Here is a 55,786-nt window from a genome sequence, read left to right as displayed (position 1 = left end):
CCCGCCGACGGCGCCGCCGAAGCGATCGGGTTTCGGGCGTATGCTGATCGAGCGCACGATGGCGATCGATCTCGGCGGCGAGGCGGAGCTGCGCTTTCCGGCGACGGGAGTAGAATGCCGCATCCGCATTCCCGTGTCGCAGATCGCTTTCGCCAAAGGCCCGCAGGAGAGCGAGAGGCGGCCGCGTTCCGCCGCCGCGGTCGAGCCGGCGGCGCTCGCGCATCGCCGTGTGCTGCTGGTCGAGGATGCTGCGCTCGTCGCGCTGTCGGTCCGCGAGCTGCTCGAGGAATGGGGAATGGAGATCGCGCAGAGCTGCGCGACTGTCTGGGATGGGCTGCGCGCGGCGCTGCGGCATGATTGCGACGTCGCTCTGCTCGACATAGACCTCGACGGCGAGCCCGTATGGCCGGTCGCCGACGCGCTCGCGGAGGCGCATGTCCCCTTCGTCTTCACCACGGGATTTGCGAACCGCGCCGTGACCCCTTCGCGATTTGCGGGCCGTCCCGTCGTGACCAAGCCTTATGCGGCGGAGGAGCTCGTCGGCGCGCTGTCGCGCGTCATGTCGCAACCACCGGTGCCACGGCCATGACGCGCATCGACGCGTTGCGAGCGGACGAGCGCCTCTCGCCGACGCGCACGGCGCTACGCCGCGCGACCTGCGCCGCGCATCTGCGGCTGCATGGTCATCCTTCCTTGGCGGCGCTGGCCGCCGGCGCGATCACGCAGGAGCAATATCGGCGCTTGCTGGCGCGTCTCTACGGATTTCACCTGCCCTTGGAGCAAGCGTTGATCGCGGCCGCGCGCCGGCATGGCGTTGATCGGCTCATTCGCGCGCGCACGCATCTGCTGGCGCGCGATCTCGTCGATCTCGGCGCAGATGAGGAGACGATCGCCGCTCTGCCCATGGCGAGGCGGCTCGAGCCGCGCGGCCATGGCGAATGGCTCGGCGCGCTCTATGTGCGCGAGGGCTCGACGCTGGGTGCCGCGCGACTCGCCGCGGCGCTCGATCCGCTGCTCGGCGCCGGCGTTCTGCGCGGGCGGCGCTTTCTCTCGAGCGGCGACGAGACGGTTTGGCGCGAATGCTGCGCGGCTCTGGAGGACGGCGCCGCGCGCGGCCTGCTGCCGGAGATGACCGAAGGCGCGCGCGCGACATTCGAGGCGATCGAGCTTTGGCTCGCCGATCAGAATTCGACGCTGAGCTTGCCGATCACCGTGCGCGGCGCGGCGGGGAAACAGATTCCCGAGATCGACAACTGCTAGACATAGTCGTTGTTGATCTGGCCGATGCAGCGTTGGTCGAAGAGATTGGCGACGGTGAGGCTCGCGTCCCCTTATCAATCCGTGGAAGAGTTCAGATTTATATTTCACTGCTATGTCGAGCAGCCCCGTGGCGCCGTCGCCGCGGCCGCCACGATATGGATGATGGGCGTCAGAGTGATACCGCCGATGCGCCAATCGAGGCCGGCGGCGGCGATCCAATACGGCGCCTCGGGCATTTGCCGGCCGGTCACGCGCAGCTGACATCAGCGTCACGGCGCTCGCGCTCGGCGGCGCCGGCAGATCGCTGACGAAGACACGAGTTTCATAGCCGATGGGGGGCGAAGACGCCGACCGTCTCGGCCGGCGCATAATGGGCGAGGAGAGCTGCGCGTCATGGCTCTCGCTCTCGTCGTATTCTGACCATAGGACGCGCCTATGATCGGATCATTGCGAGACGCGCATATCCGCGGAAAGCAATTCTGTGATAATGGGAGCTGGCGTGAGTGCGGGCCGTAGCCATATCCCATGAGGGCATAGCGCGGCGCGGGTGGAGCCGTGGGCACGGGAGGCGCGGCATCCTCGGTCCCATGCGACTTCGATTCGGCTACGGAATTTCCTGGGTCATTTAGCCGACGTCATCGAATTGACGTGACGATCTATCGTGCCGGCAAAGTCCGGAACCCACAGGGCTACGTGCGGCAGCGCGGCCAATGGCGCGTCCACGGGGAAATTTGCGCCAGGGGTCACGCGTCCGAGACGAATTTCTGCGTAACAGACCAGCAACCGATGGGACGGTTCGTTCGGGTCGAGATTATATGCTGTCCAAGCGAACTCGGCCCCTTGGATCTCTTCGCCGACACTAAAGCAGAGCTCAGCCATCTGTCGATTGGCCCCGGCATGCCCAGGAGATTCGCGAACCGCTATGAATTGCTCGCGATAGGCCTCTTCGAAGCGTCCCGCATGTTTGAGAAGATCCGCTAACCGAAATCGCTCGTGAACCGACGCTATTCCACCGTCCACCATCGACTGTAGCGCCTCGATTGTTCCGTCGCGATCGCCGGTTCGTCCTCCGAATAATACGAGCAGCCGCAGGAATTCCGGGTGACGATCGTAGCCGACAGTTTCAGCTAATCGACGCAACCCAGGAATTGTCGCATCGCTCGCCCGTTCCAAATACGCCCCGTAGAAAACGATATGGCTGGCCGCTTCGCTGATTGTTCTCGCGATTGTCTCGATGACCTCGAGCCCCTCTTTCTCTTGCAGTCTCGCGAGGGCTCTCCCGAGGAGCCTCTCACTCTGCACGGGGCGTGGGCCAGTCAAGAAATAGTCGGCCAGTCGCTGCGGGTCCTCGATGACGGTCCAATCGGCGATACGCGCGCATGCGTGAGCAAAAGCGCTCACGGTGGCCCCTTGGATATTGATATCCGACGAATGACGCAGCCATATCGACAGGAGCGCGCAGAGGCCACTCGCTACATGCTCGTCGAGTTTTTCGTAGGTCTTCGCCAGAACGAAAAAATAAGCGTCGAGATGGTCGAGATCGCTGTCTGCGATCTCACCCTCGATGATGAGGCTGCGTCGCGCGCTTTCCGCGTCATCGCCAGCAATGGCCAAATTGGCGGCGAGGGTTCTCGCTGTGATCTCATGCTGGACCGACCAGTCGTCGGTCCCCCGCATTTTTTCGAGCAACGCGGCCAATTCCGTCGCTGTCACCATCTGATCATTGGCATATAGCCCGAGATGTGGATAGCGCTCGATATCGATATCGGCGTCGCTGAGGTGTTTGGCGAGATTTACGTGAATATGCGTCCACTCGCTCTGGGATGAAATAGCAGCTCCAAATAGTGACGAGTATCGATCTATCGCACGCGATGTTCCTGCGGCAAAGCTATCGCCGATGAATGTCTTTTGTTCATTAAATGAGCAAATAAATATTTTATTGTCAGAGCATGTCGACGTTATCAGATCTGTGTCGATTTTAAATACGAATAGATCTGGCCGAGTTCTTATAACACAATCGAACTTTCCGTCCTGGCGCTCGATTTTTCGCTTTATCTCGTTCGCGCGCCAAATCTTATATAACATGCGGACCGAGTTCTTATCGTCACGTTCCGTGTCGAAATCCAGGGAAAGCAAATCGGGCGCTTCGAGATCGATAATTGCGTCTGGAAATATTTTGTGAATGCGAGTCGCGATGCGATCGGGGTTTTCCGACGCCATTTGCTCCGTCAAAAAGTCGCGCACTGTCGGCAAACGACGCCAAAATTTATCCGCGCCAAACCAGCCGATCGGGAGTGTTTCGATAGCGGGAGCCTCGAAAAGCCTCACCAGCTGATGGATGTTGAGCGGACCGTCCACTTTCGCGCCGATCCGATCCCATACCGAGAAGATGAATGTCGCGTCGAGCCCGGCCGTTGCGTTCCTCAAGCTCACCAGCGCCTCATCGCTTGTGCGCAACTGCCCCGAAACGCAAATGCAAACACGCATTTATGACCCTTTAATCTGCGGAGTCCGAAATTGATCACCCGCCTTATAGGACGCGTACGGGGAGACCGCAACATTGCCGCCCGCCAACGCCTTTATACAACGGGACCAATCATCTAGCGCGCCACGACGGCGACGATGCGCGCCGGGCCGCCGGTGCCGCCGGCGATCTTCATCGGCAGAGCGAAGACCACCGCGCCGGTCGCCGGCAATTTGTCGAGATTGTCGAGATTCTCGAGCCCGGCGGCGTCGGCGCCGGCGACGATGCGATGCACCAGAAAATCCTGCGACGGGCCATTGTCGACGCTCGCCGTGTCTATGCCGATGAGCTTGGCGCGGCGATCGACGACGAGCAGCGCCGCCGCCTGCGCGCCATAGCCGGGGAAATGCAGATGCGTTGCGTCGCCGGGCGTATCATCGCCGAGATAGGATTTGCGGTCGCTCCAGCGCGCGCTCCAGCCGGTGCGCAGCAGCACGATCGCGCTTGGCGGAATGCGCCCATGCGCCGCCTCCCATTCGGCTATGTCTTCCGGCGTCAGCGTGTAATCGGGATCGGCGGCGGCCTTGGCGCTCACATCGATGACGAAGGCCGGCCCGACGAAGCGATCGACGGGAATTTCGGCGCTGGTCCAATGGCCTCGAGCGAAATGCAATGGCGCGTCGAGATGCGTGCCGCCATGCTCGGGCGAGCAAAAGCTGTTCGCGGCATAGAAATAGCCGCGCTCGGTGAGGCCATTGTGCAGCGATTTGAGCTCGAAGCCCGAGGGCGAGGTCGGCCAATAAATGGTTTTGGAGTCGAAGGGATGGGTGAGATCGACGATGGTCGATTTGGAGAGATCGAGGCTCTGGCCGAAGGCCGGCGCCGCGATCATGGATGAGAGAAAAGCGGCCAGGACCAAGCCGCGGATCGGGTGATGCGCCATCGATCGATCTCCTCGCAAAGAGAAGCGATCCTGCCACGCCCGAAAGCTCCGTCTCAATCGTGTGGAGGCCGGAGCGATCCCGTCAGGGCTCCAGGCTGCGCCAGCGGAACAGCAGGCCGGCGGTCAGTCCGCCGAGCAGCGGCGCCGCGAAGAACAGCCACAGCTGCTCCAGCGCCTTGCCGCCGACGAACACCGCCGGGCCGAGCGAGCGCGCCGGATTGACGGAGGTGCCGGTCACGCGAATGAGCGCGATATGGATGACGACGAGGGCGAGGCCGATGGCCACGCCCGCCGAGGCGGAGCCGCCATTGGTCGAGGTCGCGCCGAGGATGACGACCAGAAACAGGAATGTGCCGACGAATTCCGCCAAAAAGGCCGAGGTCGTCGAAATATTGCTCCAGCCATTCTGACCGAGGCCGGCGACGGCGACGTCATATCCGCCTTCGCGGCCTTTCAATATCGCATAGAGGATCGCCGCGCCGACGATGGCGCCGAGACATTGCGCGATGATGTAGCCGATCAGATTGAGCGTCGAGAGCCGCCCCGCGGACCAGACGCCGATCGAGACCGCCGGATTGATGTGGCAGCCCGAGACCGGCCCTATGCCATAAGCGAAGGCCGTCACGGTGAGGCCGAAGGCGAAGGCGATGGGCAGCACGGCGAGCGGGCCGATCCCTTGCGTCGAGCTCAGCACGCCGCCGAGCTCGCCGAGCGTCACCGAGCCGCATCCGAGCAGCACCAGCGCGCCTGCGCCGATCGCCTCGGCGACATATTTCTTGATTGTCATTTCCGCACCTGTCGTTTCGTGAAAATCGAATCCGCATCTTGCAAAAGTCGGATCACCGTCGAAAATCCGCATCGCCGATGAACCCGCAATGAATGATCGCACGGCGCTCGATGGGAGGAAACAGAATGTCGGGCTCTTCGTCCGCTCTGACGCATTCGCTCGATGTTTCGGCGTCGGCGCAGGGGCCGCTTTCGGGCGCGCGCTTCGTCGTCAAGGAGAACATAGACGTCGAGGGCCTCGTCTCCGCCAATGGCCAGCCGACATGGGCGGCGACTCATGCGCCCGCCGCCATCAATGCGCCCGTCGTCGATCGGCTGCTCGCTTGCGGCGCGCGGCTGGTCGGCAAGGCGCATATGGACGAGATGGCCTATAGCCTGCTGGGCGCCAACGCCCATTATGGAACGCCAAAAAATCCCGCTGCGCCGGATCGCCATCCGGGCGGCTCCTCCTCCGGCTCGGCGGCGGCTGTCGCGGCGGGCCTCGCCGATTTCGCGCTGGGCACGGATACGGCCGGCTCCTGCCGCGCGCCGGCGGCCTTTTGCGGAATTTACGGATTTCGCTCCTCGCATGGCGCGATTTGCGTGAATGGCGTCGTTCCGCTCGCCGCCTCGCTCGACGTCATCGGCTGGTTCGCGCGCGATATCGATCTCATGGCGCGGGTCGGCGACGCGCTGCTGCCGCGCGATCTCACGCAAGGCGCATTCGACGAGGCCGTCTTCCTCGGCGAGACTTTCGCGCAATGCGACGCCGAGACCGCCGCGGCCATGGCGCCGGCGCGCGCCATCGTCGCGCAAGGATTTTCCGAGCGAGACGCGGCGCTGGGCGAGGAATTCTGGACCGAGTCGCTGCGTCATTTCCGCAATCTCCAGGCCTATGAGGCCTGGGGCGCGCATGGCGCCTGGATCGCGGCGGAACATCCGCAATTCGGTCCCGGCATCGCCGAGCGCTTCGACATGGCGTCGAGAGTGACGCCCGCCGCCAAAGCCGAGGCCGACGCTTTTCGGCGCGATGCGCGCGCGCGTGTCGCGGCCATGTTCGGCGAGAACAGCCTCATCATCGTTCCGACGACGCCTTTCGTCTCGCCGCGGCTGGGCGAGAGCGAGGAAGCGCTCGACGCCAAGCGCTATCAGATGTTCCGCACGTTTCTTTTCGCCAGCTTCTTCGGCCTGCCGCAGATCAGCGTTCCGCTTTCGCGGCCCGCGGGCGCGCCGCCGCTTGCGATTTCATTGATCGGCCCACGCTGGTCGGACCGTCGGCTGATCGCCGTGGCGCGGGGGCTTTCGGGGCTGTAGCCTTTTCCGCCAGCACATTGTCGACGCCCCAGCGGAACAAGAGCGCCAGCACCGGCTCCAGCGAGCGGCCGCGCTCGGTGAGGCTGTATTCCACGCGCGGCGGCACTTCCGCATAGACGTGGCGCGAGATCATGCGATCGCGCTCGAGATCGCGCAATTGCTGGGTGAGCGTGCGCTGCGTGATCGTTTTCAGCAGCCGCTGCAATTCGGAAAAGCGCTTGGTTCCATCGGCGAGACGAAAGAGGATCGACGGCTTCCATTTGCCGCCGATGATATCCATCGCGCCCTCGATCGGGCATTCGTCATATTCTACGTGCCGCTGCTTGCGCATGGGATGGTGCTCCTAACCCTTGCCGAGTGAGGCGTTTCCACCTCCCCCTCGAGGGGGGAGGTCGAGCGCGAATGCGCTCGGGAGGGGGTGACGCCCCGAGTCTTCGCCGTTGGACCCCACCCCGTCCGGCTATCGCCGGCCGACCCTCCCCCTGAAGGGGAGGGTGGATGCGCCCTCCATTCGAGGTTGGTATCATTTATTGCCGTATCGACAAAGTTCGTCGGTATCGGCGATATTTCTGCGTACTTCACCAATGCGCGGCGCTTCGCTAGCTTGCTTTCGTCTTCGACGAATGAGGAGAGCGACACGCTATGACCAACGCTATTTCTCCCGAGCTCTATTGGACCGTGCTGACCGCCGGCCTCGCCTCGGTCTTGTGGATTCCCTATATTCTGCAGCGCATATTGGAGCTGGGGCCGATCACGACATTCAGCGATCCGCTGCGCGATGTCGCCACCAAGGCGCCATGGGCGCAGCGCGCCAAAAACGCTCACACGAATATGATCGAAAATCTCGTCGTCTTCGCCGTGCTCGCATTGACGATTCAGATCGTCGGCGGCGGCACCTCGGCGACGGCGCTCGCTGCGCTCTTGTTCTTCGCCTCGCGCGCGGCGCATTATGTCGTCTACACGCTGGGCCTGCCATGGGTGCGCACGCCGATGTTCCTCATCGGCTTCTTCTGTCAGCTCACGCTGCTCTTCGCTATTCTGGCGCATGGGTGATCTCGTGTCCTTCATGTCTTCGTGGCGCATCACGCCACGAAGACGAGGCTTCAATCCGATCCATGCTCCACCGACAGCAGCTTCAAGATGCGCTTCGACAGCGAGTCCCGCACGGCGCGATAAGACTCCATGATCGTCTCGCGCGAGCCGCTGGTCGCGGTGGCGTCGAGCGTCGGCCAATAGACGACGTCGACCGCCATTGTGCGCGTGAACTCCAGCGCCTTGTGATGCGATTCCGGCGACAGAGTCACTATGAGATCGAAGTTGGAATCTTCCAAATCCTCGAAAGTGTGCGGCTTGTGGCGGGATATATCGACGCCGAGCTCGTCCATCGCGGCGATGGCGAAAGGGTCGCTCTCGCCGCGCTTCAGGCCGGCGGAGGCGAAATAGATCTCGCGGCCGAAATAATGACGCCCCAGCGCTTCCGCCATGGGCGAGCGCACGGCGTTCTGCGTGCAGGCGAACAGCACGGCGCTCGGCCGTGATACGGGTCCGCCTCCGTCCGGCATGGGCTCAGCCCTTCCAATGCAGGGCCGTGACCAGCGTGAAGAGGCGGCGCGCAGTGTCCGAGTCGCAGTCGATCTTGCCCTTCAGCCGTTCGGCGAGCAGGGCCGCGCCTTCATTGTGCAGCCCGCGCCGGCCCATGTCGATCGCCTCGATCCGGCTCGGCGTCGCGGTGCGGATCGCGGCGTAATAGGTCTCGCAAACGAGAAAATAGTCTTTCAGCAGGCGCTTGAAGGGCGTCAGCGATAAAATATGCGTGACGATCGTGGCGCCGGCCTCGTCGCGGACGTCGAAGACGAGCTTGGCGTCATGCAGGGCGATGACGAGGGCGTAAGGCCCGCCGTCATGCCCTTCCAGCGCGAAGCTGTTGTCCTCGATGAGATCATAGATGGCGATGGCGCGCTCATGCTCCTGATCCGCCGTGCCACGCCCGATGGATGCCTCATCGAGCGTGACGGAGATCAGCCGCTTGGTCGCGCTTGTCGACACCTCACGCCCCGCGCTGATCGAGGCGCACGGCCACAGAGCGCGCATGCGCCTGCAGCCGCTCGGCGTCGCCCAGAGCGACGGCGGCGGGGCCGATCTCCTTCAGCGAGGCGGCGTCGCATTTCAAGATCGACGTGCGCTTCACGAAATCCAGCACGCTGAGGCCGGAGGAGAAGCGCGCCGAGCGGGCCGTCGGCAGAACGTGATTGGAGCCGCCGACATAATCGCCGATCGCCTCCGGCGTATAGGCGCCGATGAAGATCGCGCCGGCGTTGCGCACCTTGGCGGCCAGCTCCTCGGCGTCTTCCGAGACGATCTCTAAATGCTCGGCGGCGATGCGGTCGGCGAGCGGAATGGAGTCGGAGAGGTTCTTGGTCACGATGATCGCGCCATAGTCGCGCCAGCTCTTGGAGGCGATCTCGAAGCGCGAGAGCGTCGCCAGCTGGCGCTCGACGGCGGCGGCGGCCGCGTCGGCGAAGGAAGGATCGTCGGTGATGAGGATCGACTGCGCCGATTCGTCGTGCTCCGCCTGGGCGAGCAGATCGATCGCCACCCAATCGGGATTGGCGGTCTTATCGGCGAGCACGAGAATTTCCGAGGGGCCGGCGATCATGTCTATGCCGACGAGGCCGAAGACGCGGCGCTTGGCGGCGGCCACCCAGGCGTTGCCGGGGCCGACGATCTTGGCCACGGGGCGAATGGACTTGGTGCCATAGGCCAGCGCCGCGACGGCCTGCGCGCCGCCGACGCGATAGACCTCGTCGACGCCGGCGCGCTTGGCGGCGGCCAGCACCAGCGGGTCGATCACCCCATGCGGGGCGGGGACCACCATCACCAGACGATCGACGCCGGCCACCTTGGCCGGCACGGCGTTCATCAGCACGGAGGAGGGGTAGGAGGCGGTGCCGCCCGGCACATAGAGGCCGACCGATTCGAGCGCGCTCCAGCGCCAGCCGAGCTCGACGCCGGCCTCGTCCTTATAGCGCAGGTCCTGCGGCCGCTGGCGCTCGTGGAAGGCTTTGATGCGGGCGTGGGCGAGATCGAGGGCGGCCAGCGTCTCCTTCGGAACCTTGGCCTCGGCCGCGTCGATCTCGGCTTTCGTCAGCGCGATGCCGGTTTCGGCGAGGTCGATATGGTCGAAGCGCTTAGAATAATCGATCAGCGCCGCGTCGCCGCGGGCGGCCACATCCTCGATAATGCCGCGGACGGTGTCGTCGACGTCCTGGGCGGCCTCGCGCTTCGTCGCCAGCAGCGCGGTGAAGCGCTCCTCGAAATCCGCCGCCGACGCATCCAATCGCCAAGTCATGTTCTTCTCCAACCGGTATTTCCGGTTGTCATGACCTTCCCTCGCCGTCTTCGTCAAGCTCATGTGACGGACAGGCTTTCGCGGCCCAGCGCGGACCGAGGTCCTGGAGGCGGGCCTCGACGCACTCCACGTCCAAGGAAATCGCCGCTCCGCCGGCGAAAATCAGCGTCACCACGCCCCCGGGGGGCTCGACGGCGGGCTCGAAAGTGACGGCCAGCAGCTCCAAAATCGCCTCGGGCCGGTCGCGGGCGATTTTGAGCTGACGGACCCGCCGCACCCCGTCGAAATGCACGCCGGAATGGCAGCGCTCGCGTTTGCCCTGCTCGGCGGCGGCCCAATCATAGCGGCAGCCGAGAAAGGCGAAGCGACGCTGCTCGGGCAGAAAGGCGATATCGCCGACGCGGACCAGCGCGTCCTGAAGCAGGGCGGAGAGGCAGGAGAGGTCCTCGGCGTCCATTGCCTGGAGCCTCAGACCATCGTGCTGTGGCGATGACGAGCGCTTGAACATGGAGCGGGCCTCCTGTTCGAGCATATGGCGAGCGCCGTTTCGCTGTGCAACCGCGCCGCTGAGGCGACGGCGCACGCCGAGTGGAAGTTTGCCACGTGGTTTCAAAAGAGTGAGCCCTGGTCGCCGCCGCCCTTGTCTTTTCCGCGCTTCGGCCGTGCGGTAGGGGCCGGAGCGGGCGACGCGCCGCCGGATTCCGCCTGCGCGGCGATATGGCCGTCAGAAAATTGCACATCCAGCCTCTGGCCCGGCGCGACATCGGCCGCCTGCCGCAGCAAGGCGCCCGTCTCGTCGCGCACAAGGGCGAAGCCGCGCGCGAGCACCTGCTCATAGCCGAGCGTCTTGCGTAGCTGATCGAGCCGCACGAGCCGCGCCTGCCGCTCGTCCAATATGCGGACGAAGGCCGAGCGCAGCCGCTGCTCGGCATGGTCGAGGCGCCTTTGTGCGCCCTCGGCCTCCCGGCGGGAGAGGGCGAGCCGGGCGGCGAGGCCCTGCCGCAGGCGGGCATGCAGGCCCTTCAGCCGCTCGGAGGCGCGCGCCAGCTCCGCCTGCGGCGAGTGGCGGGTCAGCACATGGGAGACGCGCGAGAGCGCGAGCCGCCTGCCGTCCAGCGCGCGTCGCAAATTGCCGCGCAGCCGCTCGCCGGCGCGATCGGCGCGCTGGGCGGGCGCGAGCAGCAATTGCGTCCCAGCCGGCAGCACGCGCTGCAGCGAGGCGAGCTGCCGCCGATTGGCGTCGAGAAGCCGCCGCTCCGCCCCGGCGAGGCGGCGGGCGAGCGTCGCCGTATGCTCCACCAGCTCGGCGCGCACCGGCACGCATTTTTCTGCGGCGCCTGTGGGAGTGGGCGCGCGCAGATCGGCGACGAAATCGATGAGCGTGGTGTCGGTCTCATGGCCGATGGCAGAGACCAGCGGAATGGCGCTCGCCGCCGCCGCGCGCACCACGATCTCCTCATTGAAGCTGAACAAATCCTCGAGCGAGCCGCCGCCGCGCGCGACGATCAGCACATCCGGCCGCGGAATCGGGCCGCTGGGGGGCAGAGCGTTGAAGCCGTCGATCGCCGCGGCCACTTCCGCGGCGCAGGTCTCCCCCTGCACGCGAACCGGCCACACCAGCACGCGGCGCGGGAAACGATCCAGCAGCCGATGCAGAATATCGCGAATCACCGCGCCGGTCGGCGAGGTGACGACGCCCACGACGAGGGGCAGGAAGGGCAGGAGCTTTTTGCGCTCGGCGTCGAACAGTCCCTCGGCGGCGAGGCGCTTGCGCCGCTCGTCGAGCAGCGCCATCAGCGCGCCGGCGCCGGCCGGCTCCAGAGTTTCGATGACGATCTGATAGGAGGATTTGCCCGGAAACGTGCTGATCTTGCCGGTGGCGACGACTTCCAGCCCCTCCTGCGGCTTCACGCGCAGGCGCAGGAAGGTCATTTTCCAGATCACGGCGTCGAGACGGGCGTTCTGGTCCTTGAGGCTGAAATAGACATGGCCCGAGGAATGCGGCCCCCGATAATTGGTGATCTCACCGCGCACGCGCACATGGCCGAAGCGATCCTCCACCGTGCGTTTGAGCGCATTGGCGAGCTCGGAGACGGACAGCTCCGGCACATTCGGCCCGGCGGCGATCGGCAGGGCGGGATCGTCGCCCTCGGGGGCTGGGGATTTGGCGGGACGCTTGGCCATGGACGAGATATGGCCGATTTTGCGCCGTCTCGCGAGGGGGACCGGGCGCTCGTCCAGAGGATTGCGACGGCGCACGCGCAAAACAAAAGGCGCGAGGCTCTCGCGAGCCGCGCGCCCTGAGGTTTCGGAAGAAGAGGCCGAAAGTCAGTATTTGCGGACCAGCGGGCCGGGAGGCGCCATCAGCATCGGCGCCGGCGCCATCAGCGCGTAGCGGAAGCCGAGGCGAATGTCGTGCGAGGCGAGCTGGAAGGTCTGGCGCTCGCCCGCGCAGCCGGCGGCGAGGCAGCCGATCACATTCGTCTGGAACTTGCCCATGTCGAGATAGCGATAGCCGAGCTCGACCTTGAAATTGGGCGTGATATTATAGGCGAGGCCCGCCATCACGGCCCAGGCGAAATTGGTCTTGGTGGCGTCCTGGGCGATGCCGAAGCCGCCGGCCGGCTGCGCCGAGAGATCATAGAGATTGTTCAGCCAATTGACCGCGACGCCGACGCCGCCGCCGACGAAGGGCGTGATCCCGTACCAGGTGCCGAGATCGACATAGCCATTGGCCAGGAAGACTGCGGCGCTGTGCTGCGCGCTGTAGATGTCGTAGCAGCGCGCGCCGCAGGCGAGGCCGAAGATGTTGGCGTAGCTCTGCGTGGCGCGATAGTTGGAGGCGGTGCGATATTCGCCCGTCACGTCGACGCGGAACCAATTGTTGATCTGATAGCCGACGCCGCCGCCCGCGAAAGCGCTGTCGCCGATCGAATATTGATCGAACTGCGGCGCCGGCACCAGGACGGTGGGGCTGAAGGTCGAGCGAAGCTCGGAAATCTGATTGACGCCGACGCCCACATCGCCGCGCAGATACCAGCCGCCGAAATCGGCGGGCGGCGGCGGCTCGAGCGGCGGAGGCGGCGGCAGAAGAAGATCGGCGGCGAATGCGCTGAAACTCATGGTCATGGCGGAAGCGAATGCGGCCGCTATGAAGAGGGCTCTCGTCTTGCCCATAAATGTCTTCCCTTCACGATAGAGGACCGCGGCGCGGACCCTTGGCTGGCGCCAATGTGAAGGAAGATTGAGGGAGAACGCTTAAAGTGGAGTTAACCTTACTGGCGATGTACGTAGTCGAGCGGCAGTAGCGAGTAGCAAATCGGCTGCTCGCTACTCCCAAAACCCTATTCGCTATTCGCTCTTCACGCCGCCTCGGCCCGGGTCAGCGCGTCGCAAATATCGTCCACGACGCTGACGACGATCTCGGGGTCGTCGCCTTCGCCCATCACGCGAATGACAGGCTCCGTGCCGGAGGGGCGGATGACGAGGCGCCCGGAGCCTTCCAGGCGCCGCCGTCCCGCCTCGATGGCGGCGATGACGCGCTCCTGCTCCAGCGCCTTCGCGCCGCGCGCGCGCACATTCTTCAGCACTTGCGGCAGCGGCTCGAAGCAGCGGCATACCTCGCTCACGCGGCGGCCGAGTTTCTTCACCGCGGCTAGCGCCTGCATGGCGGTCACGAGCCCGTCGCCGGTCGTGCTGTAATCGGAGAGGATCACATGGCCCGATTGCTCGCCGCCGAGATTGTAGCCGAGCTCGCGCATCCGCTCGATGACATAGCGGTCGCCGACGGCGGTGCGCTCGAGCGTCAATCCGAGCCCTTGCAAATGGCGCTCGAAGCCGAGATTGGACATGATGGTCGCGACGACGCCGGGCTTGGCGAGCAGGCCGTCGTCGCGCCAGCTGCGGGCGACGACGGCCATCAGCTGATCGCCGTCGATGACATGGCCGAGCTCGTCCACCATGATGACGCGGTCGGCGTCGCCGTCGAGCGCTATGCCCACATCGGCGCGCATCTCGCGCACCTTGTCGCGCAGCGCCTGTGGGGCGGTCGAGCCGACGTCGCGATTGATGTTGAAGCCGTCCGGCTGGTCGCCGATGGTGATGACCTCGGCGCCGAGCTCCCAGAGAGCTTCCGGCGCGACCTTATAGGCGGCGCCATTGGCGCAATCGAGCACGACGCGCAATCCCTCGAAGCTCATGTTCCGCGGCAGCGTGCGCTTGGCGTATTCGATATAGCGGGCGCGCACATCCTCGACGCGCTTGGCGCGGCCGAATTGCTGCGGGCCGGCGAGCCGGCTGGTCAGATCGCGGTCGATGAGCTTCTCGATCTCGGCTTCCGTCTCGTCGGTGAGCTTGAAGGCGTCCGGGCCGAACAGCTTGATGCCATTGTCCTCGAAGAGATTGTGCGAGGCGGAGATCATCACGCCGAGATCGGCGCGCATGGAGCGCGTCAGCATTGCCACGGCCGGCGTCGGCATCGGGCCGAGCAGCAGAACGTCCATGCCGACCGAGGTGAAGCCGGCGACCAGCGCATATTCGATCATATAGCCGGAGAGCCGCGTGTCCTTGCCGATGACGACGCGATGGCGTCTCTCGCTCTCGCGGTTGAACACGAGGCCGGCGGCCTGGCCGACCTTGAGCGCGAGCTCGGGCGTGATCTTCTGATTGGCGCGTCCGCGGATGCCGTCCGTGCCGAAATAGCTGCGCGTCATTGCTTGTCGTTCTCCGAGAAACGGCGGGGGCGGCGACGCCGGAAAGGCGCGAGCGCCGCCGCCGCGGCGCCAATCGACCTCGAGATTATGGGCGTTTTCGGACGAAATCCGTCCCTACGCGCATCATCGGAAAAGGATATGAAGAAATATCGCTTCTCATATTGGCCGCTTCCATCGCCTTTCTCGCCCTGTGGTCTGTGCGTATGGCCCGGTTTCGCCCTTTCGGCGGCGGGGCTATGCTCGCGCCACGCTAACATGATCCGGGGGGCTCGATGAAGGTCGTCATCTATCACAATCCCGCCTGCGGCACGTCTCGCAAGGTGCTCGCGCGGCTGAAGGAGGCCGGGCTCGAGCCCGAGATCGTGCAATATCTGAAGACGCCGCCGGACCGAAAGACGCTGAAGGCGCTGCTGAAGCAGATGGGGAAAAGCGTGCGCGACATTCTCCGCGAGCGCGGTACGCCTTACGCGGAGCTCGGCCTCGGCGATGCTTCGGTGACGGACGAGGCGATCTTCGACGCGATCGAGAAGCATCCGGTCTTGATCGAGCGGCCGATCGTCGTCATCGGCGACAAGGCCGCTCTGTGCCGCCCGCCGGAGGCCGTCGAGGCGCTGCTCGCGTGAGCGGGGTCGGCGCGGCGACGCTGCTCGCCTATATCGGCGCCGCCTTCGCGGAAATCGGCGGCTGCTTCGCCTTCTGGGCTTTCGCGCGGCTCGGCAAATCGGCGTTCTGGCTCGCGCCCGTCGCGCTCTCGCTTTTCGCTTTCGCCGCTTTGCTCACCCGCGTGGAGACGGAGGCCGCCGGCCGCGCCTTTGCAGCCTATGGCGGCGTCTATATCGCCGCCTCGCTCGTCTGGCTCTGGGCCGTGGAAGGCGTGCGGCCGGATCGCTGGGATGCGATAGGCGCGACGATCTGCCTCATCGGCGCCGTGCTCATTCTTCTCGGCCCGCTCCGGCTGAGCGCAAAAAAAAGCCCGGCGGTTCGCGCCGGGCTTTTGTTTGAAATCGGGTCCGTCCGATCAGACCGGATGCGGCTCCAGCCCGCCGGCGTCCGGCTCGGGCGAGGGGCGCGTGCGGCCGGCCGTCGGCACGGGCGAGGGGCGCGCCGGCGGGGCCGCGGGCGGCACATCTTCGCGCACTGGGCGCCTGCCCTGCAGCAGGCCGATCATCTCGTCGCCGGTCAGCGTCTCGAACTCCAGAAGGCCATTGGCCAGCACGTCGAGATCGCCGCGCTTCTCGGTCAGAATGCGCCGCGCGTCCTCATAGCCTTCCTGCACCAGGCGCCGCACTTCCGCGTCGATCGTCTGCTGCGTCGCCTCCGAGAGGGTCTGCGTGCGGCCGATCGAATAGCCGAGGAACTGCTCCTGCTGCGGATCGGCATAGGCCACCGTGCCGAGCTTGTCCGAGAAACCGAGCTGCGTCACCATCGCGCGGGCGATGCGCGTGCATTGCTGAATGTCGCTCGCCGCGCCCGAGGTCACCTTGTCGCGGCCGAACACCAGCTCTTCCGCCACGCGTCCGCCCATCGCCAGCGCCAGCATGGCCTTCAATTGCTCGAAGCTCTGCGAGATCTGGTCGCGCTCCGGCAGGCCCTGCACCATGCCCAGCGCGCGGCCGCGCGGGATGATCGTCGCCTTGTGGATCGGGATGGAGCCCGGCATGTTGAGCTGCACCAGCGCATGTCCGCCCTCGTGGAAAGCGGTGAGGCGCTTCTCCTCCTCCGTCATCACCAGAGTGCGGCGCTCGGCGCCCATCATGATCTTGTCGCGCGAGTCCTCGAACTCTTGGCGCGTGACGATGCGCTTGCTGCGACGGGCCGCCAGCAGCGCCGCTTCATTGACGAGGTTCATCAGATCGGCGCCCGAGAAGCCGGGCGTGCCGCGCGCGACGACCTTCAGATCCACATCCGGCGCCAGCGGCACTTTGCGGGCGTGAACCTTGAGGATCTTCTCGCGGCCGATGAAGTCGGGGTTCGGCACATTGATCTGGCGATCGAAGCGGCCGGGACGCATCAGCGCGGGATCGAGCACGTCGGGACGGTTGGTGGCGGCGATGAGGATGATGCCCTCATTGGCTTCGAAACCGTCCATCTCGACGAGCAACTGGTTCAGCGTCTGCTCGCGCTCGTCATTGCCGCCGCCGAGCCCGGCGCCGCGGTGACGACCCACAGCGTCGATCTCGTCGACGAAGATGATGCAGGGCGCGTTTTTCTTGGCCTGCTCGAACATGTCGCGCACGCGGCTCGCGCCGACGCCGACGAACATTTCGACGAAGTCGGAGCCCGAGATGGTGAAGAAGGGGACGTTGGCCTCGCCGGCGATGGCGCGGGCGAGAAGCGTCTTGCCGGTGCCGGGCGGGCCGACGAGCAGCACGCCGCGCGGAATGCGGCCGCCGAGACGCTGGAACTTCTGCGGATCGCGCAGGAATTCGACGATCTCCTGGAGGTCTTCCTTGGCCTCGTCGACGCCGGCGACATCCTCGAAAGTGACGCGGCCTTGCGTTTCCGTCAGCAGCTTGGCCTTGGACTTGCCGAAGCCGAGCGCGCGGCCGCCGGCGCCCTGCATCTGGCGCGACAGGAAAATCCACACGCCGAGGAAGGCGATGAGCGGCAGGCCGTTGATGAGCAGAGTCATCAGCCAGCTGTTGCCGTCGGCCGGCGGACGCGCGCTGATGGCGACATTCTTCGCGGTCAGGCGCTGCACCAGCGAGGGATCATTGGGCGCATAGGTCGAGAACGGCCGATTGTCGGAGAAATGTCCGCTGATCTCATTGCCGGCGATGGTCACGTCATGGACGCGCCCCTGGTCGATCTGCGTGAGCAATTCGCTGAAGCTGATATCGCGGATCGGAGTCCGCTGACCCGGCTGCTGGAACAGCATGACGAGCGCCACGACGAGCAGCCCGATGATCGCCCAAAGAGCGATGTTCCTGAAGTTTGCGTTCATGTCGAACCTTGCGAATGACGATTCCGCCCGAGCCATCCCGGAAAACGAAAGTCGTTTCCTGTAATCTAGGCGCGTCGGAAGCGATTGCCAAGAGAGCGCCTCGAGCGCTTCCGAGCGAACGGCGCGCGTGTCGACGAGATCCTTCGATCGAAACGTCATACGATCGAAACGGAGTGGCTTTTTTGCGGCCGTCAGGTGATTTCGGCGCGCCGTCGCGGCGGCTCGGGCGCGATGGCGACGGCGTCGCCCTCCAATGTCACAATGGCGCCGCCCAGCGTTGTTTTGAAGCGCCTTTCGGCCGCGAGCGCCGCGGCGAGCCCTTCCCCTGCGCGCTCCAGACGCTCGAGCCGCGGCTCGCCGCCGCCGATGCGCGCGATCTCCGCTGCGAGCAGGCGCAGCAGCAGCTCGCGCGGCAGAGCGCGCAAGGCCGCGGCCGCGACGTGGAATCGTTTCGTCTCGCGTTCGGCCGGCAGCTCCAGCGCGGCGCGCTCGGCGCTCCAGGCGAGCGCTTCTTCGGCGCGCGCGGCGCGGGCGGAAAGGCGCAGCAGAGCTTTAGAGTCCAGTCCTTCCGCCGCCAGAGTGGCGGCGAGACGACGCAACCGCACGCGGGCATAGGCGGGATTCTCATTGGAGGGATCGCTGACGAAATCCTGTCCGGCGACGGCGCAGACATTTTCCAGCTCCGCTTTGCGAAAGCGCAGCAGCGGCCGCAGCAGCGGCAGCCCTTCTATGCGCGACTCCGTCGCCATTGCGGCGAGGCCGGCCGTTCCGCTGCCGCGGGTCAGACGGAACAGCACGGTCTCGGCCTGATCGTCGGCGTGATGAGCGGTGACGATGGCGCTCGCGCCGATCTCTCTCGCGCAGGCGCAGAGCAGGCGATAGCGCGCCTCCCGCGCGCGCTCTTGAATGCGCGTCGTCGGCTTTTTCCCCTGCCATCGAAGAATATGATGAACAAATCCGCGCGCGCGCGCCCAGTCGCCGACTTGCGCCGCCTCCCGCGCCGCTTCGGCGCGCAGCCCATGGTCGACAGTGGCGATCTCGATGCGCTTCTGCGCCGCGAGCGGCCAGCGCGCGGCGAGCAGCATCAGAGCGATGGAATCCGGCCCGCCGGAAACGGCGAGCAGCAACGTTTCATGAGCGGCGAGCGGCGCCAGCGCGTCGGCGGGATCGGGAAGGGGCGGTTCGGCGGGCATGAAGCGATTCAGACGAGAGGGCCCGTCAGCATCGCACCTTCTTGCTTTCTTGCTGAGCGATTTCTTTCACCCGCGCCGGGGCGCCCGGATATTTCACCGCGATTTCGCCGAATGAGGCGCAGGCCTGCTCATTGGCGCCGATCTCGTGCAGCGATTGGCCGAGCCTCAGCATGGCCTCCGGCCCCTGCGGCGAGCTCGCATGTTTGGCCGTGATCTCGAGAAATTTCTCCGCCGCCTCGCGATAGCGCTTCCGCAAAAAATAGCTCTCGCCCAGGTTGAAGATCGCCTGCGGCGCGAGACGGCTCTTCGGGTTGCGCGTGAGAAAGCCGGCGAAACCCGTTTCGGCGGCTTCATATTCGCCTTGACGCAGTTTGGAGACGGCGAGGTCGAACTCGTCTCTCGGCGTTTGCGGCGGGGTGGCGGCCGGCGAGAGCGCAGCCGAGGTCGCGGCGGGCGGCGCTGGCGCTGGCGCGGCCGGCGGCGCTTCGCCGAGACGCCCGTGCGTCAGGTCGAGCGGGGCGCCGGGCGAACGCAGATCCGAGGCGCCGACTCCGCCCGTCGGAAGCGGCGCGCTCGGCGGAGTCGCGCCGATGGGGCGGGGCGCGCCGGGAGCATTCGGATTGAGGCTGGGGTCGAAAGCGTCGCCGCGCCGCTGCCCGACAGGGGAGACTGCGCCCGGGCCGGGCGGCGGCGCCTCCGGCGCGGCGACGGCGCGCGGCGGCTGCGCCGATCCGGCGGCGGGCGGCAGGCCGGCGGCGTTCTCCTGCGAGCGGCGCAGCTGATCTTCCAGCCGCCGCACGCTGTGCTGCAATTCCTCGACGAGACCGTTGAGCGAGCGGATCTGATTTTCGAGCCGGTCGATGCGGACGCTCGCCGCGCTGGCCTCGCGTCCGGCGGCGTCCTCCTCCGGGTCGCGATGGCCGAACAATTGCGTCACATCGAGACGGCGGCCGATATTCTGGCCGATGTTCTGAAGGCCCTGGCCGATCTTGTCGAGGCGCGGTCCGTTATTTTCGGGCTCGGCCGCGAAGGCCGCGCCGGCGGCCGTCACGACGCCGAGGACGGCGCCGACGAAAATGGAACGTGACGAAAGCTTCATGGCGGAATCATTCGCGGGGAGCCGTATGGGACGAGGCGTAGCATAAGCCCGGTTTCGGCCAAAGTTTGACGAAGCCGCGGCGAAGGTCGCGCGAGTTGTGGCGAAGCGTTTTCTTCGCGGCTACTCTCGCGATCGTTTCGCCGTCTTTCTCCATAGCCGGTCCGCATGACGTGTCGTCCTCGCCCAGCCGTTTTTTTCGTGATCGGCGCCGCTTTTGCGGCGTCCCTGGCCCATGCGCAGGAGGCGGCCGGCGTCTGCGCGCCGGAGGCCGGCGCTCCGGTCGAGATCGCGTCCGTGGGCGCGGAGCTCGACCTGGCGACCATGGACGGGCGCCGTCTGACGCTCGCCGGCGTCGAATTTCCGTCGCGGGAGGCGGCGCGGGAGGATTTGCGGCGCTTTCTCTCCGAGCGTCTTTCGGCCGGCCGGCTGGTCTTCCTCTCCACCGCGACGGCGGCGCCGAATCGCTGGGGCGAGGTCGCCGCCGGGCTCTTCGTCGAAGGGGAGGGGGACGAGGCGCCGCTGATCTCGCTCGCGCAAGCGACGATCGCCGCGGGGCTCGCGCGCTTTCGCCCCGATCCGGCCGCATTCGCCTGCAGCAATGGGCTGCTCGCCGCGGAGGCGCAGGCGCGTGGACGAAAGCTTGGACTTTGGGCCTCGGGCGAGTATCACATCGTCGACGCCGCTCGACCCGAAACGCTCGTCGAACAAAAGGGCATGGTTCTGGTGGAGGGCGTCGTCGGCAAGATCGGCGAGACCGGAGGCTCTCTCTATCTGAATTTCGGGCCGCGCCGGGGAGATTTCGCTGTCGTGATCTGGAAACGCAATCTCGAGACATTCACGCGGGCCGGAACGTCGCCCAGAATGCTCACGGGGCGGCGGGTGCGCGTGCGAGGATTGATTGACACAGCTTTTGGACCGCGCATGGAGCTTCTCTCTCCGGCGCAGATCGAGCTCCTCGGCGACGAACGCCCCGGCGCGCTCGGCCGGCCCTGAGGCGGGGCGGAGCGGCGCGCGTGTCGCCGCGCTCGCGGCTTCGCTGGCTTTCGGTCTATCCGGCTGCGCCCAGCTCGAGCGGCAGGGCGAAATGCTCAATGGCGGAGCCGCGTCGCAAGCGCGATTGCCGCCGGCCGTGCCGCGCACCGTCGGCGGCGAGCAGCCCTCGACCGCCGAGCATAAGGATCTCGTCGCGCAATTCGGCGGCGAATATCGCTTTTTGTCGGCCGAGCGCTATCTCGACGAGATTTTGGTCAAGCTCGCGCAGGCGAGCGACACGCCGGGCCAGGCCGCCTATAAGGTGACGATCCTCAACACGCCGGTGGTGAACGCTTTTGCTCTGCCGAGCGGAAATCTCTATGTGACGCGCGGCCTTCTCGCCCTCGCCAACGACGCCTCGGAGGCGGCCGCCGTGATGGCGCATGAGATCGCCCATGTGAGCGCGCGCCACAGCGCGCTTCGCGCCGAGCGCGAGCGTGAGGCGGAGGTCATCAGCCAGGCCGCGGCCGTCATTCAGAGCAAGCAGAAGAGCGACGACGTGCGCGCCTCGCAGCGTCTGTCCTTCGCGAGCTTTTCGCGCCTGCAGGAGCTGGAGGCGGACGCGATCGGCGTGCGCGTGGTGGCGCGCGCCGGCTTCGATCCGTACGGCGCCTCGCGCTTTCTCGCCGCGCTCGGCAAATCCGCGGAGCTGCGCGCCGTTCTGTACGGCAAGAAGAAAGCGCCCGACCTCGACATATTGGCGACGCATCCCTCGACGCCCGATCGCATCGCCAAGGCGGTGGCGGCGGCGCGGCAGATCAGCGCCCCCGGCGTCGGAACGCGTGATCGTGAGGGCTATCTCGCCGCGATCAACGGCCTCGCTTATGGCGACGATCCCAATGACGGCTTCGTGCGCGGCCGCAAATTCGCGCATCCGCGGCTGCGCTTCACCTTCGTCGCGCCGGAGGGCTTTCTGCTCGAGAATTCGAGCGAGGCCGTCTTCGGCGTGAAGGAGGGCGACGACGAGGCGCTGCGGCTCGATCGCGTGCGCGCGCCGGTCGGCAAGACGATCGAAGCCTATGTCGAATCCGGCTGGGTCGACGGGCTGTTGCGCTCGTCGATGAAGCGCATCGACGTCAACGGATTGCCGGCGGTGGTGGCCAGCGCGCGCGCCGGTGAATGGAATTTCAAGCTCGCGGTCATTCAGATCGACGATGAATTCTATCGGCTGATTTTCGCCGTGCGCGCGCTCGACGCGGAGGCGGAGCGACGTTTCGCCGCTTCCGTCGCCACATTCCGACGCTCGAGCTGGGAAGAGTCGCTCGATGTGCGCCCGCTGCGTCTCTCCATCGTGAGCGCGGGCGCAGAGGACACTGCGGAATCCATGGCGCAGCGCATGGTCGTTCCCAATCGTCCGCTCGAATATTTCCAATTGCTGAACGGCCTCGAGCATGGCGCCCGTCTCACGCCGGGCGAGAGATACAAGCTCGTCGTCGAGTGAGAAACGCGCGTCCGCGATGGAACCGTCGCGCTTCGAAAATGTTGTAAGCCTTAGAATTCCCGGGGGGGCGGACAGGCAGGGCGCCGATCGCGCAGCCGCCGGTCGCGTGACCATCTGGGAGTTCTCCTCAATCGAGGCATCGTCGCAGCGCTTTTCATTCGATCGATCTTTCGATCGAAGCCTCGATCGCGCGCGACAGCCACCCCGGAGAGCGAGAATGGCTTATTTGCCCGGAGTCGGACGCGAACTCGTGAAGGCGGCGATGGATGCGCCCTTTCTCGAACGCGAAGAAGAAAAACGTCTGGCCATCGCGTGGAAGGACAATAAGGATACGGATGCTCTGGATAAGCTCGCCTCCGCTCATATGCGGCTGGTGATCGCGCTCGCTGTGCGCTTCCGTCATTACGGGCTGCCCGTCGCCGATCTCGTGCAAGAAGGGCATGTCGGCCTGCTCGAGGCCGCCGCGCGTTTCGCGCCGGAGCGCGACGTGCGCTTCTCCACTTATGCGACCTGGTGGATTCGCGCGTCCATTCAGGATTATGTGCTGCGCAACTGGTCGATCGTGCGCGGCGGCACCAGCTCCTCGCAAAAGGCGCTGTTCTTCAATCTTCGCCGGCTTCGCGCCAAGCTCGCACATGCGCCGCAGTCGGAAGCGGGCGACGCTTTCCAGGCCATCGCCGGCGCCATCGGCGTCTCGCGCGCCGATGTGGAACTGATGAACTCGCGTCTCGCCGGCTCAGATGTCTCGCTCAACAGCCAATTGGTCGAGGACGATTCCTCGACATCGGCCGAGCGCATGGATTTTCTCGTCGACGATCGGCCGCTGCCCGACGAGGTGGTCGAGGATCGCGTCGATTCCGGGCGTCGCGCGCGCTGGCTCGCCGATGCGTTGACGCTTCTGTCCGAGCGCGAGCTGCGCATCGTGCAGGAACGGCGGCTCAGCGAGACTCTCGTTACGTTGGAGTCGCTCGGCGATCGCCTCGGAATATCGAAGGAGCGCGTCCGCCAGATCGAGAATCGCGCATTGTGCAAGCTGCGCAAGGCGCTGACCAAAGCCCAGGAGACGGCGACGCCGGCCGAATGACGCGGCTCCGCCGGCTCGAAAGAAAAAACGCGGCCCCGTTCGGGGCCGCGTTTTTTCTTTTGCGTTCGAGATTGCGCGCGATGTCAGGCGGCGCGCTCTTCGACGTCGTCCTCTTCGCCCTCTTCGCCGGCGTCGTCACTGGCGTCGGCGTCATCGCCGCCCTTGGGACCGCCGCGGCGCGGGCCCTTCTGCAGGAAGGATTCGATCAGCTTGAGCGATTCCGAATCGATGAGCTTGCGCACGGCCGCGACCTCGCGCGCCATGCGGTCGAGCGCCGCCTCATAGAGCTGGCGCTCCGAATAGGACTGCTCCGGCTGCGTGTCGGACCGATAGAGGTCTCGCACCACCTCGGCGATGGTGACGAGATCGCCCGAATTGATCTTGGCCTCATATTCCTGGGCGCGACGCGACCACATTGTGCGCTTGACGCGCGCGCGGCCGCTCAGCGTGGAGAGCGCCTTGTCGACGACCTCGTTCTCGGCCAGCTTGCGCATTCCCACGGCGGCGACCTTGCTGGTCGGCACCTTCAACGTCATCTTGTCCTTGATGAAGCTGACGACGAACAGCTCGAGGCTGAAGCCGGCCACTTCCTGCGTCTCGATCGCGATGATCTGTCCGACGCCATGCGCCGGATAGACGATGAATTCGTTCGTCTTGAACCCGAGCTTCTGCGCCGATGTCTTCGCCTTCGCGGCGGGCGTCGGCGGTTTGATGGGGGCCGCGGCCGCGGCGCGCGCGGCGACGATGGCCTTGGGCGAAAGGGCCGAGCTCGCCGCTGCGCTCGTGGGAGCGGCGGGGGCTCTGGGCGCCGGCGAAGATTTGGCGTTGACCGCCTTTCCTTGTGTCTGTTTTGGCACTGGAATGGTTTCGCTCGAAGCTGGAGTTGAAACGGCCGCCGTCGCATTCGCCCCGCTCGCGCCCGCATCGGGGGTGGCGCTCGGAGAGACGACGTCGGAGTGCTCGATATCGATATTGGTCGCGCTCTGGCGCAAGGGCGTGGTGATTCTCGTCTCCCCGGTTACGCCGGCCGCAACGGCGATTGAAGTCTGATGCGTCTGCGGAGCCTCCGAGGAGGTCTGCGGGCGGATGGTCTCGACACGCGTCGCTTCGACGCTCGGCGCGGTCTTTTGGGTCGCCTCGATCTCGATGCGGCGCTCCGTCGCGCACGCAACCTCGCCGCTGCGCTTGGCTTCGCTGCTGCGGGTGGCGCTGGCGCGCGCCCGCGCCGGCGCTTCGGCGACGGCGGCCTTGGCGACCGCGATCTTGGCGATGGCCGCCTTGGCGATGGTGGTCTTGGCCGAAGCCGCGGTCTTGGCGCTATTCTGGGTCACTTCGGCGGCGGTCTTGGCGCTTCGCGCCGCGATGGATTTCGCCGCTCCAGACCGAGCCGCGCTGGCTTTGGCGGCGGTCTTGGCGGCGGCGCGCGTCCGAGAGGAGGCGGTTTTCTGCGTTCTGGCGGAGCCGCGCTCGGCGCTCGCCGCCGAGCGACCCCCAGAAGACTTGCGGCCGGCCGAAGGCGCGGCTCCTGCGCCGACGCTCGTCCGCGCGGGTTTGGCGGCTGTCTTCCCCGCCGCGGCGGCTGTACGCGCGCTCGTTTTTGCGGTCTTGGCGGCCGCGGTCTTGGCGGAAACGCTCTTTCCCGAAGCCGTCTTTCCCGAAGCCGTCTTGCCCGAAGCCGTCTTGCCCGAAGTAGTCTTGGTGGAAGCCGTGGTCTTCGACGTCTTGCCTGCGGCGGTCGCGCTCGCCGACCTTTGGGTCCGCGTCTCGGAAGCTGCGGCCGTCCGCGCCGTTTTGCCCTCAGCGCCGCGTCGCGCTCCGGCGACGGACGCCTTGCGATTCTTTGCGGTCTTCTTGCTGGACGAGGGCATACGCGGATACTCCTTCTATTGTCCCGCTGTGGAGACGGGACGAAGCCTCGTGACCGAAGGGGCTCATTGCGCCCCGGCCAGGATAGCGCCAATGATCGCGCATGGTTCGGCTGGCGAAAGTCCGACGCTTCACAATATAGAGCCGACGCTGGCGGGCGCATCGCCGCCATCTTTGCCCATTCTCGACGTCGCGGGTTTATCTCCGATCGGGGCGCCGCGACGTTCGAGCCCTGCGCGCCCGAAAGTTAAGTCTTAATGTTCTGTATATCATGTGGTACGGCAGAAATCAAAGGAAAGGCGTCGGCGCCTTTCCGCATGGTTACGATCGGCCGGGGAGCAGCCGTTGAATCTCTTAACGATTTCGACGGCGCGGAGGTTGTGGACGGCGCGGCGTCAGTCGCCTTCGCCGGGCTCGGGCGAGAAATGCGCCTCCAGCTTGCCGGGCTTGCCGTCCCATTCCTTGGCGTCGGCCGGCGGCTCGCGCTTGACCGTGACATTGGGCCAAGTCTGAGCGTATTCGGCGTTCAGCGCCATCCATTTCTCGAGGTCCGGCTCGGTGTCGGGCTTGATCGCCTCGGCCGGACATTCGGGCTCGCACACGCCGCAGTCGATACATTCGTCCGGATGGATCACCAGCATGTTGGCGCCTTCGTAGAAGCAGTCCACGGGACAGACTTCGACGCAATCCATATATTTGCACTTGATACAGTTTTCCGTGACGACATAAGGCATGGGGGGTCCTCGATCCGCGGGCTTGCTAGCGTTTTTGAGAATGGGTTGCAAGCGGCCTCCCGGCCCGCGCGGCGCGCATGATATCCTGCGAGGCGTTGGAAGGGAATCAGTCTATGGCGGAAATCGAATCGGCGCCCGAGGGCGCCACGGCCTCGCCGGGGGCGCGTTGCTTGACGGCGCGGGCCTTGCTGCTCGGCGAGCGAATCGACACGGGCGGGCTCGAGCGCGCCGATCTCGTCTCCACCTCGCCGCTCGCCTTTCCGGCGGGGCAGGCGGGCTTCGTCGTGCTCTACCGATTCGGCGTCGCCGTGCTGTTCGGCCTGTCGCCGCTCGAGGAGGACGAGACGCTCGCCAAGGTCGGCGCCCGTGTCGCCGGCGCCGCCACGCGTCGCGACGACGAGACATTGGTGCTCGAGATCACGCCCGACAGCGACGACAAGACGCTCGCCAATGGCCGTCTCGCGATCCGCGACGCCTCCGGCGAGCGGCTGCTGGTGGTGGCGGACGCTCTGGCCAAGAGCGTGGCGCTCGCCCGCGACGAGCGGCGCGTCAACGCCGTCTTCGACACGATCGAGCCTTTCGCCGCCGATCTCGCCAGCAAGGGGCGTCCGCCATGGCGCCGCCGCGCCATGCTCGAGCTCATCGGCCAGACGCTGCTGGTGCAGCATCGCGTCTCCGGCCGCGTGGCGGTGGAGGACAAGCCAGACGTGCTCTGGGACCGGCCCGATCTGGAGCGTCTCTACACGAGGCTCGAGGACGAATATGAGCTCGAGGCGCGCAGTCACACGCTGAAGACCAAGATCGAGGTCATCGGCGAGACGGCCCGCATTCTGACCGAGATCATCGACGTCGATCGCGCGGTGCGGCTGGAGGCGACGATCATTGTGCTGATCCTCGCGGAAATCCTGCTCACTCTGTTCCAGATATTCGTGCAGCGGGCGCATTGAGAGCATTCATGCCGGAGGCGCGCGCGTGACCTTCGGCCAGCTCTCCATTCTGGCCGCGGCTCTGTTTCTGGTCGGCTCGGCGGAGGTGGTCGCCGGGCCGCTGATGACTGCGATGGCCCCGGATTTCGGCGTCGCGCCGGCCGCCATCGCCTATCTGCCGGCGGCCTATGGCCTCGCCTATGCCGGCTTCGCCATCATCGCCGGGCCTTTGTCCGATCGCTTCGGCCGCAAGCGGCCGCTGCAGGCGGGGCTGCTCGGCTTCGCGCTGCTCAGCGCCGCGCTGGCCAATTCCTCCAATCTCTCCGTGGCCATAGCGCTCAGCGGCCTCGCCGGCCTCTGCGGCGCTTTCGTGCAGCCCAATTCCCTGTCCTTCGTCGCCGACGCCTCTTCGCCGGAGGAGGTCGACGTCCGCACGGCGCGCGTTTTTATCGGGCTGATGTCGGCCTTCGTCGTCACCCCCTCCATCGCCGGATGGATCGCCGATCGTTTCGGCTGGCGCTACGCTTATTATCTTCTGGCGCTGCTGGCGGCGCTCGCCTTTGTGGCGGTTTCGGCGGCCTTTCGGCCCGGCCGCTCGCATGGCGGCGGGGTCGTCTCCTTCGTCGCCACCCATAGGGGCGCGCTGGCGACGCCCGGCGTCCTGCGACGGCTGGCGGCGAGCTATTTCTGGCTGGGCTCGGTGGCGGGCTTCGGCGTCGTCGTCGCGGATGTCGCGGCGCGCAAGCTGGCGCTCTCGCCCACCGACGCCGGCCTATTGGCGGGCTTTTTCGGCCTCGTCACGATCGCCGGCAATCTCGCCGGGCCTCTCGTGCGCAGGCTTCTCTCCTATAGGGCGCTGCCCATCGCCTGCCTCGCCGCCTCGGCCGGCGTTTTCGCTTTCGCCCTGCCGGCCGGCTCGGTCGCGCAGCTCGCGCTCATCGGACTGCCCTGGGCATTCGGCTATGGCTGCGGCGGGCCGCTGCATCACGCCCGGCTCAGCGGAATGTCGGCGCAGTTTCGCGGCACGATCAATTCCTATCACGCGAGCCTGCTCAACCTCGGCATTTTCTCGACGTCCTTCCTGTTCGGCGCGCTGGCGCCGAGTGGGCTCGTGGCCTTTTTCGCGCTGATCGGCGGAATATCGCTGATCGGCGCGACGCTGCTCGTCGTCGCCAATCTCGCCGAGCGCCGCGCGCCTACCGGCCGTTGAAACGCGCCGCCTCTTCGACGGCCGCGTCCGTCTCTCCGGGCGCGATCCAGCGGAACGACGGCAGCTGGTGGCGCGCGAAGGTGAATTGCCGTTTCGAATAATGACGCGTGTCGAGCTTGCCCTGCGATGCCGCCTCCTCGAGCGTCAGCTCGCCGCGCAAATAGCGCAGCAGATGCGGCGCCCCATGCGCGCGCATGGCCGGCAGAGCGGGGTCGAGACCGCGCGCGCCCATCGCCTCCACCTCCGCGAGCGCGCTTTCGCGCAGCATATCGTCGAAGCGCGCGGCTATGCGCCGATAAAGCTCCTCGCGCTCCGGCGCGAGGAAGAAGGCGAGGCATTGCGACGGATCGAGCAGCGAGGCCATGCGCGCTCCCTGGAAGGAGGCGAGCGGCTTGCCCGTCGCCTCGAAGACTTCCAGCGCGCGCAAGATGCGCTGCGGATCGGTCGGCCGCAGCTTCGCCGCCGTCTCGGGGTCGCTCTCGGAAAGACGCGCGTGAAGATATTCGGGCGTTCGGCCTTCCGCCTCGGCGCGGATTTTTTCGCGCACCTCCACAGGCACTTGCGGAATATCCGAGAGCCCATAGAGCGCGGCCTTGTAATACATGCCCGTGCCGCCGGCGACGATGGGCGCGACGCCCTCCTGCTCGAGCTTGCCGAGAAGGCGTCGAAAATCTTCGAGCCAGCGGCCGACGGAATAATTCACGGCGGCGTCGACATGGCCGAACAGCTCGTGGCGGATGCTGCGCTCTTCCTCCGGCGTCGGGCGGGCGGTCAAAATGCGCAGGTCGCGATAGACCTGCATCGAATCGGCGTTGACCACGGCGCCGCCGATGCGTCGGGCGATCGCCAGCGCGAGAGCGGACTTGCCGCTCGCCGTCGGGCCTGCGATGAGAATGGCGCGTCTCGTCATCGGCCCTTCGCAACGACAAAACGAGCGAAATGTCAAAAGCCCCTGTCGAACATGTCGCGACTTTCGTCGCCGGCGCCAGCGGCCCGCCGCTGACGGCCGAGGCCGTGCGCGCCTTTGCGCCCCTCGGCGCGCTGGATTGGCTGGAGAATGGCGTCGCCTGCGATGTCGCTTTTCCGCTCGCGCCAGAGGCGCTGCCGGATTTGCGTCTCGCGCTTCAGGCCGCTGCGAGCGCAGCCGGCGCCGATGTGATCGTTCAGCCGAAGGCCGGTCGGCGCAAGCGTCTCCTCGTCGCCGATATGGATTCGACCATGATCGGCCAGGAATGCGTCGACGAGCTGGCCGAATTCGCCGGCATTCGCGAGCGCATCGCGAAGATCACCGAACGCGCCATGCGCGGCGAGCTGGAGTTCGAGCCGGCGCTGCGCGAGCGGGTCGCTCTGCTCGCCGGCCTGCCGGTCTCGATCATCGAGACGATACTCGCCGAGCGCATAAGCTTCACGCCGGGCGCGCGGCGGCTGATCGCGACCATGCGCGCCAATGGCGCCTATACGGCGCTCGTCTCGGGCGGCTTCACCCTATTCGCCGAGCGCATTGCCGCCAGCCTCGGCTTTGATGAGGCGCGCGCCAATCGGCTGGAGACGCGCGAGGGGCGCATCACCGGAATCGTCTTGCCGCCGATCGCCGGCGCGGCGGCCAAGCGCGAGGCGCTCGATGAATTGCGCGAGACGCTGGCGCTGCCGGCGGAGGCGACGCTCGCGGTCGGCGACGGCGCCAATGATCTCGACATGCTCGCGGCGGCCGGCCTCGGCGTCGCCTATCACGCCAAGCCGAAAGTGGCGGAGGTCGCGGCCGCTCGCGTCGATCGCGCCGATCTTTCGGCGCTGCTCTTCGCGCAGGGCTATCGGCGGGAGGATTTCGTCGAGGGATGAGCGTCAGGCGCGACCTTCTTGAGGAACGGTCGCGACCGCGAAGCGAAAGCGTGCGCGGGTCGCCTCCGAGGTGAGAAAGGCGGCGATGGCGACGCCGATGAAATGCGCCAGCAGCAGCGCGAAATTCACCAGCAGAACGAAGACGTCCAGCGCGCGGATGATCTTGTTCGGATCGGTGATGGCGATGCCGGGCGGCTGCGACACGGTTTTTGCAACGAGCAGAGAAACGCTCAGCGACAGGCCGACGAAGGAAATGATCACGCCGGCGAGGCCGATCAGCAATCCGAGTGAGAGAAACCAGAAGGCCGTGAGTCTATGGACGCCGAGATAATCGGCCCGCGCCACGGAGCGCGCCGCGCGCGTGTAGAAAAAGGCGAGCGCCGTCGCCGCGCAGAGCAGCAGAAAAGCGAAGAGGCTCCAATAGATGGCGTCGCCATAGCCGGTCTGGCTGGGGCTGAAGGCGCGCCCGGATGTGGAAAATTGCAGCAGCACGGCGCTGGCCAGCGCGATGGCGAGCTGCGGCCAGAATTGCAGCCAGCCGAACAGGCGCAGACGCGAGGCGAGGCTTTGCGTCGGCGAGGGCTCGATGAGCGCCGGCGTGAGCTGCGCCAATTCGGCCGGCGGCGCCTCCGGGCGGAAGCGGGAGAAGCTTCCGAGCGCGAGAGTGAGAGTGATCGAAGCCGCGAGGACATAGCCGAGCAGGCGATGCGCGACGAGCAACGCATCCGAGGCTGTCGCGCCGGCGAGGCCGAGGGCCCGAGTCCAGGCCGGTCCGAGAAGATCGGCGAGCCTCGGGTCGGCGTCGGGTGAAACGGGCAAGGGATGGCCGAAGACGTCGAGCGGAGCGCCGCCGAAATAGCCCCACAGAGCGCCGGTCGCGACGAGCAGCGCGAGCGAGAGATAAATGAGAAATTCGCACGAGGCGGCGGCGTAGCGGCGCCCCTTGGACCAGCGCGCCGGCAGCGCCGGCGGCGGAACTACGAGCCGCAGCACGATCTGCGCGAGCAGCAAGGCGCCGGCGAGGACGCCGAGCGCGATATGCAGCGCGAAAGGAGGGCTCGTCAGCGGCCGCTCCGAATGAGCGGCGAGCCATCCGAGCGCCAGCGCGAGGGCGCCGAGCAGGATGACCGAGACGAAATTGATGCGGGCGATGATCGAGCGCATGGGAAAAGCGTCCGGCAAACGAAAACGCCCGCGTCGATCTCCGACGCGGGCGATCTCTTTCGCCAGATAGGGCGCTCTCGCGAAGGCGAAAGCCTGGGGCTGTCGTCAGTCGAGCGTCAGAGCGACGAAATGCGTGTCGCCCTGGGCGTTGGCGACGATCAGCAGCGCCGATTTCTTGCCGCCGTCCTTCAGCGCCTTCACCTTTTTCACGGCGTCGGCGGGATCGGCGATCGGCTCCTGATTGATTTCGAGCAATATCTCGCCCGCCTGCAGGCGCTTCTCGGCCGCGTCGGAGCGCGGATCGACGCCGGTGATGATGACGCCGTTCTTCACATTCTCTTTGATCTGGAAGCGGCTGCGCAGCTCGTCCGAGAGCGAGGAGAGCTCGAGGCCGAGCGCCTTCTGTGCGGCGGTCTTTTCGATCTGCTCATTCTTGGGCGCCTCGCGAGAGGCGACCTTTTCGCCATCCTCGAGACGGCCGAGCTTGATCGACTTCGTCTGCTCCTTGCCGTTGCGGACGACGACGACCTCTACGTCCTTGCCGACCGGCGTCGCCGCGACGAGCTTGGGCAGATCGCGCGACTCCTTGATGGGCTTGCCGTCGAATTTGACGATGACGTCGCCGGCCTTCAGCCCCGCCGTCTTCGACGGGCCCTTGTCGTCGACGCCTGCGACCAGCGCGCCGCGCGTGGCGCCGAGGCCGAGATTTTCGGCGATACCGTCATCGACATTCTGAATGCGCACGCCGAGCCAGCCGCGCCGCGTCTCGCCGAATTTCTGCAGCTGCTCGATGACCGGCTGCACGGTATTGGCCGGCGTCGCGAAGCCGATGCCGACCGAGCCGCCCGACGGCGACAGGATCGCCGTATTGATGCCGATCACCTCGCCGTCCATGTTGAACAGCGGGCCGCCAGAATTGCCCTTGTTGATGGAGGCGTCGGTCTGGATGTAATTGTCATAGGGACCGCTGTCGATATTGCGGTTGCGGGCCGAGACGATGCCGGCCGTCACCGAGCCGCCGAGGCCGAAAGGATTGCCGACGGCGAGCACCCAATCGCCGACGCGGGCCTTGTCGCTGTCGCCGAATTTCACCGCCTTCAGCGGCTTTTCGGGCTTCACCTTCAGCACCGCCACATCGACCTTCTGGTCCTTGCCGAGCACCTCGGCCTTGAGCTTCTGCCCGTCGGTGAAGATGACCGTCACCTCATTGGCGTCGGCGATGACGTGATTATTGGTGATGACGATGCCCGAAGCGTCGATGACGAAGCCGGAGCCGAGCGAGGCGGATTTGCGCTGGCGCGGCAGCTCCGGCGCGCCCTGGCCCTGCTGCTGGCGACGGCGCAAGAATTCCTCGAACAATTCGTCGAAAGGCGTCGAGGGCTGGCCGCCGGGGCCGGCGTCCTTCGACGGGCGCTTCTGGTCGACGGTCTGCGTCGCGGAGATGTTGACGACGGCGTCCGAGACATTGGCGGCGAGATCGGCCAGAGTGTCGGGGCCTTTGGCGTGCGCCGGCGTCGCCGCCAGCGGCCCGGCGACGAGCGCGCCGACGAGCCCCGCGGCGAGGGCGCGCCTCAGCGCCGTGAGTAGCGAAACGGACGCGGCAGATGTCATACTCTTGCTCTCCTGAGACCGGGCGGCGCCTCGCGCTGCGGCGACAGCGCGACTTGCGGTTCCGGCGATAGACGATGCTGCGAAGATTGTCGCACGACTTCGCTCGCACTCCGCCAGCAAAGCGGCGAGAGTTGGGCGTTCGCGCAAATCCTACCTTATGTACCTTATTTCTATCGCGACCGCGACTCTATTTCTTTTGCGGCGTCTGATCCTCGGCGGCTCTGCCGGCAGATGGCGTCCCGAAATAACGGAAGAAATCCGAGCGCGGCCCGACGAGAAAGCGGGTGTCGCCCGCTTTGAAAGCAGTCTCATAGGCCTGCATGGAGCGATAAAAGGCGAAGAAGTCCGGATCGCGGCCGAAAGCTTCGGCGAAAATGCGGTTGCGCTCGGCGTCGCCTTCGCCTTTGAGCTGATCGGCGCGGCGCTGCGCCTCGGCCTTGAGCACGATCACGTCGCGATCGGCCTTGGCGGTGATCTTCTGCGCCTGCTCGGCGCCTTGCGCGCGATACTCGGCCGCCTCGCGCGCGCGCTCGGTCTGCATTCGGCCGTAGACCTTCTCCGAAATCTGCTGCGGGAGATCGACCCGGCGGATGCGGGCGTCGACGACGTCGACGCCGAATTTGCGCGCCTCGAGATTGGCCTGCTGGCGGATCTTCACCATCAGCCCGGCGCGCTCGTCGCGCACGATCTGCTGCTGATTGGCCTCGCTCAGCACGCGCCGCACGGCGGAGTTCAGCACCGAGGCGAGCTGATTATTGGCCCCGGCGATACCGCCGACCGATTGGTAGAAGCGCAGCGGATCGACGATGCGATAGCGGATGAAGCTGTCGACTTCGAGCCGCTGATTGTCGGAGGCGAGCACTTCGAGATTGGGGCTCTCGACGTCGAGAATGCGATTGTCGAGGAAGATCACATTCTCGATGAAGGGAATTTTGAAATGCAGGCCGGGCTCGGTGATGAGCCCGCGGCCGGCGACCGGCTCGCCGAATCGCAGCACCAGCGCCTGCTCGGTCTGGGTGACGGTGAACAGCGCGCCGCCCGCCGCGATCAGCGCGAAAAGGGCGAGGATAACGCCGAAAAAAGCCAGAGAACCTTTCACTTGCGGCCTCCTTGCGTCGAAGAGAAGCCGGGCAGGGGGAGATAGGGAACGACGGAGCCGCCACCGGAGACGCCGGCCGGCGCCTCGTCGATGATGACCTTTTCGGCTCCGCCGAGCACGCGTTCCATCGTCTCGAGATAGAGACGCTGGCGCGTCACCGACGGGGCCTTCTTATATTGATCGTAGATCTGGTCGAAGCGAGACGCCTGTCCCTGCGCCTCGGCGACGATCTGCTCGCGATAGGCCTCCGCCTCCTGCAGAATGCGCGCGGAGGCGCCGCGCGCCTCCGGCACGACGCGATTCGCATAGGCTTCCGCTTCATTGCCGAGCCTCTGGAGGTCCTGCTGCGCCGCGGTCACGTCGCGAAAGGCCGCGATGACCGAGGCCGGCGGATCGACCGAGAGCAGCAGTACCTGCAGCACCAATACGCCGCTGTGATAATCGTCCAGCACCTTCTGCATCAGCTGCTGGCTCGCCGGCTCGATCAGTTTGCGGTCGGCGGTCAGGATTTTCTGGATCTGCGACTGGCCGACGATCTCGCGCATGGCGCTTTCGGCGACCGCCTTCACCGTCGCTGGCGGATTGGCGACGTTGAAGGCGTAATCCTCGGGATGCGCCGGATCGATCTGCCAGAAGACGCGGAATTTGACGTCGGCGATGTTCTCGTCGCCGGTGAGCATGAGGCTCTCTTCCGGCGCCTCCGGCGCGAGCGGACCGCGGCGCGTGGTCGGCTGCTCGCGAAAACCGATATCGACGGCGTTACGGTCGGTGACGGCGAGCTTGATCACCGTCCCGATCGGCGACGGCAGATTGTAATTGAGGCCGGCCTGCGTCTTGCCGCGATATTTGCCGAAGAGCAGATTGAGCCCGACCTCATTGGGGCCGACCGTGTAGAAGCCGCTGGCGAGCCAAGCGAGCACGGTCAGCAGCGCGAGAATGGCGACGCCGCGTCCGCCGAGGCCGGAAGGGAGCATTTGGCGCAGGCTGTCCTGCCCGCGGCGCAGCAGCTCTTCGAGATCGGGCGGCGCGCCGCCGCCGGAAGGACCGCCGCCCCAGGGACCTTGGCCCCAGGGGCCGTTGTCGTTCGGCTTGCGAGGGCCGCCGCCTTGACTGCTCCAGGGCATATCGACTCTTCGAAACAAGAGGAATGTGTCGGGCCGCGCCCGCCGATGGCGGACGCTGTTGTTTTATAGGCTTTGCGCGTGGCTTCGGCAATGAGCGGCGACGCGCGCGCGGCCGAATATCCTCGGCATTCGGCGCGTCATCGTCATCTCGGCGTCGCGATGGAGAGCAAATCTTTGAGTGAGAAGCCGTAATTGACGCCGACCCGAATGCTGTGCAGCGCCGACACCGTGCAGGTGGCGTAAGGCAGCGGGGATGTATTGGTGTCGTAGAGCGGGAGATAATGCTGCAGCTTGGCGTAGAGATATTCGGCGCGCACCGACACATTGTCCGTGATCGCGAATTGCGCGCCGGCGCCGACCGTCCAGCCCGGCAGGAATGGATTCTCGCGATTCGTCCCGTAAGTGTAGGGCGCAGCGATCACATTATAGCCGGAGAAGCTGCGCGGCGCGATGATATGGCCATAGGCGAGGCCGCCCGTCCCATAGACCAGCAGGCGATCGAAGGCATAGCCGAGGCGGATGCGGGCCGTGCCGAAGTAGCCGCCGCGCGCGCTCGACGCCTGGGCGTGGCCGTTGGAGCCGCCGCCGAGATCGCTGCGATAGGAGGCGTCGGTCTCGAAGCCGGCGATGATCTCCTTGGTCAGCGCGAAGGAATAGCCGAAGCGCAAGCCGCCTAGGAAGGCGGCGCCGTTCATCGGCACAGGGTCGGCGAATTCGCCGCCGCCGACCCCGGTTCCGGCGTCGAATCCGAAGGAGGGGCCGCTCCAGTCGATGGGCGAAGCCGTCGAGGCCGGAGTCGCGGGGGGCGGCGTCGTCGGAGCGAGCGGCGGCGTCTCGCCGGCGCGTCGGCCCGGAACCTTGCAGCTGTCGTCGAAGCTCCAGTCGCCGGAGCCGAGCGCCGCGGGCGCGGTCGCGCCGCCGTTCGCGACCGTGACGAAAGTGCAGGGTGTGTCGAGCGTTCGACAGGCGCCGCCGCCGATCGGGCAGACCTCGATGACGCCGTCATAGAGAACCGCGTCGGTGCGTCCGAGCCGCACGCGCACGGCGAAACTGGTGCCGCGCACGCCGATCGTCGCATTGGGCGTGCGTACTTCGTAGTCCTTGTGGACGGCCGGAGCGCTGATGAAGCGGAGCGCTCCCTTGGTGGCGCTGAAGACGGCGGTTTTGTCGTTGGAATAGACGAATTTGTCCAGCTTGACGCGGGAGGACGGGGCGAGCTGAAGATCGGTGCGGTCGTCGAAAACGAAGCGGCCGCGGCTCTCCGCGCCGGTGGACAGAACTTCGTCGGCATAGACGGCGTCGCCGACGCCGATCTTCGCCGTGCGGCCGTCCGATTCGCCGCGCACGTCCTTCTCGATCGCCGTGGCGCTGCCGATGTTCGGCGCCGCGCGAGAGAAAGACGTGAAAAAGGCGAGGACCGCGAGGGCGGCGACAAGTCTGCGCATGGTCGATCCGAAATTCTAAAGGGACGGGAATACGCGAATGCTCGCGCCCATCTAGCCCGACCATGAGCTCGAGCGCAACAGCGCGAGGGAAAGCAGAAGGGATGAAGCCTCGACGAAGCCCGTCACTCGCGAGGCTCGCTATCGGGCCGGCGGCGTAGGGGGCTGGCGGAGACGGAGGGATTCGAACCCTCGATAGGGCTTTACAACCCTATAACGGTTTAGCAAACCGCCGCCTTCAGCCTCTCGGCCACGTCTCCGCAGGCGTCCTGAGACGCTCTTTCCGAAGCTCCGAATCTCGGCGCTTCGGCGAGCGTGAGTTGAGATATGCCAAAGCGGCAAATTCTTGGCAAGCGCGCTTATGCGCTCAGATTATTTTTGCCGGGCTCCGGTACTGTTGCGTAATTGACACAGCTTTCGACAAAAACCGCGATTTGGAGGACGAACGGCTCCGCCTTTGTTGACGACGCACGCAATGATCCGTAGCTATTCACCACAGACGGCGCGCTTCTCTGCGCCGGGTTGTAGCGGTCGGCGATCGATCGTGCGGCGCCCAGGGGTTCCGGCGGCGGCGGATCGAAGACCCATGAAATCTAACTGAGGGCCGTATGATGAAAAAGTCTTTGCTCGCCGCCTCCGCGCTCGCGCTGGCCGTCTCCGCGGGCTCGGCGTTGGCTGCCGACCTGCCGTCCAAGAAGGCCGCCCCCCTGCTGCCGCCCCCGCCGCCGCCGGCTCTGTGGACCGGCTTTTACGTCGGCTTGAACGCGGGCTACACCTGGGACGAGAGCAGCTCGGTGGCGGTCTCCTCGGGCTCGATCGCTCCGGTCAACCCGATCGTCGGCATCGCCGGCTCGGGCTTGCTCGGCACCAGCATCGACGGCTTCATCGGCGGCGGCCAGATCGGCTATAACTATCAGTTCGCCAACGCCTTCGTCGCGGGCGTCGAGGCCGACATCCAGGGCGTCGCCGGCAGCAACAGCGGCACGTCCTCGGTTGCGGCTTTCGGCCCGCTGACCTCGACGATCAGCGCTTCGAAGTCGATCGACTATCTCGGCACCGTCCGCGGCCGTCTCGGCTATCTGATCACCCCCTCGCTGCTCGTCTACGGCACCGGCGGTCTCGCCTATGGTCAGGCCAATCTGAGCAGCAGCGTGTTCCAGGCTGTCGGCGGTCTCGTCGGCACCTCGTCGAGCGCCTTCTCCGACACCCGCGTGGGCTGGACGGCCGGCGGCGGCGTCGAGTGGCTGTTCCTGCCGAAGTGGAGCGCCAAGGTCGAATATCTCTATTACGATCTCGGCACGGTCTCGACCTCCAGCGTGATCTCCTTCACGACCGTCGCCGGTCCGGCCGCCACCACTTCCTCCTCGGCCCGCTTCAACGGCCATGTGGTTCGCGCCGGCGTGAACTACCACTTCAACCTGTTCAGCCCGGCCGCCGCTCCGGTCGTCGCCAAATATTGATTTGGCGGTCGCCCGATAGAGGCGAGCGAAAAGAGAATAGTACGAAAAGCCCGGCGTATCGCGCCGGGCTTTTTGTTTGTCGTCGTCTCGGGAGGTTTGTGTGTCTCGGGCGACCTGTGCTTTCTTCACGTGAGCCGGGTCCGACCTCGCTCGCTGACGCTTTAGAGTTTCCAGCCGAAGTGGACGCCGGCTCGGCGTTGGAAACGCGTCAAAACGAAAGACTCTGGACTTTAGCTGTGCTTCATCGAACCGTCCGCTTCGGTAGGAAGCGCCTCGCGTGATCGACCGCGATCCTGCCGGCGGCGATCGGCTTCTCGCCCGGCTGGCGGCTCAGAGCGAGTCGAGAAAAGATTCGATGCGCTCGAAATAGCGGATCCAATCGGGCGCCGAGAAGCTTTGCGCGGCGCCGATGGCGGCGAGACGGCGGGGCGAGGCCGCCGCGCAGAAGTCCGTCACGGCGCGTTTCCATCCGAGCCCGTCGAGGGGCGAAAGGAAGAGCGCGCGCTCCTGCGCGATCTCGCGGAATACTGGAATGTCGGAGACGATCGCCGGCGTTCCGAGCGCGAGCGCCTCGACCACCGGCAGGCCATAGCCTTCGGCGAAGCTCGGCATCAGCAGCGCATTGGCGTTGGCGAGCAGCCGGCGCAACGCGGTCGCGGGCAGGTCGCTCGTCCAGCGCACATGGGGACGGATCGCCTCGCAGCGATTCAGCATGTCGACGATCTGCTCATTCTCCCAGCCGCGTCCGCCGACGAGGACGAGCTTGGGGACGGGCTGCGGGCCCGCGGCCAGAGCGCGCCAGACATTGAGCAGCATCAGATGATTCTTGCGCGGCTCCAGCGTGGAGACGAGCACGAAATAATCGCAGCGCGCGAGCTGTTCGTCGCGCGCATCGGCGGTCTCGCCCTGCGTCGACGGCGCCGGCTCGACATGAATCGGAATGCGCGCGCCTTTGCGCGCGATCTCGCGCTCGAGACGTTCGGCGACGATTTCGCTCATCGCCAGCAGCGCATCGGCGTGTCGTAGGATCGTGTCGATTCGCCTGCGAAACAGCGCCTCATAGCCGCGGCGGAAGAATTCCGGCCGATCGAGCGGCAGGAGATCGTGTACGAAGAAGACGGCGCGCATGTCCGGCCGCCGCTCCAGCCATCGAAACAGCAACGGGAACTCGCAGGCGTGCTGCCCTATGTTCAGATAGAGCGAATTCGGCGGCGGCGCGTGCGGCGCGTCATTGGCGAGACGCAGCGGCGTGCGCCAGAGAAATTGGCCGAGAGCGTCGCGCGGCGCAGGGGCCGTGGCGAAGGGCGCACGCTCCGCGCCGAGTAGCCAGCCGCGCAGCCGCGCCCATTCCGACGAAGCGTCCGGCGCGGCGGGCGCGACATCGGCGACGATGCGGGCGAGGCGTGACGGCGCGAGCACATGCGGGCCGCGCGCGCCGTAATGCGCGGCGCAGGACAGGCGCGGATGCGCGGCGAAATGGCGTGCGAAAGCAAGATCGATACGCCCGATGCCGGCCGCGCCCGCCGCCCTTCCGAGGGAGACGAGATGCGTGGCGTCATAGACGATCGGGCGCGTCATATTCTTTTCTCTCTACCAGAGCGCCGGATGGCGCGCATAGAGCGATAAAGCAGGATGAAAATAGGGATCGTCGCGAATGACCGCACGCCAGCGGTCGCGGAAATAGTCGCGCTCTTTCGCATAGACGCTCATCGGACGAAACTTGGGCGAGCCGCGCGACGCCGATTCGTAATGCAGCAGCCGCGCGCTCGGATCATAGAGCGCGGTCCAGCCGCGCTCGCCGAGTCGCAGGCAGAGATCGACGTCGTTGAACTCGATCGGCAGATTGATCGCGTCGAAACCGCCGACCGCGTCGAATTTGCGCCGTTCCACCGCCATGCAGGCGGCGGTGACGGCGGAGCTCTCATGCGCGAGGCCGGCGCGACCGAGCCAGGAGGGCGTCTGCGGCGCGACCAGAGCGCCGAAATGTCCGGCGTCCTGCCCTAGCCCTATGGTGACGCCCGCATGTTGGATGCGTCCGTCCGGATAGAGCAGCAGCGCGCCGACGGCGCCCGTCTGCGGCGCCATTGCGCGACGGGAGAGAGTCTCGAGCCAGTCCGGGCTGACGATCGCCGTATCATTGTTGAGAAAGAGGAGGACCTCGCCGGTCGCGGCGCGCGCGGCGTCATTGTTGAGACGCGCGAAATTGAACGGCTCGGGGCGCGAGAGAATGCGCACGCGCGGGTCCTTCTTCGCCTTTTCGAAAGTGGCGAAGGTCTTCGCCTCGCGGCTGCCATTGTCGACGATGATCAGCTCGAAGGACGGATGCGTCGAGAGGCGCAATATGCTCTCGACGCAGGGGCGAAGAAGATCGGCGCGGTCGCGCGTCAGCACGATGACGGAGACGCTCGGCGCGGGCTCGGCGCGAGCGGACGCGGATGGCGCGACGATCGGCGCTTCCGGTTCCTCGTCGCGCGTCAGCAGCCAGCGGCGCAGATGCGAAATCTCTGCGCGCGCGAGGCGGAAGGGCGCGGCGCGCATCGACTCGCCGATCGATTTTCCCGTCAGCGTCGAGGCGGCGTAGAAAGCGCAACGGCCGAAATAGGAGCGCGCCGCCGCGAGCGACGGGCTCCAATCGGGCGTGAAGCTCGGCCTCGGTCCGTTTTTCGTGCGCAGCAGCTCGTCGGCGTAGATCAGCTTGGCGTGCGGCGCGCGCGCGATGTGTGCGGCGAGCGAGGCGAAGGCGTGATCGGCCAATTCGTCGCCGGCGCGCAGAACCGCGACGAAATCCGTCTCGGCGAGCAGGGGAACGAGTTCCGCCTCGCTATGCGCGATGCGCGCGGGTGGGAGAAACGGGAGTTGGGATTGCCGCTCGATCGAGGCGAGAGTGAGCGCCTTTCGGTCGGGGGCCGCGCCGGCGTCGAGGAGCAGAATCGCAAAGCGCGGCGCCGTCGCGGGGTCGTTGCGCGGCGCGTCGAAGCCCGTCGGTTCGAAGCGGCGGGCGCGGCGCGCGCGCCAATTCTCGAAATCATCGAGCGGCTCGAAATTGCTCGCCCAATCGAGCGCATTCTCGGCCTCGCTGCGATAGCCGAAGAGAGTGGGCAGGAAATATGACCAGAGCTTCGCAGGCCTGCGACGCCAGACGCGCATCAGCGCCTCGGCGAGGCCGACCGGCCGCAGGCTCTCGATCATGAAGCCGAAAGGGCCGGGCCGATTGGTCGGGCTGATGAGAAACTCGCGCGCGCCGCGGGGCAGGGCGCCGATCCAGACGCCTGCGCCGGCCGCCGGGCCGGGGAGAATGCGGTCGATGGCGCCTGCAGGCGTCACGAAGCGCAGCACGGGCCGCACGGGATCGTCGAGCAGGCTCGTGCGGAAAACCATCTCGACGAAAGGGCCGGCGCCGAAATCGGCCTCGATTCGAAGCCAGGGCTCTTTCGATACAGAGACGAATCGCTCGTCGCGGACGATCACGTCCTTCGCGGGGGTCAGCGCGATTGCCTGCTGCGTCAAATGTGATCCACTTCTCGAATTGGAGGCCGCGCCGCGAGAGGCCGTCCAGAATAGCCGTCCTCTTGAGCGAGGTGCGACGGCTTGTCAACGTCATGGTTAATGTGGCGCGCGGCGCAATTCATCATGAGGCGGAGGCTATTTCCGGGCGGCCTTGGCTCTATGTCAGCGAAAGACGCGCCCGCTTCTTGTCCCGCGACGCTCCGAGATTCGTTCCGAGACACACGCTCGAAGAGATACGCCATGTCGTTGACAACCAGAACCTCGCTGGCGACCGGGCCGCTCCCGCCGCGCTCCGCCGCCGGCCCTGCGGCCGCTGTTCCGCCGGCAGCCGCCGATTACGGCAAAATGCCGTTGGACGAAGTGCTGACGCGGCTCGGCGTCGATCCGAGACGCGGGCTCGCCGCGGATGAGGCGCGCCGGCGACTGCGGGCCTACGGCCCCAATGCGCTGCCCGAGAAGCGCGTCTCCCTCTGGCGCAAGATCCTCGGCTATTTCGCCGGGCCCATGGCCTATATGATCGAGGCGGCGGCGATCGTCTCCGCGCTGATCGGCCATTGGAATGATTTCGCCATCATCTTCGCTCTGCTGCTGTTCAACGCCGGGCTCGAATTCTGGCAGGATCGCAAAGCCTCCAATGCGCTGGCGGCGCTGAAGAAAGGCCTCGCGCCGGAAGCCACCGTGCTGCGTGACGGCGAATGGAGCGCGAGGCCCGCGGCCGAGCTGACGCCGGGCGACATTGTGAAGATCCGGCTCGGCGTCGTCGTGCCGGCCGATCTGCGGCTCCTCTCCGGCGATTACGCCTCCATCGACCAGGCGGCGCTGACCGGCGAATCGCTGCCCGTCGCCAAAAAGGTCGGCGATGTGGCCTATTCCGGCAGCATAGTGAAGCAGGGCGAGATGATCGGCGTCGTCACGGCGACGGGGGCCAACACATTCTTCGGCCGCACGGCGAGCCTCGTCGCCGGCGCGGGCGCAGCGAGCCATGCGCAAAAGGCCATGTTCGAGATCGGCGATTTTCTCATCGTCGTCGCCGTGGCGCTCGCGGCGGTTCTCGTCGCGGTGAAAGTCTATCGCGATCTCGTCGTCGCCGATGATTGGAGCATGGCGGACGCGCTCTCCATTCTTCAGTTCGTGCTGGTGCTGATGGTCGCCTCCATTCCGGTGGCCATGCCGGCGGTGTTCTCGGTGACGATGGCGCTCGGCGCGCTGGCTCTGTCGAAAGAAAAGGCGATCGTCTCCAAGCTCTCGGCGATAGAGGAGATGGCCGGCGTCGATATTCTGTGCTCCGACAAGACCGGCACGCTGACCAAGAATCAGCTGACGCTGAGCGAGCCAATCCTCTTCGAGTCCAAGGACGCGCAGGATTGTATTCTCGCCGCTGCGCTCGCCTCCAAGCTCGAGGATCGCGACGCCATAGACACGGCCTGCATCGACGCGCTGAAGGACAAGGACGCGCTCAAAACTTATTCGACGACGAAATTCATTCCCTTCGATCCCGTCGCCAAGCGCACGCAGGCGACGGTGACCGATGCGCAGGGCAAGTCGATCATCGTCACCAAAGGCGCGCCGCAGGCGATCGTCGATCTCGTCCACGCCGACGCAGACATCGCGCAGCGCGTGAAAAGAATCGTCGACGAACTCGCCGAAAAAGGCTCGCGCGCGCTCGCTGTGGCGCGCTCGGAGGACGATGGCGCGACGTTCCGGCTGCTCGGAATTTTGCCCATGTTCGATCCGCCGCGCGCCGATTCCAAGGCGACGATCGCCGCCGCTCGCGCCAAGGGCGTGGTGGTGAAAATGGTGACGGGCGACGACACCGCCATAGCGATAGAGACCGCGCGGCAGCTCGGCCTCGGCGATCATATCGTCGCGGCGGCCGATATTTTTCCCAAAGATCTCGATCCCAACCATCTTTCCGCCGATGTCGTCGACGCGATCGAGCGGGCGGACGGCTTCGCCCGCGTCTTTCCCGAGCATAAATATGCGATCGTGAAAGCGTTGCAGCAGCGCGGCCATCTCGTCGCCATGACGGGCGACGGCGTCAATGACGCGCCGGCGCTGAAGCAGGCCGATTGCGGAGTCGCCGTTTCTGGCGCCACCGACGCTGCGCGCGGCGCCGCGGCGCTCATCCTCACCGCGCCGGGGCTTTCCGTCATCTCCAGCGCCATCGACGAGGCGCGGCGCATCTTCGGCCGAATCGAGAGCTACACGACCTATCGCGTCGCTCTGACCATCGACATCATGTTCGTCGTCGTTCTGTCGAGCGTGTTTTTGGGCTTCACGCCGCTCACCGCCGCGATGATCGTCGTGATGTCGCTGCTCGACGATGCGCCGATCATGACCATCGCTTATGACAATACGCCGGTCGAGCCGCGGCCGATACGCTGGCGAATGCCGCGGCTGCTCGCCATTGCGACCGTGCTCGGCCTCGTCTGCGTCGTCGAATCCTTCGGCCTGCTGCTCATCGGCGTCAGGGCGCTGGCGCGCGAGCCGCTGGGGGAGGCGATGCAGCTGTTCTCGCCGCAGCAATTGCAGACGATGATGTTTCTGCAGCTCGTCGTCGGCGGCCATCTGCTGCTGCTCGTCGCGCGCACGCAGCGCTGGTTCTTCCTGCCGCCTTTTCCGGCCTGGAAGCTCCTCTTCGCGATTCTCGCGACGCAGCTTCTCGCCGCGGCCATGTGCTATTTCGGCTGGCTCGTTCCGCCGATCTCGCTGCGGCTCATCGGCATCGTCTGGGCCTATTGCATCGGCTTCATGTTCATATTGGGATTGGCGCGCAAGATCATCGCGCGCGTCGTGGATCATCGCATGAGACGGCAGGAGAAAAGCGTGGCCACGGTCGAGCGTCCGCTCTCCGGCGGTCTCGCGTTGGCGCGGCAGGCAGCCTCATCCAGAGGGTAAGCGAATGGATTGGCGTGACAAATACAGGGTCGAGCCGGGTGTGAAGCTCCGCCTCGCCGATTATGATCCTTCCGCTACGGGCAAGCACAAATCGCATGAGGAGGCGCTACCCAAGATCAAGGAACATGTCGAGCGCATGGCGAAGCTGCAATATCTGCTCTATGCCGATGGTTCGCAGGCGCTGCTGATCGTGCTGCAAGGGCTCGACGCCGGCGGCAAGGACGGCACTATTCGTCATTTGTTCTCTGGCATGAATCCGCAAGGCGTTTCGGTCGCCTGCTTCAAGCAGCCGACGCCGATCGAGCACGACCATGATTTTCTCTGGCGCATTCACGCCCATGCGCCGGCCAAGGGCCAGGTCGTCATCTTCAACCGCTCGCATTACGAGGATGTGCTGGTGGTGCGCGTGCACAAGCTCGTTCCTCGCGACATATGGTCGAAGCGCTATGACGAGATCAATGATTTCGAGAGCCTGCTCACCCGCGACGGCAATGTGCGAATATTGAAATTCTATCTCCACATCAGCCCGGAGGAGCAGCTCGCGCGCTTCGAGCAGCGACTCGACGATCCGGCGCGCAATTGGAAGATCAGCGAGAGCGATTACACGGAGCGCGAACATTGGCCGCAATATGTGGAGGCCTATGAGGAGGCGCTGGCGCGCACGAGCACGAAGCAGGCGCCCTGGTTCGTGGTTCCGTCGAATCACAAATGGTTTCGCGATCTCGTCATTTCGCGAATCGTGGTCGACACTCTGGACGAGATGGGGCTGAAGCTGCCGCCGACGCGCGTCGATCTCGCGCAGATCGCGAAGAAATATCACGCCGCCGTCGCCGAGGCGAAGAACGGCGGACCCGGGTGTCGCGGCTGAATATCGCCGAAGCGAGGATTTCATGAGAGGTTTCATCGTGATCTCGGGCTGCTCGGGCGGTGGCAAATCGAGCCTGCTCGCCGAGCTCGCGCGCCGCGGCTTCGCTGTGGTCGAAGAGCCGGGACGCAGAATCGTCGCCGAGGAGATCGCGGGCGCGGGAGCCGCGCTGCCGTGGGTCGATCTCGCGGCATTCGCGCGTCGCGCCCTTCGAATGGCGATAGAGGATATCGAGAGAGCCGGCCGCGAGACCGGGCTCGTGTTTTTCGATCGAGGGCTGGTCGACGCCGCCGTCGCGCTACAACATGCGACCGGAGAGCCGGCGCAGGCGACCTTGCGCGCGCAGCCGCGCTATGATTCTCGCGTGTTCATGACGCCGCCGTGGCGAGAAATCTATGTCGAGGATACGGAGCGCCGCCATAGCTTCGACGCCGCCGTCGCCGAATACGAGCGGCTCGCGGAAGCTTATCCATTGCTCGGCTATCGGCTGGATGTCTTGCCGCGGGCGAGCGTCGCCGAGCGCGCCGACTTCGTGCTGAATAGGTTGGAAATTTCCGATCAGTCGACCTTGCGCTGAGAATCGCCTTCGCGCTCGTCTCTGCGGCGGAAGCGCAGCACCGCGCCAGGGGCGCGATTGCGGGCGCTGATGCGGCTGCGGCCGGTGCCGGTGAGCACGTAACGGCCGCGGCTGTCGTCCCAACGCATGAGATCGGCCGCAATGGCGCGCTGGCGCAGCGCCATGGTCATCGGATCCTGCACATGCGGCGGCGCGATGTCGCCATGCGCATCGACCTTCTTCAAGGCCTCGATCAGCGTGGTTTCTTGAGAGTCCGTCATCGCTCTCCGTATATGACGCCGATCGAGCCGAGGAGCAAGGATTTTGAACGAATGGCGCCGGCGAAGGTTAGCGTCGTCTCGCATCCCGACGCGGCGTCTTTCGTTCAGCGGGCGGCCTCGGGAAGGCGACGCTTCCACTTTTCGCCGGCCCGCAGCTCCGTTCCGAGAACCCAGCGCAGCTGAATGGCGCGGCGAGTCCTGCGGCTCGTTGTCTCGCTCTCGACCCTGGCGACGGCGATCGGCGCCGGAGCCGGCGGCTGGCGCGCGACAATGGAGATCGGCTCCGGAGCGGGCCGCGGCGCGGGCGCGGCTTTCGGCGTTTTGGGGCGGCGCGCGGCGCGAATCGGCGCGTCGCTCTCGGCGTCGACGATCTTCGGCTCGACGGCTTTCTTCACGCCGCGCGGACGGCCGGGGCCACGGCGGACAGGCGCCTCCGGCTCGGGCGGCGGCGCGATGGGCTCGATGAGGCTCGGCAGCACACGGCCGGTGCTCGCCGGCTGCGCGGACACGGCCTCCGCCTTTATCGCTTCGGCCTTCTTGCCGAAAACGAGATCGGCCGCTTTCATCGCCGCTTCATAGCCGTCGTCATGCGGCGTCTCGCGTTCCACGACGCGCGGCGCGAAGGCCGCGAGGTCGAGAAAGGCGGGCTTTTGCTCGGCGGCCGCTTCGTCGAGCGGAACGATACGGCTCGACGCGGCCTTGGCGGAGCGCGATTTGAATTCCTTCACGAAGGGGCGAACGATGCGGCGCATGGGTCTCCGGCGTCGAAGGGGGCGGAACGACTTCCGTCGGACGATCTTTCGTCCAAATCGGTTACGTCGGCTCCGAGTTTTCCCAGGATGAACGGAAATTCCGAACGCCGATAGAGTGGGCGAATACTTAGCCGTTGTCGAGAGAAAATAAGAGCACGGCAACAGAAATGTCGCTCGGTCGCACGCGACGATAGACGCTTTTCGGCGCAACTCTACTTTATCGTGCGCATCGTTTCCCGCGTGCGTCGTTGCGCCGCCGTCTATGCTGCGGCGCGACGCGGGCGGGATTGAAGTCGCTCGCAGCGCCTCTAAATGCGTGCGAATAGACGAGAACTCGGGAGCCGATCATGGAGTCCTGCGAACAACCGCTCGCGTCGATGACATTTTGCGAGGCGGTGAGCTGCGTATGGGCCAAGGGCGAAACGGCCGTGAATTCGGTTTTGCAGGCGCCCTCCACGGCGAGCATAGGCGATTGGGGGCTGACGCTGCTCGTCGGTCTCGTTCTGATCAATCTCGTCATCATGCTGTTCAGAGCTGCCTTTCCGCGGCGGCGCTTCGACGAGCATGTCCCGACGCCGAGGGCGTGAGGTAGAGTGCTGCGAGCGAAGATCATGTCGTGAAGTCGACGACGCGAGCGGCGCGCCGCTACGGATTCGTGGCCGGCGTCGCGCGCGTGACGCGCGCCCGACAGTCGATCCGCGATTTCTGGAAGTCCGATCGCCGTTGAATTGATTGGTGGAGCTGGGGGGATTCGAACCCCCGACCTCTGCAGTGCGATTGCAGCGCTCTCCCATCTGAGCTACAGCCCCGCTCCGAGGCGCTGGATACTCGGCGCCTACCCGCCTGTCAATCCGCCCTGCGTCGAAATCGTTCCTCTTTTCCGAGACGGTCTCCGCCGAATGGCCGCGCCGAAGCCGGGGCCGGGGATTGCGGCGGCGGTGCAGGAGGGATAGAGACATTTTTCGACTTCGACCGGTGGAAAGCACATCATGCAATATGCTGTGGCCAATCTCATCTTCACGATCATCGACCTCTATTGGTGGGTCGTCATCGCCATGGCGGTCATGTCATGGCTCATCGCCTTCGATGTGGTGAACACCAGATCGCGCGCAGTCTATTCGCTGTGGAATGCGCTGAACGCGCTGACCGAGCCGGTGCTGCGGCCGATCCGCAGCGTGCTGCCGAGCTTGGGCGGAATGGACATCTCGCCCATCATCCTGCTGCTCGCGCTGCAATTCCTGCGCAATCTGGTCGCCGGCCAGCTCGGCGGCATAGGCTGACATGACGGAGGCCGCCGCCTGGAGCGCGGAGGGCGAAGGCGTCGCTCTCTGGGTTCGGCTGACGCCCAAGGGCGGCCGCGACGCGGTCGAAGGCGTCGAGCGTCTGGCCGACGGCCGGGCAGTGCTCAAGGCCAGGGTGCGGGCCGCGCCCGAGGATGGGCGCGCCAATGACGCGCTGGTCGAACTGGTCGCCGAGACGATCGGCGCGCCGCGCAGAACCGTGTCGATCGCCTCCGGTCACACGGCGCGGCTGAAAAAGCTCTTCATCGCGGGAGATCCCGCACGGCTCCTCGCAGCGCTGGAGAAGACCGGCGCGACAAGAAATGGTTGAGGCATGAGCAAGTCGAAGGTCGGAAATTTTTTCGAGGATTTCTCGCTGGGTCAGGTGATCCGCCACGCCGCGCCGCGCACGGTGACGGTGGGCGACGTCGCGCTCTACACGGCGCTCTATCTGCCGCGCTTCGCCGTCCAATCCTCGGCGGCCTTCGCCCAGGCGATCGGCTATAGAGAAGCGCCGATCGACGATATTCTCGTATTCCATTTAGTGCTCGGCAAGACCGTGCCGGACGTCTCGCTGAACGCCATCGCCAATCTCGGCTATGCGGATTTCAAATTTTTGGCGCCCGTCTATCCAGGCGACACGCTGACCGCGACATCCGAGGTCATCGGCCTCAAGGAGAACTCCAATAAGGAGACCGGCGTCGTCTATGTGCGCTCCACCGGCAAGAATCAGCGCGGCGAGACGGTGCTCGACTACGCCCGCTGGGTGATGGTGAAGAAGCGCGACAAGGACGCCCCCGTGGGGCCGGAAGTCGTGCCGACGCTGCCGAAATCCGTCGCCCCCGCCGATCTCGGCAAGGCCGTGCCGGCGATAAACGTCGCCGCCTACGACAAGGATTTGGCCGGCTCTCCCTATTTCTGGGGCGATTACGAGGTGGGCGAGAAGATCGACCATATCGACGGAATGACCGTGGAGGAGGCCGAGCATCAGATCGCCACGCGCCTCTATCAGAACAATTCCAAGGTCCATTTCAATCAATATTATGAGGCGCAGGGGCGTTTCGGAAAGCGCATCATCTATGGCGGGCATGTGATCTCGCTCGCCCGCGCGCTTTCTTTCAACGGTCTCGAGAACGCGTTCCACATCGCCGCGGTGAATGGCGGGCGTCATGTCAATCCGCTGTTCGCCGGCGGCACCGTCTTCGCCTGGTCGGAAGTGCTGGACAAGGCCGGGATTCCCGGCCGCTCGGACGTTGGCGCGCTGCGCTTGCGGCTCGTCGCCACGAAGGACCACCCGCCGGCGGATTTCCCGCTGACGACGGCCGAGGGTAAGCCGCATCCGGACGTGCTGCTCGACCTCGACTATTGGGCGGTGATGCCGCGCTGACGAAAGCCGCGGCGGCCGGAGAACCGGCCGCCGCTTTGGTCTCTCCCCTGGGAGCATAGTGGAGAGGCGTCGCTCAATGGAGCGTTTTCAGCCACTCATCGACATCTTTTTGAACGGCTTCCTTGCTTTTTCCGTAGCGTTTCTGCAATTCGCCTTCGAATTGGTCGCGCTTGCCCTGGATTTTGGTCAGGTCGTCGTCGGTCAAATCGCCCCATTTCTCTTTGATCTTGCCTTTGGCTTGCTTCCAATTGCCTTCGATCTGGTTCCACTCCATCGTTCTTCTCCTCTACTCGGGCGCGTCTATTTTCGAGCGCCGCAGGATCGGATGACAATTCTTGCCGATGGATATGGTTCCATCGCCCTTCGCCGCGCTCGAGCGCGGCGCTATCTGTTCTCGCATCGTGGAATGAAAGGTCGTGTCATGATTTCCAAAGCCTGGATTGCGCTCGCTCTCGCTCTTGTGCTCGCGGGCTCGTCGAGCCTCGCGGCGCCGCCCGCGGCGCAGAAAAAGGAGAGCGAGGAGGCCACGGACCAATCGCAAGGCCTTCCGACAGAGGTCACGACCACGCATTCCATGTCGATCCGCGGCGAGAAACTATCCTTTCTCGCGCGCGCCGGCGCGGTGCGGCTGCGTGACGCGCAAAGCGGCGCGCCGAGGGTCGACGTCGCCTATGTCTCTTATGAGCGCTCCGACGTCGATGCGCTGGCCCGGCCCATCGCCTTCGTCTTCAATGGCGGGCCGGGCGCCGCTTCCGCCTGGCTCGGACTCGGCGGCGTCTCGCCCTGGCGCCTGTCGCTCGGCTCCGGACCGCTGTCGCCTTCGGCGCCGCCCATCCTCGTCGACAATGCCGAAAGCTGGCTGCCTTTCGTCGATCTCGTCTTCATCGACCCGCCGGGCACGGGCTACAGCAAGTTCCTCACAGACAATGAGGAGACGAGAAAGCATTTCTTCTCGGCGCAGGGTGACGCCGAGGCGCTCGCGGTGGTGGTGCGCAAATGGCTGGCGACGCATCGACGCATCGCCTCGCCGAAGTTTCTGGTCGGCGAGAGCTATGGCGGCTTTCGCGCCGTCGAGCTCGCCCATGCGCTGCGCGAGCGCGAGAGCATCGGCGTCGAAGGTCTGGTGCTGATCTCGCCGGCGCTGGATTTCGCCTGGCTGGACAGCCCGCGCAATCTCCTGTCGCTCGCCGGCCGCCTGCCGTCCTATGCGGCGGTGGCGCGCGACGCCAAGCAGCGCGCCGAGCTCGCCGATGTCGAGGCCTACGCCTCAGGCGAATTTCTCGTCGATCTGCTCAAAGGCCCGCGCGACAAGGACGCGCTGGAGCGGCTCGACGCCAATGTCACGCGCTTCACCGGGCTGGAATCGCGGATCGTGATGGAGGAGGGCGGCCGCGTCGCGCTGAAGACTTTTCTGCGCGATCGTCTGCGCGCCTCGCATCGCGTCTCCAGCGCCTATGACGGCGAGATCACGGGCTTCGATCCGCGGCCCTTCTCGCGCGAGAGCAATTGGGCTGATCCGGTGCTCGACGCGCTCGCCGCGCCGCTCGGCGCCGCGATGACGCGCCTGACGATCGAGAAATTGCAATGGCCGATCGGCGACGCGCGCTATGAGATTCTCAATCACAAGGTCGCGCATGATTGGGACTTCGGCCGCGGCGGCCGCGCCAATGCGGAGGCGGTCTCGACGCTGCGCGACGAGCTCGCTCTCGACGCGCGGCTGAAAGTGCTCGTCGCCCATGGGCTCGCCGATCTGGTGACGCCCTATTATGCGAGCAAGCTGCTTATCGATCAGCTGCCCGCCTTCGGCGAGACGACTCGCGTGCGGCTCGTGACCGTGCCCGGCGGGCACATGTCCTATATCCGCGACGATTCCCGCCGTCTGCTGCGCGACGAGGCGCGCAAGACGATCGAAGGCAAATGAGCTTTTCGAGGTCGAGCCGAGCGCGGGCGACGAAAAACGAGGTCGATGGCTCGGCGCGTCGCCCCGCGAGCGAAAGGCGATGAGGCGTATCAGATGTATGACGAACGGAGCGGCTAAGTCCGCGCGGCTTCAACTTGGAATATTTCCAATAAGTCTCTTTCGAACAATGTCAACAACGTGACAGGAAGCTTTTATTTCAAGACTTTCAAGAATTTGGTCCTTGTAATATTTCCAGTCTACGCATCCTTCGATTGACCCTGCCCGCAGCGGAAAATACGCATAGTGGATCACCTTACCGGTTTTGCCGGACTTGATTCCACGGGGGCAGGACAGAATGAACAACATCAAAGCGCCGTTTTCTCTGCGCAGCCTGCGGCGCGGATCATCCGCGTCGGTCTCGCGCATCGACGGCCCGTCGGCGAAACTGTTGGGAGTAGCGGCTCTGCTGGCCGCGGGCGTCGGCGTCGCGACAGCGCAGGAAGCCAGTCAGTCTCTGCCGGCGGTGCGCGTCGACGCGCCGAAGGAGAAGCCGAAGCCGGTGGTTCATGCGGCGCCCGCCGCCCATCAGGCCGCCAAGCCGCGCCGTGCGACGCGCGCTCCTTCGACGCAGCCCGCCGCTCCGCAAGCCGGCGCGCAAGGCGCCCAGAGCGCGCAGGCGGGGGCAGGGGGCGGCGCCGCGCCGGCCGACGCCAATCCCTATGCCGATCCCAAGGCGCCCTATAAGGCCGATCGGCTGTCGTCCAACAAATTCACCCAGCCGCTGCTGAACACGCCGCGCACCGTGACCGTGCTCACCAAGGAAGTGCTCGAGGACAAGAACGCCTTCACGCTGAAGGAAATCGCGCGCAGCACGGCCGGCGTCACGCTCGGCTCGGGCGAGGGCGGCAACGCCTTCGGCGATCGCTTCTTCATCCGCGGCTTCGACGCCCGCAACGACATATTCATCGACGGCGTGCGCGATCCGGGCGTCAGCTTGCGCGAGAATTTCTATACGGAGCAGGTGGAAATCCTGCGCGGTCCCGGCTCCAGCTTCGCCGGCCGCGGCACCGCCGGCGGCGCGTTGAACATCGTCACCAAGACGGCCAAGGAGCAGGACTTCTACGATATGAAGTTCACCGGCGGCCCGTCGGACAACTCCAAGCGCGTGCAGATCGACGTCAACAAGGCGATCAGCCCGATTCTCGCCGTGCGCGTCAATGGCCTGTTCCAGGACGCCAATGTCGCCGGGCGCAATTACGTCACCGACGACCGCAATGGCGTCTCGGGCTCCGTCGTCTTCAAGCCGATCGACAACTTCACGCTCACGGCGAATTACACCCATTCCTATCAGAACGGCCTGCCGGACTTCGGCATTCCCTATAACCGCACGACCAATCGGCCTTACGCGGAAGGCGTCACCTCGCGCAACACCTGGTATGGGCTGCTCAATCGCGACTTCCAGAAATATCGCCAGGACTTCGGCACTTTCACCGGCGAGTATCGCGTCAATGACGATCTGAAGATCACCAGCCGGCTGCGCCAGAGCCGCTCGGTGGTCGATTACATCGGCACGTTGACGCAGAGCGCCAATTGGGCCGCCGGCACGGTGAACATCGGCGCGCAGAGCCGCTACCAAGTGACCAATACGCTCGCGAGCCAGACCGACATAAATTACAAATTCGTCACCGGCCCGGTGAAGCATGAGGTCGTCCTCGGCGCCGAATATAGCAGGGAAGGGCTGACGCGAACCAATTACACCAATCTCTCGTCGGAGCTGAACGGAGGCGCCGTCGGCGGCGCGCTCGTGTGCAATCTCTATCTGCCGTGCAATTCTCTGCCTTTCCTCAACACGCCGACGCGCAATCAGAATGTGACGCGCGTCGCCGTGGACACCAAGGCGGGCTATCTCATCGAGACGGCCAATTATGAGGATATCGTCATCGCCAACGCCGGCGTGCGTTTCGACGATTACACCATCACCAACCGCAACGAGTCGTACTCGACCTTCGCGGCCAATCACTCGGCGCTGGTGAATTACAATTTCGGCCTGGTGCTGAAGCCGCTGCCGGAAGTGAGCCTCTATGCAGCCTATGCGACCTCCGCCAATCCGGTCGGCGCGGAGCTCGACGGCGGCGCGGCCAATTACGGCGGTCTCACCACGGCGGTGCAGATCTTCCCGCCGCAGCGCAATTACGCCAAGGAAATCGGCGCCAAATGGGAGCTGTTCGACCGCCATCTGCTGGCGACCGCCGCGCTGTTCCGCACCGACGTGAACGGAGCGCGCGAGGTGAACGGTTCGGTGACGACGGGCGACGCCGCCTATTATGTGCAAGGCGCGGACATAGAGATCGCCGGCAACATCACAGACAAATGGAGCGTGACCGGCGGTCTCGTCATCATGGAGTCGAAGGTCACTCGTTCGCAAATCAGGACCAATGTCGGCCTACAACTCGCCAATATCGCGCATGAATCCTTCAGCCTGCTGAGCAAATACAAGTTCGGCGATCTCTTCGGCCTCGAGGCGGATCGACTCGAATTCGGCGGACAGGCGGTTTATCGCTCGAAGATCTACGGCGGCAACAATATCATCGCCAATGGCGCGACGTCGGTGAACGGCACGACGGGTTGGCCCGCGCCGACGGCGGCCAATCCCTTCGTGAATGTGCCGACCGTGCTGCCCTCCTATTGGCGCTTCGACGCCTTCCTCGAAGGCAAGGTCACCGAAAATATCACGCTCAAGGTCTCGGTCATGAATATGTTCGACCGCACCTATTACGACGCCTTCTATCAGACGGCGACGCCCTTCACGCAGGTCGCGCCCGGCCGCACCGTGCTGTTCGAGGCGCGCGCCAAATTCTAAAGACAAATCGTCGCAGGCGCCGGCTCCCTTGGAAAAGTTTCAAACAAGGGGCCGGCGCCTTTTCATTGCGTCGCAAAAAATGGAATGTGCGGAAATGCTGATCTGCGTGCCGGACGTTCTGAGCAAGGAGACGGTCGCTCAATTCCGCAGCGTCATGGACGCGGTGGAATGGGAGGACGGCGCTTCCACCGCCGGCGCGCAGCCGCCCTCGGTGAAGAGCAATGAGCAGCTGCCGCCCAATGGCGAATTGTCTCGGCGCCTCGGCGAGCGCCTTTTGCAGGCGATCGTCTCGCATCCGGGCTTCGTCGCCGCGGCGATTCCGCTGCGCATCTATCCGCCCATGTTCAATCGCTATCGCGTCGGCCATCGTTTCGGCGTGCATGTCGACAACGCCGTGCGCGGCGATCCGCTGACCGGCGTGCGCATTCGCGCCGATCTCGCGGTCACTGTCTTTCTGTCCGAGCCCGAGGAGTATGACGGCGGCGAGCTCGTCGTCGACGACGCATACGACTCGCATCAGGTCAAGCTTCCGGCCGGCGCGCTCGCTGTCTATCCGGCGAGCGATCTGCACATGGTCGCGCCGGTCACGCGCGGCGCGCGCGTCGCCTCCTTCTTCTGGGCGCAGAGCATGATCCGCCAGGAGAGCGTGCGCGATGTGATCTATGATCTCGATACGGCGATCCAGCAGCTCGCGCCGCGGCTCGGCGGAGACGACGAGGATGTGATGAAGCTCGGCGGCGTGTATCACAATCTCATACGCCATTGGAGCGAGGTATGAGGGGCGCGTCATGCTGATCTGCATACCCGATGTGCTCGATGCGCGGCAGGTCGCCTATTTTCGCGACGTGATGTCGCAGACCGTGTGGGAAGACGGCCGCACGACCGCAGGCTCGCAATCGAGCCTGGTGAAGAATAATCTGCAGCTGCCGCAAGACGGCGCCATCGCCCGCGAATTGGGCGATCTCGTGCTCGATGCGCTCGCAGCCTGTCCGACTTTCGTCTCCGCCGCTCTGCCGCTGCGGATTTTCCCGCCGCTGTTCAATCGCTATGGCGCGGGGCATGATTTCGGGCTGCATGTCGACAACGCCATTCGCGGCGTGCCGCGCACTTCGGTGCGCATTCGCACCGATCTCTCCGTCACGCTTTTTCTCACCGATCCCGATGAATACGACGGCGGCGAATTGGTCATCGAGGATCATTACGGCGCGCAGGAAGTGAAGCTGCCCGCCGGTCATCTGGTGCTCTATCCATCGACCAGCCTGCATCTCGTGCGAGAAGTGACGCGCGGCGAACGCGTCGCATCCTTCTTCTGGCTTCAAAGCATGATTCGCGACAACGTGGTACGTTCGTTGCTTTTCGATTTGGACCAGACGATTCAAGGTCTCACGGAGCGGCTCGGCGCGGGCGATCCGGCCTGCGTCAAGC

51 protein-coding genes, 2 tRNA genes and 1 pseudogene (2 of these 54 cut by a window edge) are annotated in these 55,786 nt (G+C 65.5%); 24 read left to right on the top strand and 30 right to left on the bottom strand.

The window, feature by feature from the left end; translation table 11 throughout:
* On the top strand, nt 1–589 hold the final stretch of the coding sequence (locus KP010_RS05615) for an HWE histidine kinase domain-containing protein (RefSeq protein WP_142863944.1). The gene continues 1,994 nt to the left of window position 1, outside the view; 589 of the gene's 2,583 nt are visible here — the last part of the coding sequence; the start codon falls outside the window, past its left edge; it ends in the stop codon at nt 587–589.
* On the top strand, nt 586–1,260 hold the full coding sequence (locus KP010_RS05610; RefSeq protein ID WP_142863945.1) for a biliverdin-producing heme oxygenase: 675 nt from the start codon (nt 586–588) through the stop codon (nt 1,258–1,260). Before KP010_RS05615 ends, KP010_RS05610 begins: the two co-directional genes overlap by 4 nt.
* A gap of 110 nt (nt 1,261–1,370) precedes the next feature.
* Here KP010_RS05610 and KP010_RS23035 read toward each other — a convergent pair whose 3' ends face one another.
* The 4 genes from KP010_RS23035 to KP010_RS05595 form a co-directional block, all read right to left on the bottom strand.
* Complete coding sequence (locus KP010_RS23035; RefSeq protein WP_256448884.1) at nt 1,371–1,496, bottom strand: hypothetical protein; 126 nt, start codon at nt 1,494–1,496, stop codon at nt 1,371–1,373.
* 385 nt (nt 1,497–1,881) lie between these two features.
* Nucleotides 1,882–3,747, bottom strand: a complete 1,866-nt coding sequence (locus tag KP010_RS05605) for a M48 family metallopeptidase (protein WP_142863946.1) — start codon at nt 3,745–3,747, stop codon at nt 1,882–1,884.
* 113 nt (nt 3,748–3,860) lie between these two features.
* Nucleotides 3,861–4,667, bottom strand: coding sequence for a cyclase family protein (locus KP010_RS05600; protein ID WP_216280518.1), 807 nt, complete (start codon nt 4,665–4,667; stop codon nt 3,861–3,863).
* Between the two features lie 82 nt (nt 4,668–4,749).
* Nucleotides 4,750–5,448, bottom strand: coding sequence for an aquaporin (locus KP010_RS05595; RefSeq protein WP_142863956.1), 699 nt, complete (start codon nt 5,446–5,448; stop codon nt 4,750–4,752).
* Nucleotides 5,449–5,579: 131 nt separating this feature from the next.
* Between KP010_RS05595 and KP010_RS05590 the strand changes: the two genes are divergently transcribed.
* Nucleotides 5,580–6,746 carry an amidase gene (locus KP010_RS05590; protein ID WP_246659949.1) on the top strand — a complete coding sequence of 389 codons (1,167 nt, stop codon included), beginning with the start codon at nt 5,580–5,582 and terminating at the stop codon, nt 6,744–6,746.
* On the opposite strand, the gene KP010_RS05585 is transcribed toward KP010_RS05590, so the two are convergent.
* A complete protein-coding gene (locus tag KP010_RS05585; protein WP_142863949.1) occupies nt 6,631–7,077 on the bottom strand; it encodes a helix-turn-helix domain-containing protein in 447 nt (148 codons plus the stop codon). The two genes, KP010_RS05590 and KP010_RS05585, sit on opposite strands and share 116 nt — an antisense overlap.
* 311 nt (nt 7,078–7,388) lie before the next feature.
* Between KP010_RS05585 and KP010_RS05580 the strand changes: the two genes are divergently transcribed.
* Complete coding sequence (locus KP010_RS05580; RefSeq protein ID WP_142863950.1) at nt 7,389–7,799, top strand: MAPEG family protein; 411 nt, start codon at nt 7,389–7,391, stop codon at nt 7,797–7,799.
* A 50-nt stretch (nt 7,800–7,849) separates the two neighbouring features.
* Here the strand turns inward: KP010_RS05580 and KP010_RS05575 are convergent, their stop codons facing one another.
* The 7 genes from KP010_RS05575 to glmM form a co-directional block, all read right to left on the bottom strand.
* A complete protein-coding gene (locus tag KP010_RS05575; RefSeq protein WP_142863951.1) occupies nt 7,850–8,308 on the bottom strand; it encodes a low molecular weight phosphatase family protein in 459 nt (152 codons plus the stop codon).
* Nucleotides 8,309–8,312: 4 nt separating this feature from the next.
* The gene (locus KP010_RS05570) at nt 8,313–8,837 is read right to left on the bottom strand and encodes a UPF0262 family protein (RefSeq protein WP_253203546.1); all 525 of its coding nucleotides are present in this window, start codon (nt 8,835–8,837) and stop codon (nt 8,313–8,315) included.
* Nucleotides 8,794–10,095, bottom strand: a complete 1,302-nt coding sequence (gene hisD, locus KP010_RS05565) for a histidinol dehydrogenase (protein ID WP_142863952.1) — start codon at nt 10,093–10,095, stop codon at nt 8,794–8,796. The genes KP010_RS05570 and hisD overlap by 44 nt, the downstream gene beginning before the upstream one ends.
* A gap of 28 nt (nt 10,096–10,123) precedes the next feature.
* The gene (locus KP010_RS05560) at nt 10,124–10,627 is read right to left on the bottom strand and encodes a DUF2948 family protein (protein WP_244620608.1); all 504 of its coding nucleotides are present in this window, start codon (nt 10,625–10,627) and stop codon (nt 10,124–10,126) included.
* Nucleotides 10,628–10,704: 77 nt separating this feature from the next.
* Nucleotides 10,705–12,279, bottom strand: a complete 1,575-nt coding sequence (xseA, locus tag KP010_RS05555; protein WP_216280517.1) for an exodeoxyribonuclease VII large subunit — start codon at nt 12,277–12,279, stop codon at nt 10,705–10,707.
* A gap of 144 nt (nt 12,280–12,423) precedes the next feature.
* Nucleotides 12,424–13,272 carry an outer membrane protein gene (locus tag KP010_RS05550; protein ID WP_142863954.1) on the bottom strand — a complete coding sequence of 283 codons (849 nt, stop codon included), beginning with the start codon at nt 13,270–13,272 and terminating at the stop codon, nt 12,424–12,426.
* Nucleotides 13,273–13,457: 185 nt separating this feature from the next.
* The gene (gene glmM, locus KP010_RS05545) at nt 13,458–14,807 is read right to left on the bottom strand and encodes a phosphoglucosamine mutase (protein WP_108917271.1); all 1,350 of its coding nucleotides are present in this window, start codon (nt 14,805–14,807) and stop codon (nt 13,458–13,460) included.
* A 272-nt stretch (nt 14,808–15,079) separates the two neighbouring features.
* Between glmM and arsC the strand changes: the two genes are divergently transcribed.
* Both arsC and KP010_RS05535 read left to right on the top strand, forming a co-directional pair.
* The gene (gene arsC, locus KP010_RS05540) at nt 15,080–15,430 is read left to right on the top strand and encodes an arsenate reductase (glutaredoxin) (RefSeq protein WP_108917272.1); all 351 of its coding nucleotides are present in this window, start codon (nt 15,080–15,082) and stop codon (nt 15,428–15,430) included.
* A pseudogene (locus KP010_RS05535) lies at nt 15,427–15,756 on the top strand (YnfA family protein); the annotation flags it as partial. The gene arsC and the pseudogene KP010_RS05535, both read left to right, overlap by 4 nt.
* A gap of 69 nt (nt 15,757–15,825) precedes the next feature.
* On the opposite strand, the gene ftsH reads toward KP010_RS05535, so the two are convergent.
* The 3 genes from ftsH to ybgF form a co-directional block, all read right to left on the bottom strand.
* Nucleotides 15,826–17,751: an ATP-dependent zinc metalloprotease FtsH gene (gene ftsH / locus KP010_RS05530; RefSeq protein WP_216280516.1), complete on the bottom strand. Its 1,926-nt coding sequence runs from the start codon at nt 17,749–17,751 to the stop codon at nt 15,826–15,828.
* Between the two features lie 191 nt (nt 17,752–17,942).
* On the bottom strand, nt 17,943–18,944 hold the full coding sequence (tilS, locus tag KP010_RS05525) for a tRNA lysidine(34) synthetase TilS (RefSeq protein ID WP_142864643.1): 1,002 nt from the start codon (nt 18,942–18,944) through the stop codon (nt 17,943–17,945).
* A 25-nt stretch (nt 18,945–18,969) separates the two neighbouring features.
* Entirely contained in the window at nt 18,970–20,043 is a 1,074-nt protein-coding gene (gene ybgF, locus KP010_RS05520; protein ID WP_142864644.1) for a tol-pal system protein YbgF, read from the bottom strand.
* A gap of 198 nt (nt 20,044–20,241) precedes the next feature.
* Between ybgF and KP010_RS05515 the strand changes: the two genes are divergently transcribed.
* The 3 genes from KP010_RS05515 to KP010_RS05505 all read left to right on the top strand — a co-directional run bounded on the left by KP010_RS05515 (nt 20,242) and on the right by KP010_RS05505 (nt 23,600).
* Nucleotides 20,242–21,036 carry a nuclease (SNase) gene (locus tag KP010_RS05515; RefSeq protein ID WP_216280515.1) on the top strand — a complete coding sequence of 265 codons (795 nt, stop codon included), beginning with the start codon at nt 20,242–20,244 and terminating at the stop codon, nt 21,034–21,036.
* 91 nt (nt 21,037–21,127) lie between these two features.
* Nucleotides 21,128–22,516, top strand: coding sequence for a M48 family metalloprotease (locus KP010_RS05510; RefSeq protein ID WP_246660008.1), 1,389 nt, complete (start codon nt 21,128–21,130; stop codon nt 22,514–22,516).
* A 217-nt stretch (nt 22,517–22,733) separates the two neighbouring features.
* Entirely contained in the window at nt 22,734–23,600 is an 867-nt protein-coding gene (locus tag KP010_RS05505) for an RNA polymerase factor sigma-32 (RefSeq protein ID WP_108917278.1), read from the top strand.
* A gap of 83 nt (nt 23,601–23,683) precedes the next feature.
* Here the strand turns inward: KP010_RS05505 and KP010_RS23225 are convergent, their stop codons facing one another.
* Nucleotides 23,684–25,468: a CarD family transcriptional regulator gene (locus KP010_RS23225; RefSeq protein WP_371824192.1), complete on the bottom strand. Its 1,785-nt coding sequence runs from the start codon at nt 25,466–25,468 to the stop codon at nt 23,684–23,686.
* A gap of 393 nt (nt 25,469–25,861) precedes the next feature.
* On the bottom strand, nt 25,862–26,200 hold the full coding sequence (gene fdxA, locus KP010_RS05495) for a ferredoxin FdxA (protein ID WP_108917279.1): 339 nt from the start codon (nt 26,198–26,200) through the stop codon (nt 25,862–25,864).
* Between the two features lie 113 nt (nt 26,201–26,313).
* On the opposite strand from fdxA, the gene KP010_RS05490 reads away from it, so the two are divergent.
* Complete coding sequence (locus KP010_RS05490; protein ID WP_142863698.1) at nt 26,314–27,147, top strand: RMD1 family protein; 834 nt, start codon at nt 26,314–26,316, stop codon at nt 27,145–27,147.
* Nucleotides 27,148–27,172: 25 nt separating this feature from the next.
* A complete protein-coding gene (locus KP010_RS05485; RefSeq protein ID WP_142863699.1) occupies nt 27,173–28,336 on the top strand; it encodes an MFS transporter in 1,164 nt (387 codons plus the stop codon).
* On the opposite strand, the gene miaA is transcribed toward KP010_RS05485, so the two are convergent.
* Nucleotides 28,323–29,246 (bottom strand): tRNA (adenosine(37)-N6)-dimethylallyltransferase MiaA, encoded by a 924-nt coding sequence (miaA, locus tag KP010_RS05480; RefSeq protein ID WP_142863700.1) that lies wholly within the window; start codon nt 29,244–29,246, stop codon nt 28,323–28,325. The genes KP010_RS05485 and miaA overlap by 14 nt on opposite strands.
* A gap of 29 nt (nt 29,247–29,275) precedes the next feature.
* Here miaA and serB point away from each other — a divergent pair, with 29 nt between their 5' ends.
* Nucleotides 29,276–30,175, top strand: a complete 900-nt coding sequence (serB, locus tag KP010_RS05475) for a phosphoserine phosphatase SerB (RefSeq protein ID WP_142863701.1) — start codon at nt 29,276–29,278, stop codon at nt 30,173–30,175.
* Between the two features lie 3 nt (nt 30,176–30,178).
* On the opposite strand, the gene KP010_RS05470 is transcribed toward serB, so the two are convergent.
* The 6 genes from KP010_RS05470 to KP010_RS05445 form a co-directional block, all read right to left on the bottom strand.
* Nucleotides 30,179–31,339, bottom strand: a complete 1,161-nt coding sequence (locus KP010_RS05470) for a DUF3611 family protein (protein ID WP_142863702.1) — start codon at nt 31,337–31,339, stop codon at nt 30,179–30,181.
* A gap of 105 nt (nt 31,340–31,444) precedes the next feature.
* Nucleotides 31,445–32,950, bottom strand: a complete 1,506-nt coding sequence (locus KP010_RS05465; protein WP_108917285.1) for a Do family serine endopeptidase — start codon at nt 32,948–32,950, stop codon at nt 31,445–31,447.
* Between the two features lie 187 nt (nt 32,951–33,137).
* A complete protein-coding gene (gene hflC / locus KP010_RS05460; protein ID WP_142863703.1) occupies nt 33,138–34,049 on the bottom strand; it encodes a protease modulator HflC in 912 nt (303 codons plus the stop codon).
* The gene (hflK, locus tag KP010_RS05455) at nt 34,046–35,173 is read right to left on the bottom strand and encodes an FtsH protease activity modulator HflK (RefSeq protein ID WP_108917287.1); all 1,128 of its coding nucleotides are present in this window, start codon (nt 35,171–35,173) and stop codon (nt 34,046–34,048) included. Before hflK ends, hflC begins: the two co-directional genes overlap by 4 nt.
* A 143-nt stretch (nt 35,174–35,316) precedes the next feature.
* Nucleotides 35,317–36,618, bottom strand: a complete 1,302-nt coding sequence (locus KP010_RS05450; protein ID WP_142863704.1) for a FecR domain-containing protein — start codon at nt 36,616–36,618, stop codon at nt 35,317–35,319.
* A 163-nt stretch (nt 36,619–36,781) separates the two neighbouring features.
* Nucleotides 36,782–36,875, bottom strand: a tRNA-Ser gene (locus tag KP010_RS05445).
* A gap of 351 nt (nt 36,876–37,226) precedes the next feature.
* Between KP010_RS05445 and KP010_RS05440 the strand changes: the two genes are divergently transcribed.
* Nucleotides 37,227–38,075: an outer membrane protein gene (locus KP010_RS05440; protein ID WP_185966543.1), complete on the top strand. Its 849-nt coding sequence runs from the start codon at nt 37,227–37,229 to the stop codon at nt 38,073–38,075.
* A 330-nt stretch (nt 38,076–38,405) separates the two neighbouring features.
* Here the strand turns inward: KP010_RS05440 and KP010_RS05435 are convergent, their stop codons facing one another.
* Nucleotides 38,406–39,653 carry a glycosyltransferase family 1 protein gene (locus KP010_RS05435; protein ID WP_142863706.1) on the bottom strand — a complete coding sequence of 416 codons (1,248 nt, stop codon included), beginning with the start codon at nt 39,651–39,653 and terminating at the stop codon, nt 38,406–38,408.
* A 12-nt stretch (nt 39,654–39,665) separates the two neighbouring features.
* Entirely contained in the window at nt 39,666–41,582 is a 1,917-nt protein-coding gene (locus tag KP010_RS05430) for a glycosyltransferase (RefSeq protein ID WP_142863707.1), read from the bottom strand.
* Between the two features lie 240 nt (nt 41,583–41,822).
* Between KP010_RS05430 and KP010_RS05425 the strand changes: the two genes are divergently transcribed.
* From KP010_RS05425 to KP010_RS05415, 3 genes are read left to right on the top strand one after another with little or no spacing between them, the layout of a single operon-like run.
* Nucleotides 41,823–44,480, top strand: coding sequence for a plasma-membrane proton-efflux P-type ATPase (locus KP010_RS05425; RefSeq protein WP_246659925.1), 2,658 nt, complete (start codon nt 41,823–41,825; stop codon nt 44,478–44,480).
* 4 nt (nt 44,481–44,484) lie between these two features.
* Nucleotides 44,485–45,348 (top strand): polyphosphate kinase 2 family protein, encoded by an 864-nt coding sequence (locus KP010_RS05420; RefSeq protein ID WP_142863708.1) that lies wholly within the window; start codon nt 44,485–44,487, stop codon nt 45,346–45,348.
* A gap of 22 nt (nt 45,349–45,370) precedes the next feature.
* A complete protein-coding gene (locus KP010_RS05415) occupies nt 45,371–45,922 on the top strand; it encodes an AAA family ATPase (protein WP_142863709.1) in 552 nt (183 codons plus the stop codon).
* Here KP010_RS05415 and KP010_RS05410 read toward each other — a convergent pair.
* Both KP010_RS05410 and KP010_RS05405 read right to left on the bottom strand, forming a co-directional pair.
* On the bottom strand, nt 45,904–46,182 hold the full coding sequence (locus KP010_RS05410) for a hypothetical protein (RefSeq protein ID WP_108918397.1): 279 nt from the start codon (nt 46,180–46,182) through the stop codon (nt 45,904–45,906). The two genes, KP010_RS05415 and KP010_RS05410, sit on opposite strands and share 19 nt — an antisense overlap.
* A 104-nt stretch (nt 46,183–46,286) precedes the next feature.
* Entirely contained in the window at nt 46,287–46,934 is a 648-nt protein-coding gene (locus KP010_RS05405) for a hypothetical protein (RefSeq protein ID WP_142863710.1), read from the bottom strand.
* A gap of 347 nt (nt 46,935–47,281) precedes the next feature.
* Between KP010_RS05405 and KP010_RS05400 the strand changes: the two genes are divergently transcribed.
* Complete coding sequence (locus KP010_RS05400) at nt 47,282–47,521, top strand: hypothetical protein (RefSeq protein WP_108918395.1); 240 nt, start codon at nt 47,282–47,284, stop codon at nt 47,519–47,521.
* 146 nt (nt 47,522–47,667) lie between these two features.
* Here the strand turns inward: KP010_RS05400 and KP010_RS05395 are convergent.
* Nucleotides 47,668–47,743 (bottom strand) — tRNA-Ala (locus tag KP010_RS05395).
* A 180-nt stretch (nt 47,744–47,923) separates the two neighbouring features.
* Here KP010_RS05395 and KP010_RS05390 point away from each other — a divergent pair.
* The 3 genes from KP010_RS05390 to KP010_RS05380 are packed head-to-tail and all read left to right on the top strand — an operon-like array spanning nt 47,924 to nt 49,601.
* Nucleotides 47,924–48,214 carry a YggT family protein gene (locus KP010_RS05390; protein ID WP_108918394.1) on the top strand — a complete coding sequence of 97 codons (291 nt, stop codon included), beginning with the start codon at nt 47,924–47,926 and terminating at the stop codon, nt 48,212–48,214.
* A 1-nt stretch (nt 48,215) separates the two neighbouring features.
* Nucleotides 48,216–48,545: a DUF167 family protein gene (locus KP010_RS05385; protein WP_142863711.1), complete on the top strand. Its 330-nt coding sequence runs from the start codon at nt 48,216–48,218 to the stop codon at nt 48,543–48,545.
* Between the two features lie 3 nt (nt 48,546–48,548).
* The gene (locus KP010_RS05380; RefSeq protein ID WP_142863712.1) at nt 48,549–49,601 is read left to right on the top strand and encodes a MaoC family dehydratase; all 1,053 of its coding nucleotides are present in this window, start codon (nt 48,549–48,551) and stop codon (nt 49,599–49,601) included.
* A gap of 73 nt (nt 49,602–49,674) precedes the next feature.
* On the opposite strand, the gene KP010_RS05375 is transcribed toward KP010_RS05380, so the two are convergent.
* Complete coding sequence (locus KP010_RS05375) at nt 49,675–49,875, bottom strand: CsbD family protein (RefSeq protein WP_142863713.1); 201 nt, start codon at nt 49,873–49,875, stop codon at nt 49,675–49,677.
* A 147-nt stretch (nt 49,876–50,022) separates the two neighbouring features.
* Between KP010_RS05375 and KP010_RS05370 the strand changes: the two genes are divergently transcribed.
* The 4 genes from KP010_RS05370 to KP010_RS05355 form a co-directional block, all read left to right on the top strand.
* On the top strand, nt 50,023–51,522 hold the full coding sequence (locus KP010_RS05370; RefSeq protein ID WP_142863714.1) for a S10 family peptidase: 1,500 nt from the start codon (nt 50,023–50,025) through the stop codon (nt 51,520–51,522).
* A gap of 334 nt (nt 51,523–51,856) precedes the next feature.
* On the top strand, nt 51,857–54,361 hold the full coding sequence (locus KP010_RS05365) for a TonB-dependent siderophore receptor (RefSeq protein WP_216280514.1): 2,505 nt from the start codon (nt 51,857–51,859) through the stop codon (nt 54,359–54,361).
* Between the two features lie 94 nt (nt 54,362–54,455).
* Complete coding sequence (locus tag KP010_RS05360) at nt 54,456–55,139, top strand: Fe2+-dependent dioxygenase (RefSeq protein ID WP_142863807.1); 684 nt, start codon at nt 54,456–54,458, stop codon at nt 55,137–55,139.
* Nucleotides 55,140–55,149: 10 nt separating this feature from the next.
* Nucleotides 55,150–55,786, top strand: the 5' portion of a protein-coding gene (locus tag KP010_RS05355; RefSeq protein WP_142863808.1) for a Fe2+-dependent dioxygenase. The gene runs 47 nt beyond the window's last position; the window shows 637 of its 684 coding nt (coding positions 1–637); it begins with the start codon at nt 55,150–55,152; its stop codon lies beyond the right edge, outside the window.

This window comes from Methylosinus sp. KRF6 (genome assembly GCF_018887255.1).
Lineage (GTDB): Bacteria > Pseudomonadota > Alphaproteobacteria > Rhizobiales > Beijerinckiaceae > Methylosinus > Methylosinus sporium.
The sequence above is the reverse complement of the archived record's forward strand: the minus strand, read 5'-3'. Positions and strand labels throughout refer to the sequence as shown.

What these genes read in the sequence shown, in the direction of transcription:
- KP010_RS05440 (WP_185966543.1), top strand. Translation starts at nt 37,227, where the DNA reads ATGAAAAAGTCTTTGCTCGCCGCCTCCGCGCTCGCGCTGGCCGTCTCC.
- KP010_RS05605 (WP_142863946.1), bottom strand. Translation starts at nt 3,747, where the DNA reads ATGCGTGTTTGCATTTGCGTTTCGGGGCAGTTGCGCACAAGCGATGAG.
- KP010_RS05575 (WP_142863951.1), bottom strand. Translation starts at nt 8,308, where the DNA reads ATGCCGGACGGAGGCGGACCCGTATCACGGCCGAGCGCCGTGCTGTTC.
- KP010_RS05505 (WP_108917278.1), top strand. Translation starts at nt 22,734, where the DNA reads ATGGCTTATTTGCCCGGAGTCGGACGCGAACTCGTGAAGGCGGCGATG.
- KP010_RS05560 (WP_244620608.1), bottom strand. Translation starts at nt 10,627, where the DNA reads ATGCTCGAACAGGAGGCCCGCTCCATGTTCAAGCGCTCGTCATCGCCA.
- KP010_RS05490 (WP_142863698.1), top strand. Translation starts at nt 26,314, where the DNA reads ATGGCGGAAATCGAATCGGCGCCCGAGGGCGCCACGGCCTCGCCGGGG.
- KP010_RS23035 (WP_256448884.1), bottom strand. Translation starts at nt 1,496, where the DNA reads ATGCCCGAGGCGCCGTATTGGATCGCCGCCGCCGGCCTCGATTGGCGC.
- KP010_RS05385 (WP_142863711.1), top strand. Translation starts at nt 48,216, where the DNA reads ATGACGGAGGCCGCCGCCTGGAGCGCGGAGGGCGAAGGCGTCGCTCTC.
- KP010_RS05435 (WP_142863706.1), bottom strand. Translation starts at nt 39,653, where the DNA reads ATGACGCGCCCGATCGTCTATGACGCCACGCATCTCGTCTCCCTCGGA.
- KP010_RS05425 (WP_246659925.1), top strand. Translation starts at nt 41,823, where the DNA reads ATGTCGTTGACAACCAGAACCTCGCTGGCGACCGGGCCGCTCCCGCCG.
- glmM (WP_108917271.1), bottom strand. Translation starts at nt 14,807, where the DNA reads ATGACGCGCAGCTATTTCGGCACGGACGGCATCCGCGGACGCGCCAAT.
- KP010_RS05570 (WP_253203546.1), bottom strand. Translation starts at nt 8,837, where the DNA reads ATGCGCGCTCTGTGGCCGTGCGCCTCGATCAGCGCGGGGCGTGAGGTG.
- KP010_RS05450 (WP_142863704.1), bottom strand. Translation starts at nt 36,618, where the DNA reads ATGCGCAGACTTGTCGCCGCCCTCGCGGTCCTCGCCTTTTTCACGTCT.
- KP010_RS05610 (WP_142863945.1), top strand. Translation starts at nt 586, where the DNA reads ATGACGCGCATCGACGCGTTGCGAGCGGACGAGCGCCTCTCGCCGACG.
- KP010_RS05375 (WP_142863713.1), bottom strand. Translation starts at nt 49,875, where the DNA reads ATGGAGTGGAACCAGATCGAAGGCAATTGGAAGCAAGCCAAAGGCAAG.
- KP010_RS05580 (WP_142863950.1), top strand. Translation starts at nt 7,389, where the DNA reads ATGACCAACGCTATTTCTCCCGAGCTCTATTGGACCGTGCTGACCGCC.
- KP010_RS05370 (WP_142863714.1), top strand. Translation starts at nt 50,023, where the DNA reads ATGATTTCCAAAGCCTGGATTGCGCTCGCTCTCGCTCTTGTGCTCGCG.
- KP010_RS05365 (WP_216280514.1), top strand. Translation starts at nt 51,857, where the DNA reads ATGAACAACATCAAAGCGCCGTTTTCTCTGCGCAGCCTGCGGCGCGGA.
- serB (WP_142863701.1), top strand. Translation starts at nt 29,276, where the DNA reads ATGTCAAAAGCCCCTGTCGAACATGTCGCGACTTTCGTCGCCGGCGCC.
- ybgF (WP_142864644.1), bottom strand. Translation starts at nt 20,043, where the DNA reads ATGAAGCTTTCGTCACGTTCCATTTTCGTCGGCGCCGTCCTCGGCGTC.
- KP010_RS05390 (WP_108918394.1), top strand. Translation starts at nt 47,924, where the DNA reads ATGCAATATGCTGTGGCCAATCTCATCTTCACGATCATCGACCTCTAT.
- KP010_RS05405 (WP_142863710.1), bottom strand. Translation starts at nt 46,934, where the DNA reads ATGCGCCGCATCGTTCGCCCCTTCGTGAAGGAATTCAAATCGCGCTCC.
- ftsH (WP_216280516.1), bottom strand. Translation starts at nt 17,751, where the DNA reads ATGAACGCAAACTTCAGGAACATCGCTCTTTGGGCGATCATCGGGCTG.
- KP010_RS05590 (WP_246659949.1), top strand. Translation starts at nt 5,580, where the DNA reads ATGTCGGGCTCTTCGTCCGCTCTGACGCATTCGCTCGATGTTTCGGCG.
- KP010_RS05465 (WP_108917285.1), bottom strand. Translation starts at nt 32,950, where the DNA reads ATGACATCTGCCGCGTCCGTTTCGCTACTCACGGCGCTGAGGCGCGCC.
- KP010_RS05600 (WP_216280518.1), bottom strand. Translation starts at nt 4,667, where the DNA reads ATGGCGCATCACCCGATCCGCGGCTTGGTCCTGGCCGCTTTTCTCTCA.
- tilS (WP_142864643.1), bottom strand. Translation starts at nt 18,944, where the DNA reads ATGCCCGCCGAACCGCCCCTTCCCGATCCCGCCGACGCGCTGGCGCCG.
- hflK (WP_108917287.1), bottom strand. Translation starts at nt 35,173, where the DNA reads ATGCCCTGGAGCAGTCAAGGCGGCGGCCCTCGCAAGCCGAACGACAAC.
- KP010_RS05550 (WP_142863954.1), bottom strand. Translation starts at nt 13,272, where the DNA reads ATGGGCAAGACGAGAGCCCTCTTCATAGCGGCCGCATTCGCTTCCGCC.
- fdxA (WP_108917279.1), bottom strand. Translation starts at nt 26,200, where the DNA reads ATGCCTTATGTCGTCACGGAAAACTGTATCAAGTGCAAATATATGGAT.
- KP010_RS05420 (WP_142863708.1), top strand. Translation starts at nt 44,485, where the DNA reads ATGGATTGGCGTGACAAATACAGGGTCGAGCCGGGTGTGAAGCTCCGC.
- KP010_RS05380 (WP_142863712.1), top strand. Translation starts at nt 48,549, where the DNA reads ATGAGCAAGTCGAAGGTCGGAAATTTTTTCGAGGATTTCTCGCTGGGT.
- arsC (WP_108917272.1), top strand. Translation starts at nt 15,080, where the DNA reads ATGAAGGTCGTCATCTATCACAATCCCGCCTGCGGCACGTCTCGCAAG.
- KP010_RS05410 (WP_108918397.1), bottom strand. Translation starts at nt 46,182, where the DNA reads ATGACGGACTCTCAAGAAACCACGCTGATCGAGGCCTTGAAGAAGGTC.
- KP010_RS05400 (WP_108918395.1), top strand. Translation starts at nt 47,282, where the DNA reads ATGGAGTCCTGCGAACAACCGCTCGCGTCGATGACATTTTGCGAGGCG.
- xseA (WP_216280517.1), bottom strand. Translation starts at nt 12,279, where the DNA reads ATGGCCAAGCGTCCCGCCAAATCCCCAGCCCCCGAGGGCGACGATCCC.
- KP010_RS05510 (WP_246660008.1), top strand. Translation starts at nt 21,128, where the DNA reads ATGCTCAATGGCGGAGCCGCGTCGCAAGCGCGATTGCCGCCGGCCGTG.
- KP010_RS05585 (WP_142863949.1), bottom strand. Translation starts at nt 7,077, where the DNA reads ATGCGCAAGCAGCGGCACGTAGAATATGACGAATGCCCGATCGAGGGC.
- miaA (WP_142863700.1), bottom strand. Translation starts at nt 29,246, where the DNA reads ATGACGAGACGCGCCATTCTCATCGCAGGCCCGACGGCGAGCGGCAAG.
- KP010_RS05415 (WP_142863709.1), top strand. Translation starts at nt 45,371, where the DNA reads ATGAGAGGTTTCATCGTGATCTCGGGCTGCTCGGGCGGTGGCAAATCG.
- KP010_RS05470 (WP_142863702.1), bottom strand. Translation starts at nt 31,339, where the DNA reads ATGCGCTCGATCATCGCCCGCATCAATTTCGTCTCGGTCATCCTGCTC.
- hisD (WP_142863952.1), bottom strand. Translation starts at nt 10,095, where the DNA reads ATGACTTGGCGATTGGATGCGTCGGCGGCGGATTTCGAGGAGCGCTTC.
- KP010_RS23225 (WP_371824192.1), bottom strand. Translation starts at nt 25,468, where the DNA reads ATGCCCTCGTCCAGCAAGAAGACCGCAAAGAATCGCAAGGCGTCCGTC.
- KP010_RS05360 (WP_142863807.1), top strand. Translation starts at nt 54,456, where the DNA reads ATGCTGATCTGCGTGCCGGACGTTCTGAGCAAGGAGACGGTCGCTCAA.